Raw genomic sequence first — 57,671 nt, 5'->3', positions numbered from 1 at the left:
GCTCGCTGGCGATGAGTGCCGCGATCTGCGCGCCGCGGCTGAGGGAAGCGTACCGGCGCGGCTCCTGCAGCATGCCGACGATGAGTTCCCGCAGCAGCGGAGATACGCTGACCGCAGCGCAGCCGGGGGCCGGGGCGGTCACGGTGTGGTCGAAGAAGAGCGTTCGCATGCGAACCGGGCCACGCATCCGGATGGAATGCTGCGTGTTTGCCGGCACCCACAGGGCGCGCGTCGGCAGCAGGACCCATTTGCCTTCGCGAGTGGAGAGCACGATGGTGCCTTCGATCGCGTAGAGAAGCTGCGCCTTGACGTGTTCGTGTGGCGGAATGTGATCGTCCGCGGCGTAATCGAAGGCCAGTGCCGCCACCGGGCGGGGCACGCGCAAACATGCGGCGAGTGCTTCATCTGTCCTGATATCGATAGTTTCTGTCTGCATACCGGAGTTCAGCCGCCCTAGCCTTTCAGTATATGAGCGGCGAACGCCTTGTCACCCCCAACCACACCCTATGGCTGATCGCAGGAGCGGCCATCATCGCGCCGTTCATGGAGGTGCTCGACACGTCCATCGCCAATGTTGCGCTGCCGTATATCGCGGGCAATCTCTCGTCGTCGCTGGACGAAGCGGTGTGGGTGCTGACCTCGTACCTGGTCGCCAACGCCGTGGTGCTGCCGATGAGCGGCTGGCTCTCAGGCCGGTTGGGACGGAAGCGGTTCTACCTGCTCTCGATCCTGATGTTTACCGTCAGCTCGTTCTTTTGCGGCATCGCGCCCAGCCTGCCGATTCTGATTCTGTTTCGCGTGCTGCAAGGGCTGGGCGGTGGAGGCTTGCAGCCGACCACGCAGGCCATCCTGGCCGACCTGTTCCCGAAGGAACGCATCGCGGCCGCCTTCACCCTGTACTCCGTCGTCATCGTGCTGGCACCGACACTGGGGCCGGTGCTGGGCGGCTGGCTGAGCGATCACTGGGGATGGCGCTGGATCTTCTTCTTGAATATCCCGTGCGGCATTGCGGCCTACTTCCTGAACCGGGCCCTGCAACCGGAGACGCCGCAGGATCACACGAAGGATGCCCCGATCGACTACTCCGGGCTCTGCGGCATCGCGCTGGGTCTGGGCTGCCTGGAGTATGTGCTGGATCGCGGTGAGCGCGCGGACTGGTTCGCCTCGCCCGCCATCTGCATGGCGGCGGCCCTCTCGGGCGTGGCTCTTCTGTTGCTCGTCTACCATGAGCTGTTCCGTGCGAAGCATCCGGTGCTGCAACTGCGGCTGCTGGCGAATCGCAACTTCGCGCTGGCCAGCGGGATGATCTTCTTCACGTACTTCGCCCGCTATGCCAGCACAGCGCTGCTTCCGGAGTTCACGCATGGCATGCTGGGGTATACCGCCACGGAGAGCGGCATGGTGCTCTCTCCGGGATCGTTCGTCCTGTTGCTGTTTCTTCCGGTGACGACGTGGCTGATGAAGCGGATCGACCATCGTGTGCTGATCGTAAGTGGGCTGATGGTGACGACGTGCGCGTTCTATCGGCTCAGCGGCCTCTCGCTTCAGGTGGACTACGGAACGATCGTGAAGCTTCGCATCCTCGAAAGCTCAGGGGTGGCGCTCTTTCTTACGCCCATCAGCGTGCTTGCGTTCTCTCGCCTGAAATCGGGAAAGAACGATGCGGCGGCGTCACTGTATGGTCTGTTCCGCAATCTCGGCTCCGCCATCGGCATCTCCGTCGTGAACACCATGCTGGTGCGAGACGTTCAGGTCCATCGAACGTACCTCGTGCAGAACCTGCCGGGATCGTCGAGTGCCCTGTCGGCCGCGGTCAGAAACCGTGCCTCCTTCTTCAGCACCTTCTCCGGCGACTCGAAGAGCGAAGCCATGGTGCGCGCCCTCGGATGGATTCACGAGGAGATCAACCGGCAGGCGCTTCTGCTCTGCTACACGGACTGCTTTCGGTTGCTGATGTATGTATCGCTGGCGCTGTCGCCGGTGGCAGTCTTCTTCGCTGTCCGGGAGCGGCCTGCTCCAGCCGGCAAGCAGGCGATGGGGCGGTAACGGGAGGAGCGCGGGTTGCAGGCGTCTTTCCGTGGCGGGCGGTGCCCTGTGCGGTACTTTCGAGGGACGCGCGCGATAACCCCGTCTCCACCGGCTCGTCCCCCTGTACCCTATCGGTGTGCCGATTTCTTCCACAACCCGTAACCGGCTCATCCTCATCGCGCTCTGGGCCCTCGTCTACGCCTCCTTCACACTGTTTCTTCCGCCCCTGCTGGACGACGCGGACTCCGTCCACGCCGAGGTGGCGCGGGAGATGATCCAGCGGCACGACTGGGTGACGCTGTACGCGAACGGCATCCGCTACCTGGAGAAAGCACCGATCCTCTACTGGTCCATGGCTGCCAGCTTCAAGCTCTTCGGGGTTTCCACGGCCGCCGCCCGCGTGCCGCTCGCACTCACCGTCCTTGGCCTGTGTCTGGTGCTGGAAGGGTTCGCGCGGCGGGCCTTTGGAAGCAACCGGGCGGGCCTGTATGCAGGCCTCATCACGCTTTCGAGCTTCGGCATCTTCATCTTTACGCGCATCACGATTCCAGACGCGGATGTCTGCCTGTGGCTGACGCTGGCGCTGTTCGCGTTCTGGCGGACGGAACACCCGCCCGCTCCCATGAAGCCCGCGAACACGGAACGGCGGGCCAGCATCCGGCTGAAGACGAAGGTCAAGAGGTTTGCTTCCGGCGTAAGACCCGCCGCGGTGCCGGTTCCCGCCGAGCCGGTCGAAGACGAGGGCGGGAAGTTCGACTTTGAGACCTGGGACCGCACGGACTCGGACTCCTACCTGGATCACCGGACGGGGTCACGGCAGGATGCAGCCTTTCCCGACCGCAGAGGACATCGGCGAGCCGCGTTCAAGCCCGAAGCGCCAGCCGTGCGGCTGCTTCCCTGCCTCGTCTTCGCCGTGGCCTGCGCGCTGAATGTTCTGACCAAGGGGCTGATCGGCATCGTCTTCCCGGTCGCCGTGGTAGCGCTGTACCTGCTGCTGACACGCGGGGTGGTGGGTGGATTGAAGCGCCTTGGGGAGCTCCATCCGATGGCAAGCCTGCTCGTCTTCCTGGCGATCGCGGCGCCGTGGCACATCCTGATCGGGCTCGCGAACCCCACGCAGGGAGATCCCGGTGGCGTCCGCTACGTGGGCGGACACTGGCAGGTGCCTCTGCCGACCGACGGGAATGTGCATGGGTGGTTCTGGTTCTACTTTGTGAACGAGCATGTGCTGCGCTACCTGAACCTGCGGGTGCCGCGCGACTACGACACCGTCCCGCTCTGGCTCTTCTGGGGGCTTCTGCTGGTCTGGCTGATGCCGTGGAGCGCCTTCCTCTTCAAGGCTGTGGGGCGCGCGTTTCCCTTCTCCGCGCTGTGGAAGCGTGGGCTGACGCGCCGGGTCCGGCTGCACGCCTACTTCGTCCCTCCCAATACCCAGCTTCTGCTTCTGCTCTGGGCGGCGGTGCCTCTGCTGTTCTTCTCGCTCTCCACGCGGCAGGAGTACTACGTGCTGCCGGCGCTGCCCGCGCTGATCCTGCTGCTGGCCAACTGGCTGACGCTGGAGGGGCGGATCGCCTGGCCTCCCATTACGGCGGACGCCCGATGCATCCGCAGGGCGAATATCCGGATCGCCGGAGGCATGCTTCTGCTGGGCACGCTGGCGTGGGCGGCGATCCTCTTCTTTCTGGTCCATAGCGCGAAGCCCTCCCCCGATACCGATCTTGCGTCGCTGCTGCAACAGAATCCGGGGGACTACGCGCTGTCGTTCGGGCACTTTCTGGATCTCAACGCACAGGCGCTGGGTCTGTTCCGGCTGCCGCTTGCCCTGACCGCCTTCGCCCTGTTCGCAGGGACGCTGGCGCACTTTCTGCTGCGGCGCGCGCATCGTCCGCATGCCGCGACGCTCTCGCTGGCTGCCGCGTCGTTCCTGTTTCTGCTGGCGGCGCATCTGGGGCTGCAGACGTTCTCGCCGGTCCTGAGCTCGGAGCGGATGGCCGCGGCCATCGCGCCGCAGGTTCACCCGGACGATCTCATCATCCTGCACGGCGAGTACGAGGCGGGATCGACGCTCGGGTTCTACCTGCGGCGCAACGACCTGCATCTCTGCGAGGGGCGGTCGTCGAACCTCTGGTACGGCAGCTTCTTCTCCGACGCGCCGAAGATCTTCGAGACGCGCGAGTCGGTGGCGGAGAAGTGGCAGGGGCCGCAGCGAATCTTCTTGTGGCAGGACCCCTCGGACAAAGAGCGTCCCGTGCTCCGGATGCATCCCATGTACGTCGTGGCGAGCTCCGGGGGGAAACAGATCCTCTCGAATCAACCGAACCGCTAATTCACCATCCGTTGTCCACGTTTTCCATACACTGGCCCAGCGTCTGCACCACACATTTGTCGAGGAAACCCATGCCCTGCCAAGCTGAAGAGCTCCGCCACATCCCCCTGTTTGCCCTGCTCGACGACGAAGAACTGGCCGTATTGGCCCAGCAGGTCGAACTCCGTACCTTCGCCTCGCGCCAGCGTATTTACAAGCGCGGCGAGCCCGGAGAGCGCGCCTACATTGTGCTGAGCGGCACAGTCCACGTCACGGTCGTGGACGAGGACCAGCAGGAAGTGGTCGTCGCGGAGCCGGTGCATGGAGAGTTCTTCGGTTTTGCGTCCATGCTGGAAGGAACACCGCACCACACCAGCGCGACGAGCATGACCGAAACCTCGTTGATTGAGGTAGATAGAAGCGACATCGCTACGCTGGTGCAGAGAAAACCGATGGCCGGCATGGACATGATGACCGTGCTCGCGCGGCAATTCCACGCAGCACAACAGCTTATCCGCGACCGCGCCAATCGCAACCCGAACGATGTGATCGATGAAAGCTTCACCTTCGGGGAGCGAGTCGCCGATGCCGTAGCGCGTTTTGGCGGTTCGTGGACCTTCATCATTACGTTCGGGATCGTGCTCTCGGTGTACACGGCCATCAACGTGATTTTGAGAGGTAAGGCCTGGGACCCGTATCCGTTCATTCTGCTGAATCTTTTTCTCTCGATGCTGGCGAGTATCCAGGCCCCGGTGATCATGATGAGCCAGAACCGGCAGGACCAGAAGGATCGGGTGCGCGGCGAGCTGGACTACGAGGTGAACCGGCGTGCGGAGGCGGAGATCCAGAACCTTTCGCGCAAGCTGATTCTGCTGAACGACAAGCTGGACGACGTGGATGAGCTGCTCAGGAAGAAGCAGTAGCGTCAGACACGGGTGAGACGTCCGTTGTGCAGGCGGAAGGTCTCGCCACGCCAGACGACGGTGTCACCCGCGAAGCTCCAGGCCCAGAAGATGAGGCCGGTGAGGTCGCGCAGAGGCAGGAACCACAGGTCGCGGAGGACCTGGCCGTCGCGCAGGAGGCCTACGCCGACGGCAAGCGCGACGCAGACGCGGGCGAGCAGGACGATGCTCATGAGCGTGAAGCTCCAGAGGGCGAAGCCGCTGGCGACCATGGTCGCGAAGGCCCAGGGAACGGCGTAGGTGATGCCGAGGCCGACGTAGCCGAGCTTGCGTGAGTCGCGGGTGGACCGAGCCCAGCGCATCTGGTGGTCCCAGTAGCCGCGGAAGTCGTAGCCGGGGACGCTGGTTTCGACGACGATGGGGCAGAGCTCCACGCGATAGCCGGCGCCGACGATGCGCACGCCGATTTCGTAGTCGTCGGCGAGGAAGTCGACGAGGGGAAGAAAGCCGCCTGCCTTTTCGAGTGCGGCACGGCTCATAGCGAGGGTCGATCCGAGTCCGAAGCGGACGCCTTCGAGCTTGCGGGCGGTGAGCACGCCGGGCATGAAGTCTGTGGAGATGCCGAGGGCTTCGAGCCTGGCCCAGAGAGTGAGGGCCTGCCCCTGGTCCGCGGTGCGGCCGAGGTAGGGAGCGGTGACCATCCCGACGGTGGAGTCGGCGAAGCCGCTCATGATGCGTGTCAGATAGTCGGAGGAGACGGCGATGTCGCTGTCGTTGATGACGACGTAGTCGTAGGTGCCGGAGGCGATCATCTGGACGAGGTTCGAGACCTTGCCGGAGGTGCCGAGGCGTTCGGAGCATTCGACGAGGCGGATGGCGATGTCGGGAAACTCGGCCTTGAGGCGTTCGATCTCGGCGACGGCTGGGTCGGAGAGCGAGCTGACGCCGAAGAGGAGCTCGAAGCGGCCTGCATAGTCCTGGCGGCAGTGGCTGACGAAGCCGGCGTACATGCGGGGATCGATGCCCTTGACGGGCTTCAGAATGGTGACGTCGGGGGAGAATCCGGAGAGCGTGCGGCCCGAACGACCGAAGTCGCGGGCGCCCCAGAGCGCAAGCAGGAGGTATGCCAACCCGCTCAGGGTGAGCAATACCATGACCACCTGAATCGCCAATGCCATCCTTCCAGTCTACCGAACAGGACTGAGAAGGTGGGAGTTAGGCGGATAGAGACGTTGATCGGAAGCAAAAGTGTGGTGGTGGGTGGAGTGGTCTCCAGCGGAGAGTCTGGTGGCTGTCTTGGGGAAAAACACAGGCTACAGGGATGAAAGGCCGACGAGCACAGACAACGACAACGGCAAGAGATCTTGTTGGGAGGCCTTTGCTTTATTCGTACCGGAGCGCCTCAATGGGGTTCAGGTTCGCGGCCTTCCAGGCGGGATAGATGCCGAAGATGAGGCCGATGGCGCAGGAGCTGCCGAAGGCGACCATGATCCAGAGGGGCGAGACGAGGGCTCCGAGCGGCGTGAACTTGAGGCCGAAGGCGATGAGGCTGCCGAGCGTGATGCCGACCAGGCCTCCGACCGCGCAGAGGACCATCGCCTCCAGGGTGAACTGGGTGAGGATGGTTCGCTTGGTGGCTCCGATGGCCTTGCGGATGCCGATCTCGCGGGTGCGCTCCGTGACCGAGACGAGCATGATGTTCATGACGCCCACGCCGCCTACGAGCAGGGCCACGCTGGAGAGGGCGAAGAGCAGGAGGAAGAGTCCGCCGGTGACCTGGTTCCAGAGGCGCGTGAGGGTGTCGGTGCCGAAGATGGCGAAGTTGTCGGGCGCGTTGTTGAGTACCTTGCGGCGGCGGCGGAGAAGTTCGGTCAGCTCATCTTCGACGAGAGGGCGATTTTTGGGATCGTCGTATTTGAGCGTGATCCAGTAGTCGAGGATCTCGGGATGGAGCTTGTGGAAGGTGGTGATGGGGAAGTACGCGGTGTTGTCCTGGGGGTTCTTGCCGCCGCCGAAGGCCTGCTTCTGCTTGTCGTAGACGCCGATGACGTTGAAGAGCATGCCGCCGACTTCGACCTCGCGGTTGAGGGCGTTGTCGACCCCGAAGAGCTCGTCGGCCGTGTCGTAGCCGAGGACGACGACGTTGGCGGCGCGCTCCTGATCACCCTCGTTGAAGAAGCGTCCGGAGAGAAGGCTGAGGTCGTGAACATCCTTCTGCGAGGGCGTGTCGCCTTCGATGGTGGTGTTCTGCATCTTGCGGCCGTTGCCCTTGATGGCCGTGGAGCCGACGCCGCCGGCCACGTTGTGGTCGGTGTACTGGAGCACCGGGGAAACAGCCACGACGTGCGGAAGATCGCGCATGGCGACGGAGTCATCGTAAGTGAGCTGCTTGCGCGTGAGCATCTCCGTCGTGGGGCGGTTGGCGAAGACGGGAAAGCGAAAGACGAAGATGACATTCGAGCCAAGCGACTGCACCAGGTTCTCGACGTTGGCGTTGAGGCCGTTGATGACGGACGAGATGACGATGACCGTCAGGACGCCGATGACGATGCCAAGGATGGTGAGCGAGCTGCGCATCTTGTTAGTGCGCAGGGTGTCCATGGACATCCGCATGGTTTCGTTCAGATCGCCTAAACGCATGTGAAACCTCTTCTGTCCTGCCGGACGGGCCCGCTGCGTGCGGGGCGGGCAAGGCGTGACTGACGACTGCTTCGCTTGAGCCGTCCGTTGGTCGGCTTGGAGGTTGGTGGCATCATCAGTCGGCCCTCAGGGCTACGATGGGATCGAGCATGGCGGCTTTGCGCGCGGGGTAGACGCCGAAGAAGATGCCGGTGGCGGTGGCGACGATGAGGCCAGCCACAACGCTCCAGACGGCGACGGACGACGGGAAGCCGATGGCGAGGGTAACCGCCTCCGCCACGGCGACGCCGCCGAGAACACCGATGAACCCGCCCACGAGCGCCATCATCGCGGACTCCAGCAGGAACTGCATGAGGATGTCTTTGCCGCGTGCGCCGAGGGCCTTGCGGATGCCGATCTCGCGAGTGCGCTCGGTGACGGAGACGAGCATGATGTTCATGATGACGATGCCGCCCACGATGAGCGAGACGGCAGCGATGGCTCCGGCGACGGCACCGAAGGACTTGGTGAGGCCGCTGGCAAAGCCTACGAGGGTGTTGTTTGTGTCGAGCTCGAAGGAATTTTCAGCACCGGGGGCATCGTGGCGCTGCGACCGCATGAGGACGCGAACCTCGTCCGCGGCGCTTTCGAGGACCGATCCGGCCTGGCCGGCCTTGATGTAGATGGTGACGGACTTCGCCGTACCGTAGCTTTTCTGGTAGGCGGTGAGGGGGATGCCGACCCAGTTGTCCTGGCTGGCTCCGAAGGTGCTTCCCTGTTTCTCGCTGACCCCGATGACGGTGTAGGGGGAGCCGTCGACGCGGAGCTCCTGACCGATGGGGTCGACGCCGGCGAGGAGGTTGTCGCGAATGTCGGTGCCGATGATGCAGACGTGCGAGGCGTGCTCCTCGTCGTTCTGGGTGAAGTCGCGGCCTTCGGTGATGTTGAGGTTCTGGAGCGAGGGCATCTGCCAGGTGTAGCCGCGGACGGTGGAGTCGGTGACGGACTGGGTTCCACGGACGACCTTGGCGACGGTGGCCTGCTGGGCTCCGATCCCGACGCAGGACTTGCAGTTGGCTTCGATGTAGCGATAGTCGTCGAGGAGGATGTTCTTGCGGCGCTGGAATTTGACGTAGTCATCGGCGCTGGTGATGAACTGCGGCATGCGCGAGACGGTGAAGACATCGGCGCCGTAGCTGGAGAACTTGGTCTCGATGAAGGAGTTCGCACCGTTGACGAGCGTAACGACGGCGATGACCGAGGCGACGCCGATGACGACGCCGAGCAGGGTAAGGACCGTCCGTAGCTTGTTGGCCCAGAGGGATTGGAGTGCCAGCTTGAGGCCTTCTTTGAACTCCATGGGAGACTGACCGCTTTCGTTTGTACGTTTTGCCTGGTGATGAGAGTATATGCCGAGGATTTGCCGGGCGACACGCTCCCCTTCCCCACTGTACGCAAGGCGGGTGCGGGTTGTTCCGCACGTTTCGCGTCTGGACTCCGCTCTTTTCGACGCACGAGCAAGAGCAACGGCAACAGAAGAAGCAGATTGTCTTCGGGAATGACAACCAGAGAGGTAACGGCGAAGACAAAAGCAACCGCTGGTACACTTGAACATGCAGGCGGCCGGGCGATCGCTGCCCTCCGGACCGAAAGGTGTTGGAGGGGGGAGGAAAGTCCGAACTCCGCAGGGCAGTGTGCCGGATAACGTCCGGGACGGATGCTTCAAGGCATCTGGACGGCCAGTGCAACAGAAAACAGACCGCCGACTCGATCCGCAAGGCTCGAAGGTAAGGGTGAAACGGTGCGGTAAGAGCGCACCGGGTCTCGTGTAAACGAGATCGCATGGTAAACCCCACACGGAGCAAGACCAAATAGGCAGGGAACGCATCCGCCACTCTCCAGGCGGGCGTGCGCATCGGCCCGATGCGTCCAGGCGGAGAGACCCACGGCATGCCGTGGGAGCCGGAACCTGCGGGTAGGTTGCTGGAGCGCCGCAGTAATGCGTCGCCTAGAGGAATGATCGCCTAGAACAAAATTCGGCTTACGGGCCGTCTGCAGACATGAGAGCCCGAACGCACGCGCGTTCGGGCTCTTGCCTTTGTGCTAGCTGGTGATCATGTGCAGGGAGAGAGCCGCGAAGAGGAGGGCGATGCCGTCTTCGATGATGGCCACGGGCAGATCGCGCCCGCAGTGTTGCGCGAAGGAGCGGCGCAGCATGAAACCGACGAAGGTTCCAATGGCGGCTCCGAGTACGCCGAGGATGAGGCCTTCGATGGCCGGGCCACGGACGCCGGTGGCGGCGAGAGCACCCACCAGACCACCGAAGGTGAGGCGTGCGATAAGGGGAAAGGCGTCGGTGCGGTTGGGCGTCTGGGGGAGCTTGTCGCCGATCCACTCGCCGAAGGCGAAGACGGTGAAGATGCAGGCGGAGACCAGCATCGCGGCCCACGAGCCCCACGTGCCCTGAAGCGGGAGGTACTTGAAGTAAGCAAACCAGCAGAGGACCGCGATGGGCGTCATGGTGCGCATGCCGGTGGCGAACCCGAGCAGGGGGAAGGCAAAGAGCCAGGTCATCACGGTAACTGCCATACGGGTTTCCTCGCTTCATGCAGAGGCTGATGGTGTCTGGCCCTTACCCAAGGTACATGGTCGGCGGCTTAGGCGCGGAGAAATCCGTAGAGCGGGAAGGCTTCGGCGAGCTCGGTAACCCGGCCGTGGATGTCGGCGAGCTTTTGGGGATCGTTGCGGTGCTCGAGCGCTTCGGCGATCCAACCCGCGATGATGCGCATCTCCGCTTCCTTCATGCCGCGCGTGGTGAGGGCCGGCGTGCCGATGCGGATGCCGCTGGGCTTCATGGGAGGGTTGGTGTCGTAGGGGATGGCGTTCTTGTTGACGGTGATGCCGGCCGCGCCGAGAGCGACCTCGGCCTCGGAGCCGTACATGCCCTTGGAGAAGACGTCGATGAGCATGAGATGGGTGTCGGTTCCGCCGGAGATGATGCGGTAACCCTCTGCGGCGACCGCCTCGGCGAGGACCTTGGCGTTGGCGACGACCTGGTGGGCGTAGGCGGCGAACTCAGGCTGGAGTGCCTCTCGGAAGGCCACGGCCTTGGCCGCGATGATGTGCATGAGAGGGCCACCCTGCTGCCCGGGGAAGACGCTGCGGTCGATGCCGGCAGCGAACTCCGGCTGGCAGAGAATCATGCCGCTGCGAGGCCCGCGGAGGGTCTTGTGAGTGGTGGTGGTGACGACGTGCGCGTGCGGGATGGGCGAGGGGTGCGCTCCCCCGGCGACGAGGCCGGCGAAGTGGGCCATGTCCACCATGAGATAGGCACCGACCTTGTCGGCGATGGCACGCATGCGGGCGAAGTCGAACTGGCGCGGGTAGGCGGAGCCTCCGCCGATGATGACCTTGGGCTTTTCGAGGACGGCGATGGCTTCGAGCTCGTCGTAGTCGATGGTCTCGGTATCCTGACGGACCTTGTAGCCGACGACGCGGTAGAGCTTGCCGGAGAAGTTGAGCTTGTGGCCGTGGGTGAGGTGTCCGCCGTGGGCGAGGTCGAGGCCGAGGATGGTGTCGCCGGGGGTGAGGAGGGTCATCATGGCGGCGGCGTTGGCCTGCGAGCCGGCGTGGGGCTGCACGTTGACGTGCGCGGCGCCGAAGAGCTGCTTGGCGCGGTCGCGGGCGATGTTCTCGACGATGTCGGCGTACTCACAACCGCCGTAGTAGCGCTTGCCGGGGTAGCCTTCGGCGTACTTGTTGGTGAAGACGGTACCGGCGGCTTCGAGGACGGCACGGCTGACGAAGTTTTCCGACGCAATCATCTCCAGCCCCTCATGCTGACGGGCGATTTCGTTCTCGATCTGTGCTGCGATCTCGGGGTCGGAGGCGGAGAGGGTTGCGTTCAGGTCAATCGACATATGGATATTTTATCCGTGTGACCCAAAGGTGGCATAGGACACTCACCCTAACGTTCGGGAAATGAGACGTGTGAGGGATGGGATGAACGAATGGGGTGCGCGATTCTTATGTTGTCGAGAGGGAAAGTAAGCCCTCCAAACACTAAGGAGAAACACCATGCACGACGCTCTTCTCGCCTCCGCCTTCATCGCCATGCTGCTCGCACCCTGCATCTCCGCCATGTTCTCCGGCAAAGATTCCGAAGACGCAGCCTAAGCAGCACCACGTCAAGAGTGCGCCACTGGGCTGGGTGGCGCAAGCGTTTCACGCAGGACTGATGCAATAGAACGAAGGAGAAACACCATGCACGACGCTATCCTCGCCTCGATCTTCATCGCTATGCTGCTTGCACCCTGCATCTCCGCCATGTTCTCGGGAAAAGACGCCGAAGAAGCAGCTTAAGTCGCGACCTTTTGCGCCAGGCGCTTGAAGCTTTGGTAGATGAAAGAACCCAAGTACCAGCCGTCGATGTATTTGTAAGGCGTTTCTCCTGTGGTGTAGTGGCCACAGGGCAGGACCTTTGAAACATAGTCCACGTGGTGCAGGTCGAAGTTCTTGAGCACGTCGAGAGAGAACTCCCTGAGGAACGTGAGGTCGTAGGTAGCGTGAACGACCAGAACCCGCTTGGGTGAAGCGGCGAACTTCTCCATAAACGCCATGGGGCTGACTCCCAGGAACAACTCCCGTACAAGCGATTGCGTCAGGTTGGCCTGCTCGAAGGCAGCGCGGATGTGACGTGTGCTCTGGCCGGTCCAGACGACGTCTCCAAACCACGTCGAGGCATGGTTGAAGGCACAGACGTCGATGCGCGGGTCGTGGGCCGCGGCGATGAAGGCGTAGCAGGAACCAAGCGATGTGCCGAGGACGCCGAACTGCTCGTAGCCCTGCACCTGGAGCCAATCGATACAACTGCGGATATCGACGACGGCCTGGCGGCAGGCGGAGAGGGTGCGCCCGATATTGGCGGAGACGGCGTAGTCGGAGCGTTCGAGCTCAGCCGGACGGCGGATGTCGTGGTACGGCTTTGAGAGGCGTAAACAGCTAATTCCGAATCGGTTGAAGAGCGTGCAGAGAGCGTTGTGCGAGAAGGCGTCGGCGTTCCACTGGGGCATGACGATCATGGCCTGTTTGGGCTTGCCGGCCTGCTGTTCAGGCGTACAGGGGTACCAGCGGGCATTGACCTGATCGTTCTCCGGATAGGGCGTGCGCACGGGCGAGGTGAAGCGGAGAAAGGGCTCGGTGGGGAGCTCGCCAGTCGAGGCGCGGTGCTTCCAATCGGCGTCCTGCGCGAGTGTTTCGGGACGGACGTTGGTGGGAAAGAGCTGCGGATGGCGTTGTTCGAGGCGGAAGTCAGTGGGTGTGGCGTAGGCGAAGAACTCTTCGGAACGCGCGACGATGTCCTGGTTGGCGGCGATCATGCGTTGGAGATCGTTGGGGTTGGAGGCGTCTGGATCGAAGCCTTCGAGCCAGTCAAAGCCCCATTCGAGGGGACGGACGATGCGGTTTGTATCGCGTGTGGTGAGGGCAGTCTCCCAGGAGACCATCCACTTGGCGTAAAGCTGGGAGAGCATGGACTTCATTTTATCAAGAGGCGGAATCGGGAGATGCAGAAAGCGAACGAAAGGCGAATATTTATTTCGCGGAGTTTTGGGCCTGTCGAAAACACGTAAGCATAACTTAATAAGATACTTACGATCTGGTTTCGGTGTGGGAAAGATTCGTCTTGACACCCATTTTGGGCGGAGCTATAACCTCTAGACTTTCCAAAACGGGACGCAAACCGGGGCAGCCGAGACGGAGGATGGGATCGGGTCGCGCCGGGCGCGACCTCCGGGCGGACATGCTGGTGGGTGGATTGGGCTTATCCCTGGATACGTCTGAGCGAAACGACAAATAAGTGCGGAGCGGCATCGACGGGGTCAAGCGAGAACCCCGCGACGACTGGGACGACACTTCACAGCAACTTGAGCGAGCCCCTTCGACCGCAGAAAACTATCGAGGCTTGCCGGGGGAGAACTTTGCCTGGAGAAAGAAGATGAATTGCTTGCGTATGGACTTGAAAGTGTGTGAAGGGTGCGGGGTTTTATGGCTTCGCATGCGTGGTACGGACGGGGTGTATTGCCGTGGGTGTGTGAAGAAGCTGGCGGAGTTTCCGGCTCCGCGGGGACGGCACGCGGGAGGGCGGAAGAGGTGCTCGAACCCCAACAAAGACGCGGTAAACGGAGGTGTTCGATGAGGGCGGCTGTGGCGGTTTTGCCGGTGGTTTGGGCGTATGCGGAGACGGCGGCTGCGGAGGGCCGGAAGGGGCCGGCGCGGCTGGTTCTGGAGGCTCCTGAGGAGCGCAAGGTGCCGGAGGAGATGGCCTTCTACCGGAAGTACACGGAGGGGCTTCTCAGGCGGTACGTGAAGATGTCGATGGAGGCGGGGAGAGCCCCGTCTTTATTGGGCCGGGAGATGTTTCGGGGCAATGTGACGCACTACAAAGTGAGGGGTTTCGACGATGTGGTGATCTTCGTCCACGATGTGGGCCAATGTCTGGAAAAGCTGGACACGGGACAGATGCAACTGATTCGGCGGATTGCCATGCAGGAATATACACAGGGCGAGGTGTCGGTTCGGCTGCGGATGAGCCTGGCGACGGTGAAGCGTCAGTATGGAAAGGCGCTGGATGTGCTGACGGGTCACTTTCTGGAAAAGGGGCTTTTGCAGCCCAAAATGAGCTGTCAATAGGTCCAGATGCGCCGTTTCTTTGTAACTCGATGATTCGGGAGTAGATAAAACTTTCGATTCGGTGAGCTAGTAGTTTGGGTCAGGTTGGTATTCTGAAAAGGCAATCAAGAGATGCGGGAGAGTCGCTTTGGCGGCTGCTCCCGCATTTCTTTTTTGGCTGGGAGGGCCTGTGGTGAAGAAGGAACGGAAGCGAGATAACGGGAGGTATGCGCGGGAGGGTTCGGTCGAGGAGAAGACGAAGCCGGAGCAGGCTGGGCCGGCTGCGGTGGGGGCTCCTCGGGCGAAGAATTGCAGGGCGTTTGCGCGGAAGAGGATGGCGGAGGAGATGCCGGGGATCGTGTCGGCGCTGATCGAGGGGACGAAGGGCGGGAGTGTTCCGCATGCGAAGGTGCTGCTGGAGTTGACCGGGGTGACGAAGGATCCACCGAAGCCCAAGGTGGTGAAGAGGCGGGGAAAGACGCTGGCGGGACGGCTGCTGGAGGAGATTGCGGAGATGAAGAAACAGGGATTAGAAGACAGGGATTAGAAGACAACAGAAGCAGATCCCCTGCGGGGATGACAACCAAGAAGGGCAACAGCAAGAACACGCAACGGCAGAAGCCAATATGGGATTCTTTGCTGCGCTCAGAATGACATGCGGTTGATTGGTGGGTTGAGGAGGTGGCATGGAGTATGCAAGGGAGCTTCATCGGCGGGGCGCTGCGCTTCGGGCGGGGGTTGGTTCGGGGCTGGGACGGTGTGGGCGGTTTGTGCGGCAGCCGGACGGGATGAGCATGCGGGCGATGGCGGTGGAGTTTCCGGAGGTGCATGGGCATCCGAACCGGTTGCCGTTTGAAGGGTGCCTGACGCTGGTGGATGTGGCCAGCGACAAGGCTCCAAGTGGGGCGCGGGGGCACCGGGTAGTGCTGACGCGGGCCGCGGCGGAGGCTGCTCTGCCTAGCCTGATGGGGATGGCGGTCGACTACAAAGCCGGGTGGGATGGGCATGACGCGCGGCAGAAGTGCGGGATCATCACGTCGGCTGAAGTGGATGGCAGGAAGGTGATGGTTGCGGGATATCTGTTTGCGCGGGACTTTCCGGAGATGGAGGCCCGGGTGCAGACGGATGGGCTGATGGGGATGAGCTATGAGCTTGCGGATGCCCATGTCGAGGATATGCGGGCTTCCGTGTGGACGCTGACGCGGGCTACGTTTACCGGGGCGGCGATTTTGCTGCGGGATAAAGCGGCTTACCGGGGGACGAGCTTTCGGTTGCGGCGAGCGGCTTAAGGGCAGGGCTTAGGGCTCAGAAGACAGGAGCAACGGCACAGATGGAAGCGGATTCCTCTTGGGGGACGACAACAAAGGGCAACGATGTGTGCATCGGCTGCGTGCCGGTGCTGCGGAATGGGAGGGTTGGATGGAGATGGAGATGAGCGTGGAGATGCATGAAGGGCTGGAGCGTTTGACGGCTGCGGCGGCGATGCTGGAGACGGCGGTGGCTCGGCTGGCGGGGATTTCGATGTCGGCGGAGAGCTCGGCTTTGACGGAGCTGGAGGAGAAGCTGGCGGCGGCCGAGGCCAGGATTGCGGAGCTGGCGGCCCGTGGGGCCGGCTTTGGGCGGAAGACGCTGCAGGCCAAGGGCGGCTCGCGTGGCGAGGGGCTGGAAGGGGCGATCGATGGCGCGCTTACGAGTCTCAGCCTGGAGCAGAGGATTGCGGTGAAGTCGGAGCTGATGCGGAGTGGTTTGCTGGGTTAGTTCTGTTGTCGCGCGAAAATGTGTGGCGGGGACGAACCCACATCTCAGAAGCGAGATGTGGGGCACCCGGGTTGGTGGCAGGGTCTGGGCTGAGGCTCAGGCCCTTTTTGTTTTTTGAAAGGGAGATTGGATGAACGCTAAGTTTACAGAGATCAGTGCGGCGGCCGATTACATTGGGCCTGGCGCGATCGAGATTCCGCTGTACCAGACGGAGATTACCGACCTGGTGCGACGCCGGGGCGTGTTTGGGCAGAGGATCAAGCAGGTGCCGGCTACGGGGCATCCTTCGCGGTTCTTTGAAGAGACGGCGATTCCCTCGCCTGCCGCTTCTGCGGGATTCGTCGACCCGCGGAACATTGTGGCTCCGCTGGTGAGCCCGACGCGTGTGGAGAGGTCGGTTCCGCTGAAGGCGCTGGTGGCGCAGATCAACTACAACCTGTTCGATGTGGAGCTGGGCAAGCAGCAGAGCCAGTTTGCGTATCTGCAGGCGAAGGACCTGACCGACACTGTGGATGGTGTGCTGCGTACGCATGACCTGGCGCTCTGGAATGGCACCGATACGAGCCTGAGCTCGCCGACGACGGCGCAGTACTTTGGCGCGGCGGCGCAGATTGCAGGTGGCGGAAATACGGTGACGATCGGGACCGGACAGAGCATTGTCGATGGGCTGAAGTCGACGATTGCGCAGATGCTGGCGAACACGTCGTTTGGTGTGAGGCCTACGGCGATCTATGCGAATCCGGTGCTGCTGGATCTGATCGATCGCGAGATGAAGACGGAGTTCAACGTGGTGTTGAACACGCGGGAGATCGAGGCGGGGCTGACGGTGAAGACGCTGTCGACGCAGGCGGGCGATATTCCGCTGATTCCGGAGTGGACGCTCTCATATACGGGCACGCCGGGTTCGGGGAGCGCGGTGCTGCCGGCCTACATTGTGACGGAGGACATGATCGAGTACCACTGGCTGACGGATCCGAATCCGCGGATCTTCCGGCTGGGTGCGGTGGGGTCGCTGGCGTCGCAGCATGTGGTGGTGAAGTTCGGCGGCGTGGTGGTGAAGGGTGCGAACTATGCACACTACCAGGTGCTGGTAGATCGCTAGAAGCAGGCAGTAGGCAATAGGGAGTAGGGAGTAGAAAACTTCCTGCTCCCGTTTTGTAACTTTATTGATTACGTATGGAGGGGTGATGAGTTTTGTTGGGTTTCTTGAGGCTGCGGGTAAGGACTTTGCCAAGGGGCTGGGCTACGTGGTGAAGATTGCGGTTCCGGTGGAGGCGCTGGCGAAGCTGCTGTTTCCGCAGTTCGCTCCGGCGGTTACGGCGGGGGTGGATGCGGCGACGCTGATCCAGAATGCGGTGCTGCTGGTGGAGCAGAAGTGGGCGGCAGCCGGGAAGCAGAATGGGACCGGCGCGCAGAAGCTGGCGGAGGTGATGACGCTGGCGGAGAGCGCGGTGACGGCGATTCTGACGCAGTTTGGGGTTCATGCGGATACGGCGTATGTGACGAGCCTGGTGAATGCGGTGGTGGCGGTGCTGAATGTGGCGGCTGCTCCGGCCTCTGCCTCGGTGGCGGGTTAGAGGAAGAACGAGCAACGGCAACCGCAGGTCCTTCGGCTGCGCTGCTCGCAACGTGCGCGAGCAGCTTCGCTCAGGGTGACAGTTTCTCGGGTCGGGTTGAAGCAAGAACAAGCAACGGCAAAAGCCAATACGGGGGTCTCTCCACTGCGCGATGGACGGTGAAACTGTCCATCGCTCCGGTCGAGATGACGCTTCTTTGGGGTGAGGGTGAATGACCTGAGCTATCGGAGCGGGATATTGGGTTTGCTGAAGAGGAGATGGAGGGTGGATGGGGTATCTGGAGCCGGGTGAGTATGTGGCGTATGGGTTGACGGCGGAGACGCCGGATGACTGGGTGGCGATGGCTTCGGCGTTGATCGAGGCGCACTGCCGGAGGCCGAGTCTGCTGGTGACGGCGTATGTGGAGCGGGTGAGGCTGGTGGCGGGCAATCGCACGATGCGGCTGAGCTATGGGCCGGTGAGTGCGGTGACGGGCGTGCGGGTGCGGTATGGGCAGGCTCGTCGAGGCGAGATACAGGCTTCTTGGTTGAGCCAGGTGACGATGGCGTTTGGGCTGCCGGGAAGCTGGAGTGTGCTCGATCTTTCGCTGGTGGATCTGGATGTGTCTACGGGCGAAGTGACGCTGGGCTGGCATGTGCTGGGGCTGGACTACAACGAGGTTGAGGTGAGCTACAACGCGGGGGTGAGCGTGGTGCCGGTAGGGGTGAAGGTGGCGTGTGCGCAGGTGGTGAAGAATGCGCAGGCGATGCCGGCGCTGAATGTGAGCAGGACCAGGATGGACACGATGCAGATGCAGTACTTCAGCGGGAGTCTGCTGGATGAGTCGGTGAAGTCGCTGCTGCGGCCCTATGTCGCGACGAAGGTGGCGTGATGCAGGGGGCTGGGTTGGTGAGGGCGGCGGATGCGCTGTTGCGGATGGCCGGGGGTCGGGTGGTGAAGGTGAGGATGCCTTTGGCAGGTGTGCCTTCAGACGATGCGGAGCAGCTGGGGCTGGCGTCGGCGGGGTTTCAGGATGTGGAGATGGGGCCGGTGGCGTTTCGCAAGGCGCGGGCTTTGTTGAAGGCGGGTGAAGGACCTCGGTATGAGTTGATGGTTTCGGTTTCGGCGGTGATGGGGCTGGTGGGGTCGCTGGGGTTTGAGTCGGTGGCGGTGTTGTTTCGGGAGTGTGCGGGGATTGTGGTGGGGGAGAGGCTGCTGTTTGTGGAGAGCTGCACGGCGAGCGAGGCGGGTGGGGAGATTTATTGCTATCGCCTGGGGTTGCGGGGGCCGGTGGGGTTGGTGGTTTAGGCGGCGGAGAGATTGGTGTGGCTTCACCCAGCGTGGTGGCTTCGCAGTTATGCAACGGAAAGGGTTACTTATTTATGCAGGATGTGAAGGATACGTTTTTTGTTGCGCTGCGGGATCGGGTGGCGAGTAGGAATCCGGCGCGGACGGTAGTGGTGAGGGGCGTGGTGCGGCCTGGGGTGATGGTTGAGGAGAACGAGTTGGCTACGGAGTGGATTCCTACGGGCGTGTTCTCGGTGCGGTGGAGGGATGTGGCGGTGGATCGGAGTGGAGACGTGCCGCTGGCGGCTCTGGGATGCTCGATTCGGTACGGCACGGATGGGGATGCGGCGCATGGCGGGATGGACCGGGGGAGGCTGCTGGCGCAGATGGATGCGGAGCTTGGGTTGGCGCTGGGGGCGGGGGTTCGGAACGTTCCGAAGATGAGTTTCGCCAGCGGGGCGGCGGTGGCGCTGGGGACGCAGGTGTTTTGGGGAGACGTGGCGTTTGGTGCTGCGGTGGTTGCCGGGGAACGGTTGGAGCGAGTGGCGACGGTGACGGTGTTTGGGTATCTGGAGGCGGGGAGCTGATGGCGGATACGGGGTTGGAAGGGCGGCGGGTGCGGGGGTACTTTGCTGCGGTGAACCGGGCGGCGGGGGTGCCGGTGATGTTCGATCCGGCGGTGCTGGGGAGAGCGGTGGAGATGCCGGCGCCGTGGGTGGATCTGGGTTGGTGCTCGGGGTTCAAGAGGACGAGCGCGACGACGGTGGGTGCGGTGGTGACGGGGGCTCCCGGGGTGGCGGGAGCGCAGGTACGGACGGCGGTGGGCGCGGAGGTTTCGTTTTGCTTTGAGACTTGGGGGCGGCTGCAGGTGGCGCTGGCTGCGGGGGCGCAGAGTTTGAATGTGTTGAAGGCCGGGAGCGGGGCGGCGGCGAATGGGAGTGGTGGGCTGGCGGAGGCTCCGGTGGGGCTGGTGAGCGGGTCTACGGCTTCGGTGTTGATGGTGGGTTCGACTGCCGGGTTCGCGGTGGGGGATCTGGTGGCGGTGGATGTGGACTATGCGGGTCAGGTGGGGTTTGTGGGGACGGGCGTGAGTGGGGCGTATGTGCGGTCTTCGGCTGCGGTGGGCGGGGATGTGAACTACATCCGGCGGGTGACGCTGAATGTGGGTCGGGTGGCTGCGGTTGGGGTGGGGACGCTGACGCTGGAGGCACCGCTGATGGCGGGAGCTCCGAGTGCGGGGATGCAGGTGAGCGCGATGGTGGGGTTCTGCGATCGGGAGGGTGGGAGCTTCTTCCAGGAGTGGTCGGGGTTGTTTGTGCTGGATGGAGAGCAGGGGGATCGGGCGATCTTTCACTATCCGCGGCTGCAGGCGATGGAGGGCTCGCGGGAGATGCCGGTGGCGATGGGCGGAGGGCTGGAGCGGGTGCGGCTGATGGGAGCCTTCAGGGCGTTGCCGGTCGTGGATGGGAACGATGGGGAGACGTGCGTTTGCTTCAGGAGCTATTTGCCAGCAGCGCAGTGACAACAAGGATTGGGGGATGGATGAGTAAGTCGATGCGGTGGGAGACGCTGGTGAAGATTCTGCTGGCGCTGGCGTTCGGGATGGTGGGGATGGCCGGTCCGCGATGGGTGGGGACGGCGTATGCGATGCAGATTGTAACCACTACTGTTGCCGATACCGTGTATCACGCGGATGGGACGGCGGCGGCGGGGACGTTGGTTATCAACTGGCCTACGTTTACGACGATGGCGGGTGAGGTGATCCAGGGCGGGAGTCAGTCGACGGCAATTGGGGCGGGAGGCGCGCTGAGTGTTGCGCTGGTTCCGAATGTGGGGGCTACTCCGATTGGGACGTACTACACGGTGGTGTATCACCTGGACGATGGGAGCGTGCAGAAGGAGTATTGGGTTGTTCCGTTGAGTGCGAGCCCGGTGACTCTCGCACGGGTGAAGAATACGGTGCTGCCGACTTCGGTTGCGATGCAGACGGTAAGCAAGAGCTATGTGGATACGGCGATTGTGGCGGCGGTGACGGGGCATCCGCTGGACTCTTCGCCGTACGTGGCGAAGACGGGCGACACGATGACGGGTCCGCTGGTGCTGCCGGGCGATCCGGTGAGCGGGAACCAGGCCGCGGACAAGCACTATGTGGATGCGAGTGTTGCGGGTATCGGGGGTGGAACGGCGGGCAAGGTAGCGCTGGTGCCGAGCGGGACGCAGGTGGTGGCGCAGCCGACGGGAACGGACCTCGAGGTGAACCGGTTGAACGGGACCGAGTATGCGAGCCAGTATGCGACGGTGCCGAATGTGAATGGGATTGCGAACGCCACGAACTCCGGCGATTGCACGGGCGCGAGTGCGGCTGGGCTGGGATGCACGGTGACGGTGGAGCCCACGGTGACGGGGCAGGAGAACTACCTGTTCAAGACGGGATGGGGGAGCCAGACGCATGTGCAGGATATGCGGCTGGGCGGTCAGCACGATACGTACTTCAATCCGAAGAATCCGGCGGACGGGAGCAATGAGTCCGGCCAGGGCATCGATGTGACGACGACGGACAGCACGGGGACGGTGGCGCAGGCTATGGCTACGGGTGCGCTGCAGTCGACGGCGCTGAACGTGAAGCATACGGCGCTGGCGGGTGGATCGAACCTGTTTTCGGCGGAGCTGGGCAGTGTTCCGTACTTCAAGACGACGTATGAAGGCTCCGAGGTGGTGGGCGTTTACAACACGCAGGGGCAGCATGTTCTGGCGGGGCTGAACACAAACTGCTATGCGGTGGGCGACTGTTTGATTGGGGCGCAGTTCCTGCATTCGATGGGCGGTTTTCGGGACAATGCCGATGAAGGCACGCATCCGTACGACATCGAGGTGCGCGAGGATCCGAGGGTGTTTACGGGACAGTGCTCGGCGGGGTGCACGGTGGGATCGCAGAGCGTGACGGTGGGGTCGCAGACAAATGGCGGGACACAGGGGGATGGACGCTACCTGATCGATAAGAATCCGGCGGGGGTGATCTCTGCTGGGTCGCTGACGGGCGGGAGTGCGGGCACGATCCATCCGGTGGCTACGTTTACGGGCAGTTCGTTTCCGGTGAGCACGTTCTTTCTGTCGGCTTCGTTGATTCCTTCGCAGGCGCACAACGTCGCTCCGGGTACGGTGACGGTGCCGATTGCGACGACGGGCGTTCCTGCGGGGTTTTCGACGAATACGGCGGCGGCGCCGGGCAGCTCGGGAATTGCGTGTATCGCGGGTGAGTCGACGATCCTGTCGAACTGGGAGATGGCTCCCTACACGGTGGTCGATGGGACGCATCTGCAGATGACGCTGCTGAAGCCGCATGGCGCGAGCTCGACGATTGCGATGGGCGGATTGTGCGGGTATGGGCTGGAGCAGAAGGTCGATACGATCAACGGGATACGCCAGGTGTTCCCGGTGGTGGGATCGTATGCCGCGAACGGGTTGTACTATGCGGGGTCGGCGACGGCGGTCGTGGGACAGATGGGGCAGACCTCCGCGTATGCGAATCTGACCTTTCCGGTGGTGTCGGCGGTGCGGAGCGGGGGTGTGGTGACGGTGACGGTGCCTTCGACCCTGGGCTATGACGTGTCGGGGTTGACGATGACGGTGGCGGGGGTGACGGACTCCAGCTACAACGGCAACTTCGCGGTGATGTCGACGAGCGCGAATACGCTGACGTACACGGAGGCCGGCGCGAACAGCACAAGCGCGGGCGGCACGATCTCATTTGTGACGGGTGGGTATGCGCTGTATCCGATGGCGGAGGTGCTGAGCGTCTACAACCCGGCGACGAAGAGCGTGGATGGGTTGTTTACGCTGGCTCCGAATACGGTGGCGTGGGCGGCGAACGATCCGGTGGAGCAGCCGCACTACTTCCAGGTGAAGATCGGTGGGGATATGGCGATCATCTCGCAGTATTCGCCGAGGCCGCAGATTCAGCAGAACACGGGGTACAGCTACCAGGACAACGTGGGTCCGACGATGCGGGGGTTCACGATTCAGAACCTGTCCGCGGCGACGAACTACTTCGGCAATGGAGGGACGCGCGGGTATCCGGACATTGCGTATGTGTCGCAGGGTATCTGGAACAGGGACTTCGATGCGCAGGCGGGCGAGCAGTCGGTGTTCTCGCTGCACTGCAACTCGAAGGGATGCAACCGGTGGGATTCGGCGTACAACCTGTTTGAGCTGGACAGCTCGGCTGGGCTGGACACGATGAACTACTCGCCGCAGACGAGTACGCTGGGGCTTTCGCTGCGGGGCACGGGGTACAGTTTTTCGCCGCTGGCTTTTACGGCAGGCACCGCGAATCTTACGACGCTGAATGTGACGAACCTGAACGCGGCGGCGATGAGCACGGCGGCGGTGAATACGGGCGTGGTGACGGCGACGACGCTGAACGGTGCGCTGGATGCGGGGAATGTGACGACTGGAACACTGAGCGCGGCGCGGTTGCCGGTGATGGTCGGTTCGGGTGGATCGCATGCGGCGGGTGCGGTTCCGGATCCGGGTGCTACTGCGGGGACGACGCGGTATCTGCGTGAGGATGGGACCTGGGTTTCGCCGGCGGGCGGCGTGACCTCGTTCAATGCGCGGACGGGTGCAGTGGCACCGGCGAGCGGCGACTATGGCGTGGCGCAGGTGACGGGCGCGGCACCGCTGGCTTCGCCGGCGTTGACGGGGACACCTACGGCTCCCACGGCGGCGAATGGGGATAACAGCACGAAGGTGGCGACGACGGCTTTTGTGGGCGCGGCTCTTACCACCGCGCTGACGAGTGTGAACACGTATACGTGGAACGGCGACTGCCTGGGGTACTTCACGTTCCAGGAGACGACGGGCGCGGCGATGGTGGACCAGTGCAACACGGCGAATGTGGGAGCGGTCTCGAGCACGGCTCCGCCGGTGCGAACCGGGAATGGTTATCAGTTCGCGTACGGGAATCAGGCGGACTTTCCAGCGTCGGTGAACAACTTCGGCACGATGACGATGGTGGTGGAGCTTCCGATCTATGCGTATGGGTCGAATCCGGCGAACCAGTACACGCAGAATACGATTCTGCTGGGGACGCACTCCACGACGAACAACGTGGGCGCGGATGTGCTGGGCAAGGCCAACGTGGTGAATGTGGGGATGTATGGGGCGACGGTCGCGGGGTACGGCTCGGGCAGCGCAAGTGCCGTGAGTGCGAGTGACGTGTTTACCGGGACGCAGGTGATTACGGTGGTTTGTCCGACGGGACGAGGCCCGCAGGTTTACCTGGGGACGACGCTGATTCTGAACGATACGACTTCGGGTTTGTCGCATGCGTGCGGTGGGGCGAATCCGCTGCCGAATGGCAATTACCAACTGGGGAGCTCGAGCAATACGGTGACGGTCGCGCTTGGCAACCTTGCGTTGATCGGGAAGGTCGACCTGGTGCGCTTTTCGGCGACGAACAGCATGACGGCGGCGCAGATTGCGGCGAACGTAAGCCTGGCGACGCAGATTGCGACGCAACGGGGGATTGCGATGACGGGGTCGCCGTATGTGTTTCCCACGGCGCAGTATATTGCGGCGGGCGACTCGATCACGTGCGGCTATAACCTGGCGGGGACGCCGGCGTGCGGGTATCTGACGACGGGAGCGTACTCCTATGCGGGTACGACGTCACTGCCTGCTTCGATGTTGAACAAGGCCTATGGAAGGCAGATCTACGGGGCGACGGGAGCACTGGTTCAGGCGCAGACCGCTCAGATTCCGTGGCTGTATGGGCCACAGTCGAAGAGCGCCGCGGGTTCGTCGATCGTGTCGCTGTTCGAAGGGACGAACAACTTCGGGGCCGGGCTGGGGCAGACGGCGGGGCAGGTGTGGGATCTGGCGGTGGGGTGGAACCGGATCGAGAAGGCGTATGGGCCGAGGACGTTCTACATCAGCATGATTTCGCGGGGAGGCAGCGGGGGCGGCGGCATCCTGAACGAGACCTCGAAGAATGCGCTGGCTTCGCTGGCAAGGGCTGGATGGAAGACGGCGGGGTATGACGCGTTTGACGATATGACGGCGGACCCTCTGATGGGGTGCGACGGGTGCAATGCGAACTCCTACTTTACGAGCGATCTGACGCATCCGAGCATTGCGGGGCAGGCGCGGATCGCGCTGAGCGTGGCGTGCACGATCAACTGGCTGGATGGGTCTTCGCCGGCGAACTTCAATCCGACGGCGATTACGGCATCGACGTACGCGGCTACGTGCGCGGATGGCGGGCTGAACTTCAATACGGCGAGCAACAGCATCAACGCGACGATGAACTCGGCGCTGTGGCAGACGGGGCGGCAGATCTCGATGTGCAACGCGACGACGATAGGGAGCAATACGCTGACGCTGACGGCTCCGAGCGACTTTCCGTTCAACAACGTGGCGGGCAATACGACGCTGACGGTGCCGGCGGGAGGATGCGTGGAGTTGACGTCGACGTTCAATGGAAACTCGGCGGCGCCGGGGGACTACTGGGCTACGGTGCGGTAACGGGAGCGGGCTGGGAGGGTGGTCCTGGCCCGCTTCGTGGTGGAGGTTGGGTGAAGCGGCTGACGAACGATGAGACGGACCTGTTGCAGATTGGGCGGGAGATGGATTGGCCGGGCGCGGGGATTCGTGCGGCGAAGACGTTGTTGAAGGTGCGGGACCGGAAGGGGAGGTTGCGGCCCCTGGTGGCGAACCGGGCGCAGAGGGCTTTTGAGGCAACTCGAGGGAGAGCGAACATCGTGCTGAAGGCGCGGCAGATGGGCGTGACGACGTGGGTGGCGGGACGGTTCTTCCTGAAGACGATCAGCGCTTGCGGGGTGTTGACGGTCCAGGTGGCGCAGACGCGGGAGGCGGCGGAGGCGATCTTCGAGATTGTGCGGCGGTTCTGGATGCATTTGCCGGAGGAGATGAAAGAGGGACCGCTGCGGTTGAGCCGGTCGAATGCGGGGCAGATGGTGTTTGGGGAGTTGGAGAGCGAGTATCGGGTGGTGAGCGCTTCGGATGAGAATGCGGGGCGTGGGTTGACGATGCAGAATCTGCATTGCAGCGAGGTGGCGCGGTGGCCGGGAGATGCGAGGGCTACGCTGGCGGGGTTGCGGGCGGCTCTGGCTCCGGGGGGAGAGATGGTGATGGAGTCGACGCCGATGGGGGCGTATGGAGCGTTCTATGAGGAGTGGTGTTCCGGGGCCGGGCTGGTAAGGCACTTTCTGCCGTGGTGGTGGGAGGAGGCCTATGTGGCGGAGCCGGTGTTCGACTGGACCCCGGAAGAGAGGGCGCTGGGGCTGACGGCGGAGCAGATCGGGTTTCGGCGAGGGCTGGAGGCGAGCTACCGGGGTCTGCGGTCGCAGGAGTTCGCGGAGGATGCGGAGACCTGCTTCCGGGCTACGGGGGAGTGTTGTTTCGAGGTTTCGGCCATTGAACAGCGAATGGCAGCGGTGGGAGATCCGCTGGAGGTTCGGCGGGGCGGAGCTCTTCTGGTTTGGCTGCCTCCGGTGTTGGGTGAGGAGTACCTAGTGGGGGTGGATACGGCCGGGGGTGGGGCGAGTGGGGACTTTGCCGCGGTGCAGGTAATCGAGCGGGAGAGCGGGTTGCAGTGCGCGGAGCTGAAGGAGAGGCTGGGGGCGCTGGAGCTGGCTCGGGTGGTGGCGGCTCTGGCCCGCGAGTATGGGGGAGCGGTTGTCGCGGTGGAGAGGAACAACCATGGGGCCGGGGTGCTGGCGTATCTGGATGCGACGGAGCGGTATGAGAGGGTTTGGGCGGGGCGGGATGGCGTGGCTGGGTGGCTGACGACGGCGGGGTCCAAGCCGGGGATGGTGAGCCGGATGGGGGCTCTGCTGGTGGAAGCGCCTTGGATGTTTTCTTCGAGGCGACTGCTGGGGGAGTGCCGGACGTATGTGGCATTTGAAGGAGGCAGGACGGGCGCGGCGAATGGCGGACATGACGATTGCTTTATGGCTATGGCGGTGGCCCAGGCGGTGAGGGCGGAGATGTCCTGCCGGACGGGCACCCTGCGCGGGCGGCGGGCGTTCACACGCCCTTTTACTCCTTCGGGTGGCTCTCCCGTTGGTCGAGAATAGGATCCGTGCCGAGCATCGTGTTGCTCGGGAATCGACGCCCACGCCGCTCAGGGTGTGCTTCGGGTATTCTGCTTGGACGCGTGGGGTGATGGCTTGGCGGTGTTGGCGGTACAGGCGATTCGTCGGATGCGGGGTGGGGCGCAGAGCCAGTTGATGCTGGGGGCGGATGGGAAGCTCTGGGTCGTCAAGTTTCAGAACAATCCGCAGCATCTGCGGGTGCTGGCGAATGAACTGATCGCTTCGCGGCTGGCGGCGGCAGCGGGGTTGACCGTGCCGGTGTGCGATGTGGTCGAGGTGACGCCCTGGCTGGTGGAACATAGCGCGGGAATGGTGATCGACCTGGGCAAGGGGCAGAGGCTGCGGTGCGCGGCGGGGTTGCAGTTTGGCAGTGCGTTTGTCGGCGGGATGATGCCGGGGCAGGTGGTGGACTATCTGCCGGAGCAGCAGATGGACGAGGTGCGGAACCTGGCGGAGTTCGCGGGGATTCTGGCGCTGGACAAGTGGGCGGGCAACTGCAACGGGCGGCAGGCGGTGTATGAGAAGAAGCCCCGGGAGAGGAAGTATCGGGCGCATTTTGTCGATCAGGGATACTGCTTCAATGCGGGGGACTGGACCTTTCCGGACTCGCCGCTGCGGGGGGTGTTTGCGCGGAACATGGTGTATCGCGGGGTGACTGGATGGGGGAGCTTTGAGCCCTGGCTGACGAAGATCGAAGAGATGGGGGCGGAGGTGCTTTGGGAGATTGCCGAGGGAGTTCCGCCGGAGTGGTACGGTGGGGATCTTGCGACGATCGAGCGGCTGATGGAGACGATGCTGGTGCGGCGGGGGCGCGTGCGGGAGTTGATTGGGTCGTTTCGGGATTCAAATCGGGAGCCATTCCCGAATTGGGTTGCGAATACGCGGGTGGTGGTGCCCCGGCAGTTTGAAGACCTGGGGAATATGGGCAAGTTTTTGATGTAGGGTTTGGTGGTTGGATTGCTTAGGTTTGGAGTGGAGGGTTTTGTTTGGGCGAGCGGGTTCCGTGTGAGTTCTTCCTGATCCGGTATGTGCCGGATGTGGTGAAGGGCGAGTTCACCAACATCGGCGTGGTGCTGCGTGAGGCCACGGGCGGTGGGGAGAGCCTTGTGCGGTTTACGCGGGACTGGTCGCGGGTGCGGTGCATGGATGCGGATGCGGATATCGGGTTGCTGGAGGGGCTGGAGGGGGAGATTGCTTCGCGTTTGGCTGTGGGGGTGAGTGCAAAGGACCCGAAGGCCGTGATGGAAGTGCTGGAGGACTCGCTTTCGAACTCGCTGCAGATGTCGCCGGCAGGGGCGTGTCTCGCGGAGAATATGGCGAGCGAGATGGAGCTGCTGATGCGGATGTATGTGGAGCCTTTGCGGGTGGCTCGTCCGCGCACGAAGACGGGGCGGGCGGCGATTGCGGGGGCGATGCGGACTGAGTTCGAGCGGGCCGGGGTTTGGGGGTTGATGCGCAAGAGGATTGGCGCTTCGATGTATACGCGTGCGGGGGATCCGATGCGGATCGATTGCGGGTATCGGGCTACGGAGCTGGTGCGGATGTTTCAGGCGGTTTCTCTGGAGGGCGATGTGGAGGGGGCCAAGGGGTTGGCTTATTCGGCGGCTTCGCTGCGTGAGGGTGTGGGGCGGGTGGAGGGGGTTTCGCTGGAGTTGACTGCGGTGGTTGAGCCTTTGCGGGAGGTTTCGGAGCTGGAGGATGAGGCGATGGAGCGGTACCGGTTTGGGGTGGAGGCGATGGAGCGGGAGGCGATTCGGGTGGTGACGGTGAACGACCTGGCGAGAGCGGCGGCGACGGCGAGGATGGAGCTGCAGGTTTAGGTTCGTCCTACGGGGGGGGGCGGGCGTTCACACGCCTTTTTACTGCTTCGTGTGGCCCTTCCGTTGGTCGAGAACAAAGTTCCATGGAGACCAACGGAAGGCCCGCACGAGATGGTAGCGGCACGATCGGTATACACGTCACGAAGTGACCGCCCCGCGCGTCGCGGGCCCGTCCGGCAGGACATGAGTTTCTAGCAGGGGTGAAGCCTTTAGGCTTCACCCCTTTTCTTTTCAGGGGGTAGGGATGGGTTGGATCGAGCGGGTTCGGGGGATATTTCAAACGAAGGTGGAGCCAGTGCGCAAGACGGCGATGCTGCCCTCCATCCTGACGCCGTACGGCGGTGCGCGGCAGGGGCAGAGCGTGATGAAGATGACGCCGGCAAACCTGCGGCGGTTCGCGGAGACGCCGGTGGCGCGGCGGGCGATCAATGTCGTAAAGGACAGGATCGCGAGCATGGATTGGCAGGTGAGGGTGCGGCGTGGATATGTCACTGGCGAGGTAACCGACGCGGATGCGCGTCTGAAGGCGCTGCGGATTGCGCTGGAGGAGCCGAACGCAGGAGACAGCTTTCGGACGCTGTTCGAGCAGGTGCTGGAGGATGTGCTGGTCGGCGGATTTGGCGCGGTGGAGATGGAGTTGACCGGGGATGCGGCGCAGCCGTTCCGGTTGTGGCCGGTGGATGGGGCGACGATCCAGGTGGATGAGAGCTGGGATGGGGATGCCGCGAAGCCTCGGTACGCGCAGGCTACCGGGCGTGTGGGCAAGGATGCGTTGGTGCCTCTGCTGGATGACGAGCTGATGTATGTGCGGCTGAATCCGCGGACGCATACGCCGTTCGGGCTGGGGCGGCTGGAGGTTGCATTTGAGACGGTGAACCAGTTGCTGGGGGCTACGCGGTATGCGGGACGGCTGGCGTCGAACTCGGTGGTGCAGTATGCGCTGTGGTTGAACGAGGCTACGCCGGAGCAGCATGAGCGGCTGATTCACTGGTGGCAGGATGAGATCGAGGGCACGGGGAAGGTGCCGATTCTGAGCTCGGAGCAGAAGCCGGAGGTGCTGCGGTTTGCAGGAGGGACGGATGCGGATCTTCACCTGCAGTGGCAGGAGTTTCTGCTGCGGATGATTGCGAATGCGTTCGACCTGCCGCCGATGCTGCTGGGGGTGACGCAGGACGTGAACAAGGCCTCTGCAGCGGAGCTGGCGGAGGAGGCGTTTCAGTCGGCGATCGTTCCGGTGGCCAAGCTGATCGCAGAGCACATTACGCGGGATGTGTTTGGGAAGAGGCTGGGTTGGCGGGAGTTTGAGTTCGTCTTCAACGACCTGGAGGCGCGGGATCCGATGACGGAGCTTTCGGTGCAGACGCAGTTGCTGGAGGCCGGGGTGTTGACGGTGGCGGAGGTGAGGTCGATGCGTGGGCTGCCTGCGTTGAAGGCGAAGCGGGGTGCGGCTTGACGATCACGATCGACAACATGGATGGGCTGGGAGCGGTGGACTATAGCGGGGCGCTTTGGTCCGGGGAGCCGCTGAAGGTGTTGAGGACGTTGAACGCGCCTTCGCGGTGTTTAGCGTCCGTGGTGAACTCGGGCGGGCTGGCGGTGCCGGTGCGGCGGGGGCGGGTAGTGGTCTCGGATGCGCAGGGAGACGTACTGTTTACGGGATACCTGGCGGTGGAGCCGGAGGCGGTTTACCTGGGTGCGGGAACGATGGGGCCGGTGTATCGCTATGCGTTGAGCGCGGTGAGCGATGAGTGGGTGCTGGATAAGCTGACCGTGCCATCGAGTGGAGCGGGGCTGGCGGTGGGTGGTGGGGTGCTGTTGCAGACGCTGACCCAGCGCGTGGGTGGATCGTCGGTTTCGACGGGCGGCGTTGCGGCGGGGCGGGCGGTGGGGGTGTTTCAGCCGGTGCCCGCGGAGGCGTGGTCGGTGAACGCGGGTAAGCTGGCTGGCGCGGCTTACGGGACGTACCGGGTGGTCAATGGGGCTCTGTCCTTTGGGTCTGTGGGGACCGTCACGCATACCTTGAGCGATGGGGATGGGACGCTGCGCCCGGGTGCGCTGGTGGCTGGGGCGGTGAAGGAGCTGGCGAACGATGTGACGGTCTCCGGGGCGGTGGAGCCCGGGACGTATGTGACGGAGATGTTCGCAGGGGATGGAGCGACGGCGGAGTTTGTGCTGAGCGAGGCTCCGTTTCGACCGGCGGCTTTGCAGGGGCGGCTGGTCGACGATGCTTTCGATGCGGGAGTGTTCAACCCGCAGACCTGGGTGGTGACGGATCCGGGGTCGCATCTTGGTTTTGGTGGTGGCGGGCTGGCGATGGCGGGCGGCAATGGGTTTGATGGGCAGACGACGCTGACGGCGATCGACCCGGTGGAGATGGGCGGGACGTTGCTGATCGAGGCGGGCGCGGTGGTGCTGGCTACGGCGAGCGACGGGGTGTTGTGCGGGTTGTTTTCGGGGGCGGTGTCGCGGACGAACTGCTTTGCCGGTTGGAACGTGCGGCAGAGCGGGGGGAACACGATCGTGACGCCGATGGTGTATGGGGTCGAGGTCGGGACGAGCTATCCGGCTTTGAGCGGGCATCGGTATACGTTCCGGATGCGGCTGCACTGCGCGGAGATGGAACGCGTGATGCAGACGTACTATGCGCGGGTGGATGGAGGTGTGGAGAGCTTTGGCGGCGGGCTGGTGAGCGCGGCGATGTCGATGTGCTTCGAGGTGATCGACCTGGGGGTTTCGTCGAATACGCCGGCTACGGTTTTGTATGACACGGCTTCGGCGGGGTTGGTGATGGATACGCCCGCCAGCTGCACGTTTTGTGCGGTGGATGCGGTGCAGATCTTCGGGTCGATGGGGTACTGCCGGTTGACGCAGACGGGTTCGGCGTGGGTGGTGAGTACGCCGGCCTCGGGAGTTTCGTTTACGCGGCTGATGGGCGTGGCCGGTCAGGGTGTAGATGGTGCGTTGACGGAGTCGGCAGGGACGGGCAAGGTGACGTTCTTTGCGGGGCGGATTCCGGCGGCGGGGGAGATCGTTTCGGTGATGTACCGGAGGTCGCGGCGGTCGGTAGCGCGGATGGCCGATGCGGCGAGCGTGGCGGCGGAGGGGATGGCGCGTTGGCTGGGTAAGGTCGTGAGGCCGGTGGCGCGGTGCTCGGCGGATTGCGAGAGCGCGGCGATGGCGGTGCTGCGCTTTGCCACGGCTCGGGCGGCGGCTTTGCGGGGGACTTATACGGCTTGCGTGATCGGGACGTTTCCGGGTGGGGATGTCTGGCCGGGGGATGTGCTGGCCTTGACGGCGGACGGCGCGACGCTGAACGTCGTGGTGCGGGAGGTGGTGGTCGAGGATGGGCGTGCCGCGCCGGAGGTGTTGGGCTACAGGATTTCGTTTGCGAACGACTGGGCGGATGGGTTGGGGTTGACGCTCTCGGAGTCGGTGGCGGCGGATGCGCTGCTGCCTCAGACGGCGTCGGCTGGCGCGGCGGAGGTGCTTGCGAACCTGCAGCAACTGACCGTGACCAGCGCGACGGGGACTGCGTTGCAGGTAGATGCCGGAACGGCTGCACCTGTGGGCGGCGGGTTTGAGGTGCGGGTGCGGGATGGGGGCTTCGGACTGGGGAATGCGGCGGATCTGGTGCTGCGGAGCCCGGTGCGGAGCTTCTCGATTCCGAGGGTTTCGGCGGGTGAGCGGTATTACGTGCGGATGTATGACGGCAGCGGGGTGTATTCGCGGTGGTCGAGTGCGGTGTTTTGCAGTTTGCCTACACGCTAGAAGCCCGCTACGCGCGGAGCGGTCACTTCGTGACATGTATTGGGCTTCGCGGTGGGCCTCCCGGTGGTCGGCGTGGAACTTTGTTCTCGGCCATCGCGAGAGCCACGCGAAGCAGTGACGCGTCACGAAGTGACCGCCCCGCACGTAGCGGGCCCGTCCGGCAGGACACAAGGGGGGAAAATGACGGAGTTTGAAGGACAGGTTCTAGCGGATCTTTCGGTATTGAAGAGCCAGATGAACGAGCTCATCGGCATCGGGCAGCCGGGACGTCTGCATGAGTTGGAGCAGAGGGTCTCCGGGCATGAGAGGGCGATGCAGAGGCTGAAGGGGATGGCGGGAGCCTTCGGTGGGCTGCTGACGGCGGTGCATGGGTTGATTGCTTACTTTGGAGGGAAACATTGATGGAATGCGTGTGTGTGCAACCGGAGGCGGGGTGGCCGGGATGGGTCGGGGAACCTCGTATAATCGAGGCCATGAGCGCGGAGCCGTTGGTGGGTGTGGTGATGGGCAGCAAGAGCGATTACTCCGTGATGGAGCGCGCGGTGGAGATGCTGCGGGAGTTCGGCGTGGCGCATGAGGTCCGGGTGGTGAGCGCGCACAGGACTCCGGATCTGCTGTTTGAGTATGCCGAGGCGGCTGCCGGGCGCGGGTTGCGCGTGGTGATTGCGGGTGCTGGCGGCGCGGCGCATCTGCCTGGGATGATGGCGGCGAAGACCGTGGTGCCGGTGCTTGGTGTTCCGATTGCGGCGACCGCGCTGCAGGGGATGGATGCGCTGTTGTCGATTGCGCAGATGCCCAAGGGCGTGCCGGTGGGGACGATGGCGATTGGTGCGGCGGGCGCGGCGAATGCGGCTCTGCTGGCGGTGGCGATTCTGGGAACGACGGATGCGGCTTTGCAGGCGAAGCTGGTGAGCTGGCGCGAGGCACGGCGGGATGAAGTGCTGGCGCAGGAGATTGTATGAGCAGGAATGAGCCGAGGCCTTTGCTGCCCGGGGCGACGATTGGGATTCTGGGTGGTGGACAGTTGGGGCGGATGATCGCCATGGCGGCACGGGCGATGGGGTACCGGATTCTGGTGCTCGATCCGGATCCGGGGGCTCCGGCACGGTTTGTGGTGGATGGGCATATCGAGGCGGGTTGGGATGACAGCCGCGGGGCTGCGAACCTGGCGCGTGGGTGCGATGTGGTGACGCTGGAGATCGAGCAGATCGCTCCGCGGAGCATGGAGGCGGCGGCTAGTTTTTGCCCGGTGCGGCCGGGTGGGGCGATGCTGGCGGTGATCCAGGACAGGATTGAGCAGAAGGACTGGCTGCGGAAACATGGGTTTCCGGTGGGTGAGTATCGTGCAGTGCGGTCGTTGGAGCAGGTGAGAGAGGCCATCGGGGAGTTGGGTGGGGCTTGTTTTTGTAAGAGCGCGCAGGGTGGGTATGACGGGCGCGGGCAGGGGAAGACTTCGACGGGGTCGGAGGAAGAGGTTCTGGGGGCGTGGGAGGCTCTGGGTGAGGGGCCGGGCGTCGTCGAAAAGGCTGTGGAGCTGGAGCGGGAGATCAGCGTGATGGTAGCGCGGAGCCCGAGCGGTGAGGTGAAGGTGTATCCGGCGGCATGGAACCACCATGAACGGCAGATTCTGAGCTGGAGCGTGATTCCGGCACCGATTCCCCCCTCGATGGAAGAGGAGGCTCGGAAGATCGCGTATGAGATCGCCGATACGTTCCAACTGGAAGGGCTGCTGGCGGTGGAGATGTTTGTGACGGCGGGGGGGAAGCTGCTGGTGAATGAGCTCGCGCCGCGTCCCCACAATAGCTATCACCAGAGCGAGCGGGCCTGTGTGACGAGCCAGTTCGAGCAGTGTGTGCGGGCGGTGTGCGACCTGCCGCTGGGCGACGTGGATGTGGTGCAGCCGGCGGCGATTGCGAATCTGCTGGGGGATGTTTGGCTGGATGAGAAGGGTGCGCATCGCGAGCCGCATTTCGATCGGGCGCTGGCGGTGCCTGGGGTGAGGGTTGTCCTATATGAGAAGCTGAAGCCACGTAAAGGGCGGAAGATGGGGCATCTGAGCGCGGTGGGGGCTACTCCGGATGAGGCGGTGGAGAGGGTGCTTCGGGCCAAGGCTGCGCTTTAGCGTTCCCTTGGAGTTCAGTGGCTGCATACCCACATCTCAGAATCGAGATGTGGGGCACCCGGTTTGGTGGCGCTTTCAACCGCAGATTCCCTTTGGGAATGACAACCAACAAGGCGTGCTTCACTGGCGTAGTTCAACCTCGGTGGCACCCTGGCCGCCCATGTTCTGCGCGGGTTCGGAGAAGGTGGCTACGTGGGGGTGGCTCTTGAGGTAGTCGCGCAGCGTGCGGCGGAGGATGCCCATGCCGGTGCCGTGGACGATGCGGATTCTTGGCAGGCCGGCGAGGAAGGCGCGGTCGAGGTAGCGCTCGACCTCCTGCTGGGCCTCGTCGGCGGTGCGGCCGATGACGTTGATCTCGGACGGGGTGTAGTCGAGATCCTCGTTCTTGGTGGAGACGGTGATGCCGCCGCGACGCTTGGCGGCTTCGAGGGGCGTGACGGCCTTGACGGTTTCGACCTCGGCGATGTCTTCGATGGTGGCGCGCATCTTCATAGGGCCAATCGAGACCTCGTACGTACGGGCGTCGATGAGACGGTCTACGCGGGCCTGGCGGCCGAGGCTCTTCAGCTTCACCAAATCTCCGACCTTGATGCCCTTGGGCTGGTGCGGGACGGCGTGCGGGTCGTTCTTGTCGGCTCCGGTGGTGTGGGCGACGACGGTTGAGTTGAATTGCTCGGAGAACTCGCGGCGCAGGCGGGACATGCGCAAATCGGAGTCGCGTGAGAGCTTTTGCGCGGCCTTCTTATCGTCGATACTCTTGACGGTCTCCTTGAGCTGGTAGGCGAAGTCTTCGAGCAGGGTGTGGAGCTTCTTTTCGAGCTCGCGGGTGCGCTGCTTCTGCTCGGCGCGGCCCTCGGTTTCGACGCGGAGGCGTTCGCGCGTGAGTTCCTGTTCGCGCTGGCGGAGGGCGAGGCGCTCGGTCTGGGCGGCGGCGAGCTGCTCGTGGAGCTGGTCGAGGAAGGCGCCAATGTCCGCGGTCTGCGTGGTCATCTGGGCGCGGGCTTCGGCGAGGATGTCGGGCGCGAGGCCGAGGCGGGAGGCGATGTTGAGGCCTGCGGAGGCTCCAGGGACGCCGAGGCGGAGTTCGTAGGTGGGGGTGAGGGTCTGCTGGTTGAAGCCGACGGCTGCGTTGAGGACGCCCTTGTTATTCGCCGCATAGACCTTGAGCGAGGTGAGGTGAGTCGTGATGCAGCACCAGGTACGCAGGCGCAGGAAGTGTCCGGCGATGGCGACCGCGAGGGCTGCGCCCTCTTCGGGGTCGGTGGCTGAGCCTAGCTCGTCGAGCAGGACGAGGGAGTCTTCGGTGGCCTCGGCGGCGATGCGGTTGACGTTGACGATGTGCGCGGAGAAGCTGGACAGGTTCGATTCGATGGACTGCGCGTCGCCGATGTCGGCGTAGATGCCGGTGAAGAGAGGCAGGATCGCCTCGTTGGCGGGCACGGGAATGCCGGCCTGGGCCATGAGAGCGAGGAGGCCGGTGGTCTTGAGGGCTACCGTTTTGCCGCCTGTGTTGGGGCCGGAGATGATGAGCTGGCGGGCCTCGGGCTCGAGCGCGAGGGTGAGGGGCGTGGGACCGGGTGAGGAAGTTGGGTCACTTCCCTCTTCGAGCTGGCGGGCGCGATGGTCGCGGCGCATACGGAGTTCGAGCAGAGGGTGGCGGGCGGACTTGAGCGAGAGGCCGACGGCGGCGGGCTCGTCCATGACGCCCTTGATGCCGGATGGAATGGGCTTGGCGCCGGGCACGCTGAAGCGCGGGCGGACGCAGTCGAGATCCTGTGCGAAGCGAGCACGGGCGGAGTGTGCCTCGACCTCAGCGAGGATGGCTGTGCCGAGCAGGATGGGCGTGGCATCGGCGGCGAGGGCGCGGGTCATGGCGACGAGGATGCGGTGAATCTCGCCCTGCTCTTCGTCGAGCAGGCGGACGAGCTCGTTGTTCTGCTCGATGGTCTCGAAGGGCTCCACGAAGACGGTTTGACCTGTGGACGATGAGCCGTGGATGACGCCGGGGACCTTCCGCTTGAACTCCGCCTTGACGGGGATGACGAAGCGCTCGCCACGGACCGTAATGAGCTCGTCCTGTGTGGAACCTCCGTCGGAGAAGCTGCGGAGCGCCTTGCGGAGGCTCTCTTCGATGGCGCGGTGCTGGCGCTCCATGGCGCGGCGGATGCGGCGTAGCTCGGGGCTGGCGTCGTCGGAGAGGGAGCCATCGGGCTCGATCTTGCCGCGCAGCATGCGGAGGAGGTTGGCAAGATCGTAGCCGAGCAGGCGCTCCGAGAGGGCGACGATGCCGGGCCAGTTGCGCTGTCCTTCGGCGGGGGCGTTGGTGAGGAGGTTGCGCCAGGCGGCTACGCGCTCCACGACTTCGAGGAGATCGCGGATTTCGAGGCCTTCGAGCGCGGATCCTTCGATACGACCCTTTTCGAGCAGCGCCGTGGGGTCGAAGAGGCCGTGGAAGTCGAAGCTGCCGCCGCGCGTGAGGAAGCGCCGCCACTCGTCGGTGCGCTGCTGCTGGGTTTCGATCCAGAGGAGGTCCGCGCTGGGCTCGAGCGCGAGCATCCAGGCGCGGCCGAGCGGCGAAAAGGTGTGGCCGGCGATATGTTCGCGCAGCATAGGCCACTGCAGGGCGGCGGAGCTGGATTGGGCAAGCGGGGACGGGATCAGGGGAAGCAGGTTCGACGGGTTCACACTCTTTATCGTATGCGCGTGGGATATTTGTGTTGAACCGAATCGGTGGGTTTCGCGTAGGTTATACAGACGGGATCTGTGATATCCCACCTGGTTCCCGCGGAGGTGTTGCGATGACTTGCCCAACCTGTGGTGCTCCTTTCGATGGCGTCGGCAGCTTTTGCCGTCAGTGCGGTGCGCGCCTCGTTGGGCCTCTGGGACCTCCGCCGCCGGGATACGGTTACGCGGCGCCGCCACCGGGATATGCACCCTATGTGCAGGCTTCGCCGCGGGTGCAGCGCAATCTTCAGATCCTGAGCCTCCTGTGGGTGGGGCTTGCGGTCCTGCGCTTCGCCAAGGGCATGGTTGGCATGTTCTTTCTGCGGTCGTGGATACGCGGGGGAGGCGGATTCGGCCATCACTTTCCGTTCGGCAACGGAGGCCCGTTTCTTTCGGCCATGATGCCCTTTACGCTGACCACGACGGTGGTGATGACGGCGCTCTCGCTGATGGTCGCGTACGGGCTGTACAAGCGCAGGCCGTGGGGACGCACGATGGCGATCGTGATGAGTATTCTCTCCATGATCAGCGTCTTCCCGTTCGGAGCAGGCTTGAGCATCTTTACGCTTTGGGTGCTGGCACCCGCTGCTTCGGCGGTGGAGTACGACACGATCGCGGATACCTCGCGGCCGGGTTTCTGAGCTCGGGACTAAACTAGAGGGTATGAACTTTCCTCAAACGCGGATGCGCCGTCTGCGCAAGACCGAAGCGATGCGGTCGCTCGTCCGCGAGACACACCTACGCCCCGAAGCCCTGATCTATCCGTTGTTCATCTGCCCCGGAGAGGGCGTGCGCAAGCCCATCCGTTCGATGCCGGGCGTCTTCAATCTTTCGGTCGACGAGGCCTTGAAAGAGGCGGAGCTGGCTGCGTCGCTGGGTGTGGGCGGGCTGCTGCTGTTTGGGCTGCCGGCGGAGAAGGATGAGCTTGGCACGGGTGCGTGGGCGGAAGACGGCATTCCGCAGACGGCTCTGCGCGCCATCAAGCGGCAGAGCAGCCTGAAATCGCTGGTCACCATCGCCGATGTGTGTCTCTGCGAGTACACCTCGCATGGGCATTGCGGCGTGGTGCAGAGGGATGGCGATCACTACCACATCGACAATGACCCTTCTGTGGCGCTGCTGGCGAAGACAGCGGTCTCACTCGCCGAGGCTGGGGCGGACATCGTTGCGCCCTCAGACATGATGGACGGCCGCATCGCCGCCATGCGAGAGGCCATGGATGAGGCTCGCCTGCAGGATACGCCGATCATGAGCTACGCCGCGAAGTTCGCCTCAGCGTTCTACGGGCCGTTCCGCGAGGCGGCCGATTCCGCTCCGCAGTTCGGCGACCGGCGCAGCTACCAGATGGACGGCGCCAATATGCGCGAAGCCATGCGGGAGATCGACCAGGACATCGCCGAGGGCGCGGACATGCTGCTGATGAAGCCAGCAATGCCGTACCTCGACGTGATTCGCGCGGCTCGTGAGCGCTACGACCTGCCCATGGGCGCATACCAGGTTTCGGGCGAATACTCCATGATGCACGCGGCGTTCGAGCGTGGCTGGCTGGAGCCGGAACGCACGATGATGGAGTCGCTGCTGGGCATCCGCAGGGCAGGCGCGGACTTTATCGTGACGTACTTTGCGCTGGAGGCGGCGAAGGTGCTGGCGTAGGACGGAAGCGCTGCTTCCCCTTCCTGGCGGAGTCCTGGCCAGCCTGCAAAAATACTGTGTTTTCCTGCAACAAATTCTGAGGAAAACCAGTCTCATCAGTACGGAGTAGAATTGCCTGCGATGCAGTACGGCCATATCATCGCCATGATCGATGCCTGCCTGGAGCGTCTCCACGCGGCTCGAAAGCTTCTCAGCACCCCGTATCACAACGCGGTCGTCGAAGTTCTGCATCAGACCTCGAAAGATCAAGTCGTCAAGACGAAGAAAGTAAGGCCCGCAATCCGAATCAAGAAGAAAAGAGTTGAGCTCACACCGAGCCTCTTCACCTCCACCCCCGAGATCGAAGCCGCGGCGGCTCTCCCCGAGGCGCCTGAGGCATCCCCCATGCCGGTCGTTGTCGAGGCTCCGGTCGTGGCCGTGACCAAGGTTTCCGCCAGCCGCGCGGTCGTCGCCACCGCGCAGCGTGCGGTCGCCGAGATCCAGACCGCGATTCCGGCTCTGCGGCGAAAGCATGTTCCGCTGCCCAGCGCGCTGGTAAGCCCCGTGCCCACCGGTCCGGTGTTTATTCCCGCCGCGCAGGTGCGTGAAAATACGCAGAAACGCGCCGAAGCGAAGGTCGAGCAGGCTCCTGCCACCAAGGCTGCGTCGGCTCCCCTGACGGCCGAGATGCTGGCCAAGCGCTGGCTTCAGAGCCCAGCGCACTAAGGCCGCACTAAGGCTTAGAACACTCCTCTCGATACGCTTCCCTGCCCTTCCCTTGACGCGGAGCGTAAAATTATTCCGTAGGCACGCCGGTGCGCAAAGCCCATGTGCCCGAGAACGGAGTACTCCTTGGCAGACACAATTTTTGACCTGGTCGTCGTGGGCGGCGGGCCCGCGGGCTACACCTGCGCGATTCGCGCCGCACAGTACGGATTGAAGGTCGCTCTCATCGAGAAGACGGACCTGCTCGGCGGAACATGCCTTCACTGGGGATGCATCCCCACCAAGGCGATGCTCTTCTCGGCCGAGATCTGGGACCACATCAAGCACGCCACCAAGTACGGCATCGACAACGTGGACCAGCCCAAGCTGAACTGGGCAAACCTGCTGCAGCGCAAGAACGACATCATCGTGAAGCACACCAAGGGTCTCGACTTCCTGATGAAGAAGAACAAGATCACGGTCGTGCGCGGACATGGCCGCCTGACCGGTCCGGCGAAGGCCGGTGTCTTCACCGTCGACGTGACGGCCGAGGACAAGGCCACGGCGGGTGCCGGTTCGGCTCTGCAGACCAAGACCACCGTGCTGGGCAAGAAGGTCGTGATCGCGACCGGCTCCGACGCGCGTATGCTGCCCGGCTACAAAGCCGACCAGACGATCCTGACCAACATTGAGATCCTGTCGCTGCCCGCGATGCCGAAGTCGCTGGTCGTCATCGGCGCAGGTGCCGTTGGCGTCGAGTTCGCCTCGGTCTTCAAGAGCTTTGGCGCGGACGTCACCATCATCGAGGCGCTGCCCCGCATCGTGAACGTCGAAGACGAGGACATCTCGAAGGAACTCACACGCCTCTACAAGAAGCGCGGCATTGAGATCTTCACCTCGTCGAAGGTGGACAAGATCGACAAGACCGCCGACGGCGCGGTCGTCACCTTTACCGATTCGAACGGCAAGCAGCAGACCAAGACTGCCGAGAAGGTTCTCGTCGCGGTAGGCCGTGCGCCACGCACCTACGACGCGGGTCTGGATAAGGTCGGCATCACGCTCGATCGCGGCTTCATCTCCACCAACGAGTGGATGGAGACGTCGGAGCCCGGCCTTTACGCGATCGGCGATATCGTCGCCGGTCTGCCGCAACTTGCGCACGTCGGTGCCATGTCGGGCCTGGTGGTCGCGGCCAAGCTGTCGGGCAAGTATGCCCGCCCCGTGCATCGCAATCGCATTCCGGGCTGCACGTACTGCGATCCGCAGATCGGGTCGGTGGGCCTCACCGAGGCGCAGGCCAAGGAGAAGGGCTACCAGGTGAAGGTGGGCAAGTTCCCATTCGTCGGCAACTCCAAGGCCACCATCGTCGATTCGCACGACGGCTTCGTGAAGGTGGTTTCGGATGCCAAGTACGGCGAGATCCTGGGAGTTCACATCATCGGACCGCAGGCGACGGAGATCATCTCCGAGTGCGTCACGGCGATCGAGCTCGAAGCGACCGTCGAGGCGATGATGTTCACCATCCACGCTCACCCAACGCTCGCCGAAAGCCTGCTTGACGGCTTCTCCAGCGTCGAGGGCATGGCCGTCAACGTGTAGTTTTGCCGCCCAGGCGTCACAAAGCCCCGTCCATGCGGCGGGGCTTTGTGATTGTGAAGGTCTTTATACTGGAGATGAAGGTCGGCGTGACCTACAAAGTTGAACTCATCCATTCCGTTCAGGGTTATTCCGCTCGTAAGCCATCATGCACATCAATCTGCTCTCCTTAGGCCGCATCCCCTTCGACGAAGCCCTTGCCATCCAGCAAAGGGTGATCGCCGCACGCAAGGCCGGGGCCATCGCCGACACGCTCCTCCTGCTCGAACACCCGCCCGTGCTCACCCTGGGCCGCAACGCGCATCGCTCCAACATCCTTGCCTCGGACGAACTGCTCACCAGCAAAGGGGTCGTCATCCACGAGATCAACCGCGGCGGCGACGTGACGTACCACGGCCCCGGACAGCTCATCGGATACCCCATCATCGACCTGCGCGGCGACCTGCCCGGCAAACGCGGGCCGCATCTCGGACCCGTGGACTTCGTCCGCCTGCTTGAAGAGGCGCTTATCCGCACCTGCGGCGACTTCGGCGTCATGACGCAGCGCATCTGCAAGCTCACCGGGGTATGGACGATCGCCGGCGGCAGCATCCGCGAGAAGAAGATCGCCGCCATCGGCGTTCACGTCTCGCAGGGCGTCACCTCGCACGGCTTCGCGCTCAACGTCACCACCGACCTGCGCGACTTCGAGTGGATTGTCCCCTGCGGCATCTCCGACCGCACCGTCACCAGCCTTGAGATGGAGGCGGACGCAGCCCGTCTTGCACCCACCATGGAGAACGCGCTCAACGTCACCGCCCGCAACCTCGGTCGCGTCTTTGAACGGCAGATGCTATGGGTCAACTCGCTCGACGAGTTGCTGGGCACGCCAGAAATCGCCCAAACCGTCCGGTAATAGAACAACCGGGCAGCTGCCGGACGACACGGTCTATTCCACAGCACTATAATTTCCATGTCGCGCCGCGTGCGGAGCACGAATCCGCGCGGACGCCGTTGTAATGAAGAGGAGCCTCATGCCGACCGACGTAGTCATGCCCCAGATGGGCGAATCCATCACCGAAGGCACCATCACCAAGTGGCTGAAGAAGGTCGGCGAAGCCGTCCAGCGCGATGAGCCGCTCTTTGAGATCTCGACCGACAAGGTCGACGCCGAGATCCCCTCGCCCGCAGCCGGCATTCTGAAAGAGATCAAGATCGCGGAAGGCGCCACCGTCGAGATCAACACGGTCGTCTGCTCTATCGAAGAGGGCGGAACTGCTTCGGCGAGCACTGCGCCCACCGCTGAGACTGCCGCGACGCCCGTGGTCGACTCCACGACGCCCGCAGCCGTCGATCTGCCCTCCGCCAACGAGACACCGGACAACCCCTCCGCCGTGGAGCCCGTTGCCGCCGGCACCGAGGTTCTGATGCCGCAGATGGGCGAGTCCATCACCGAGGGCACCATCACCAAGTGGCTGAAGAAGGTTGGCGACACCGTCCAGCGCGACGAGCCCATCTTCGAGATCTCCACCGACAAGGTCGACGCGGAGATCCCCTCGCCCGTCGCTGGCAAGCTGACCGAGATCAAGGTTCCCGAAGGCTCGACGGTGACGATCAACACCGTGGTCGCCGTCATCGGCGGTGGCGCTGCTGCCCCGGCCGCGAAGCCTGCCGCCGCCGCTCCGGCGCCTGCTGCTGCCGCTCCCGCTACCCCGGCAAATGCCCAGGCCTCCGAGGGCGGGCGCATCGTCTCCTCGCCGCTGGTGCGCAAGATCGCCTCCGACAACAACGTCAATCTGGCTGAGCTTTCGGGCACAGGCGCATCGGGCCGCATCACCAAAGCCGACATCGTCGGTCATCTCGAGGGCGGGGCGAAGCCCGCTCCCGTGGCTCCTGCGGCTGCTCCCGCACCGGCGGCACCGGCTCCTGCTGCTGCCAAGCCCGCTGCGGCGGCTGCGACGCCTCAGCCCGGCGAGCTCGTCCCCATGACCAAGATGCGCGCCATCATCGCCAAGCGCATGGTCGAGTCCAAGCACACCAGCCCGCACGTCCACACCATCTTCAAGGTGGACATGACCCGCATCGTCAAGCTCCGCGAGAAGGAGAAGAACAAGTACGAGCAGCGCAACGGCACCAAGCTCACGTACATGCCCTTCATCACGCGCGCCGCGGTCAATGCGCTGCGGAAGCATCCGGTGGTCAACGCCGCCATTCAGGGCGATGCGATCCTCTATAACCGCAACATCAACATCGGCATCGCCGTCGCGCTCGACTGGGGCCTCATCGTTCCCGTCATCAAGGGCTGCGAGGAGAAGAACTTCCTCGGCGTCGCGCGCTCCATCGTCGATCTCGCCGATCGCGCCCGCAACAAGAAGCTCGCTCCGGACGAAGTCTCCGGCGGCACCTTCACCATCACCAACGCAGGCATCTTCGGCGAGCAGTTCGGCACGCCGATCATCAACCAGCCCCAGGCCGCGATCCTCGGCGTGGGCGGCCTGAACAAGGAAGCCCTCGTCCTTACCGATAAGGATGGCCAGGACACCATCGCCATCCGCAACGTGCAGCGCTTCACGCTCGGCTTCGATCACCGCATCGTCGACGGCGCGGACGCCGGCAAATTCATGTCGGACTTCAAGGCGTATCTCGAGAACTGGTCGGAAGATATCGGATAAAGAAAAGGCTTCTCAACAAGAAGCTTTCTCCAGAACCGGCAACACGCTGCAGGCAAAAGAAATCCCCGCCAACCCGGCGGGGATTTTTCTTTTCGTGCGACAAGCGGTTACGCCTTCGCACTTTTCTTCAGCGCAGGAGCGGCCGCAGCCTGATCCTGCTCGCTCTTCTTCTTCGATTCCCTTTCCTTCGCGGTCTTCGGGGTGTCGCTTTTCTCCGCCTTGGTCGCGTCCTTTGCGGAGGCGGCGCCAGCCAGAGCAGGCTTGCTCTCGCCCAGCAGCAGCTTGCCGGCGGCAACCTCTTCCTGCAGGTTGGCGTTCAGCAGCGCTGCGATCTCCTTCTGACCAAGCGACTTCGCAATGGCGATCGCCGCAGTATATCCGGCGATCTCGTAGTGCTCCACGCGCAGCGCGGCACCGATCAACTCGACGTCCTTGGTCGCGCCTTCCTCATCGGACTCGATCGCGTCCTTGCCCTCTTCCACAACGCCTTCCATGCCGTTGCAGTGCTGGCCCGTCGGCTTCTTGCCCAGGATCTGGAACGCCTGCTTCAGGCGCTCGACCTGACCCTTGGTCTCTTCAAGATGATTGGTAAACGCGGTCTTCAGCGATTCGGTTTTGGTGGCCTTCGCCATCTTCGGCAAAGCCTTCACCAACTGGTTCTCCGCGCTGTAGAGATCGCGAAGCTCTTCGAGAAATACATCCTGCAGACTCATAAAAAACTCCTGTGGCCCAACTGATCGTGCGCGAATATCGCCTCTGTTTAGAGGCTGATCCACGTTTTTCAGTTGGCCACAGGAGCCTTATGTCTCTCGATAAACCTACCGCCGTGTCAGCACAGCCTCGATCCGGTCGCCAGCCCACTCCAGATCCTCACGATCGATCGTCAGCGGCGGCGCAAAGCGAATCACGTTGAAGTGCGTCTCCTTGCAGAGGATTCCTTCCTCCATCAACGCCTCGCACACCGGTCGCGCCGCGCCCTTCAGCTCCATGGCAATCCAGAGTCCACGACCGCGCACCTGCTCGATCAGAGGGCTCTCAATGCGCTTCAGACGCGCCAGAAACTCCACGCCCAGCTCCGCCGACCGCTCCGACAGCTTCTCCTCGACGATCACCTTCAGCGCCGCCCGCGCAATCGCGCACGCCAGCGGATTGCCGCCAAAGGTGCTGCCGTGATCGCCCGGATGCAACACACCCAGGATCTCCCGCGAAGCCAGCACCGCCGACACCGGGTAAAACCCACCCGAAAGCGCCTTGCCGACGATCAGCACATCCGGCACGATGCCCTCGTGCATATAGGCGAACAGCTTGCCCGTACGCCCCAGCCCCGACTGAATCTCGTCCGCCATGAAGAGCACGTTGTGCTCTTTGCAGATCGCCGAAGCCTCCGCCAGGAAGCCGTCCGGCGGAATCAGCACGCCAGCCTCGCCTTGGATCGGCTCCACCAGGAACGCGCACGTATTCGGCGTAATCGCATCCCGCAGCGCGGTAGCATCGCCAAACGGAATCACCCTGAATCCCGGCAGATACGGTCCGAACCCCTCGCGGTACTGCTCATCGGACGAGAAGCTGACGATCGAGATCGTCCGCCCATGAAAGTTGTTTGTGCAGCAGATGATCTCGGCCTTCCCCTCCGGGATGCCCTTCACCTGGTAGCCCCACTTCCGCGCCACCTTGATCGCCGACTCCACCGCCTCGGTACCCGAGTTCATCGGCAGCGTCATCTCAAAGCCCGTCAGCGCATGCATCTCCTCGTAGAACAGCGGCAACTGATCGTTACGAAACGCGCGCGAAGTCAGCGTCACACGCTGCGCCTGCTCCACCATCGCCTCGAGGATCCGCGGGTGACAATGGCCCTGGTTGACGGCCGAGTAGGCCGCGAGACAGTCGAGATACCGCTTTCCGTTGACGTCGGTCACCCACGATCCGCTGGCGCGCTCGACCACGACGTCCAGGGGATGGTAGTTATGGGCTCCGTACCGCTCTTCGAGCTCGATGAAGTCTTTCGTAAGGGCTTGCATACCCTATTCTGCCTCACTTTTCGACAGCCTGGCTCAGACCTGTGTCTTACTGGACGAACTTTTCCCCCGCACACGCGTCCTGTCCAGAAGGTCGGACAGCGTCCACCCCTCCAGGCTCCGGTCCACCGCCGCTTCGGCATCCGCGTAGACATCCTCGAGCGCGCCCTTCACGCCCTGCCCCACCATGCACTCCGGATTCGGCTCCTGATGCATCCGGAAGCTCGCCTCCTCGCCCAGCGCGCGCCTCACCTCAGCCAGCGTGATCGCCTCCGGGGCTCGCAGCAGAAGCCACCCGCCACCCGTCGACCCCTTCGAGCCCACCAGCCCAGCCCGCCGCAGCAGCGCCAACTGCCGCCGGATGACCACCGCATGCGTCCCCACACTGCCCGCAATCCACTCCGAGGTCATCCGCTCTCCCGGCGTCGAGGCCAGCAGCGTCAGGATATGAGCGGCGATCGAGAAGCGCGAATTCATCAGATTTTAGAGTCGCAGGAGAGCGCGATTGGTTCATCCTAAATCATCGTAACTTTTTTTGTTACGAGAACGATTCGAGCTGCATCTACTCTCCAGCAGCGCAATCTGAAGGGAGTCACCACCATGAAAGTCGTTCTCTATGGCGCAACCGGCAAGTCCGGCAGCCGCATCCTCACCGAACTCACCTCACGCGGACACCAGGTCGTAGCCGTTGCCCGCAACACCGCGTCCCTGCCTGCGGGCGTGGAAGCCGTACAGGACGACCTCAGCGACGTCGCCAGGATCGCCGCCACCGTCAAAGGTGCCGACGCCGTCGTCAGCGCCTACGCTCCGCCGCAGGACGACACCGACCAGGTCATCGGCGTCACGGAGCGCCAGGTCGCCGCGCTCTCCTACCCCGGAAGCCCGCGCCTCATCGTGGTCGGCGGAGCCGCCTCGCTCGAAGTCGCCCCGGGCGTGACGCTGCTCGCCTCCGGCCACCTGCCGCAGGAGTGGGTCGCCATCGCCAGCTCGCATGCCAAGGCGCTCGATCTGCTGAAGGCCTCGTCGATCGACTGGACCTACTTCAGCCCCGCTGCCTTCTTCGTCCCCGGCGAACGCACCGGCAAGTTCCGCCTCGGCACCGACACTCTCATCGCCGATGAGAAGCACGACTCCCGCATTTCATTGGAGGACTACGCCATCGCCCTGGTCGACGAGCTCGAAACGCCCAAACACCGCCGCGCCCGTTTCACCATCGGCTACTAAAGCAAAAGGCGCATGTCCCGCTCAAGGGGCATGCGCCTCAAACAGTCCCGTCAATCTAGAGGCCGGTCTTCGTCGTCTTGATCCCGGCCGCTACCCGCGTCGCCTCAAAGTACGTCCCGCACGCGCTCACCACGATCGTGTTCCGGCCCACCAGAAGCACGGAATCCCCGGGAACCTCGGTCGTGGCGCCGGTCACATCGGCGTCTTCATGCTGCAGGTCGACTTCCATCACCTTTGGGCTCATGATCCTCAGATCCGCCAGCGTAAGCGGCGCGCCGAACGCGCTCTCGCTCTCCTGCTGAAAGGTCTCATTCGTCAGCGAGCGGGTTACCACGCCCGTCAACGGCACCGATCCGCCACGCCACCGCATGGCCCGGGGGCTATAAGTCAACGTCGATCCAACCAGATCCTTCGCACCATCCCAGCATCCGGGAGTCTTCGTCGGCAGCGTACGCACAATCTTCCAACTGCCCATCATCTGCGACGGCATCGATTCCTGCGCGGACAATACGGCCCCGGCCGCAAGACAAAGCCCAAGCATCAAAACAGCGTTCGTTTTCGTCACGCGAAGCTCCAAAAAATTTTGTCAATGTGGCCGCGAAGCCGCAGGCCAACTAGGAAGTGAGACTCAAAGGCGGCAAATAACGATGCCCAGCCACCTTAAAAACTAAACGGTCGAGCCCGAAAGCCCAACCGTGTAGCTGCTGTCTTTTAGTCTTTTGCGGCGGAAGCCGCGATCCACGGTACGAAGTACCTCAGATCCTCATGGGCATCAGGATGTACCGATACTTCACATCCTCATTGCCATCCTCGGGCCGCATCTGCCCGGCCGACTGCGCGTCCTTGAACTCCAGCCGCACCTCACCCTGCGTGCCGATCGCCTTCAGGAAGTCGATCAGGTATTGCGAGTTGAAGCCAACCACAAGCGGATCGTAGTTATATGGCGTCTCGATCGTGTCCTCGGATTCACCGGCATCTGTGGAAGATGAGGATAACTTGAGCTCATTCTGCTCGAGCCGGATCTTGATCGCGCCTGAGCGCTCATCGGCAAACTGCGCCACGCGCTGGATGCAGCCCATCAGGTCTTCCGACCGCACGATCACGAACTTATTGTTATCGCGCGGCAGCACAGCCTCGTAGTTTGGAAACTGCCCGGTCAGCTTGCGGCTGGTCAGGACGCGTCCGCCTACCTTGAAGAACAGCGTCTGTTCGTCATCGCCGAACTCCAGCGTATCGGCCTCCGTCGAGCCAAGCAGGCTCGAAAGCTCCGCCAGCGCCTTGCGCGGGATCAGCGTCTTCTTCTCGCCCGACACGCCCTCGATCGTCTCGCCCAGCTTCTCCACATGCGCCAGGCGGTGACCGTCGGTCGCCACCATCGCCATCGACTCGGCCTTGATCACCAGCAGCGCGCCGTTCAGCGTGTACCGCGACTCCTCGTTCGAGATCGCAAAGATCGTCTTCGCGATCATGCCCTTCAGCGACGGCACCGAGATCTTGAACGCGCCAGACGCCGGAAACTCCGGAACCTGTGGGAAGTTCGCTCGCGCCATGCCCACCATCTTGGTGTTCGAGCGGCCTGCGCGAATCTGCACCCAGTGGTTGTCCATCAGCTTGATCGAGATGTCACCTTCGGGCAGCAACTTGATGTAGTCGTACAGCTTGCGTGCCGGAATCGTGCAGGCACCCGGCTTCTTCACCTTGGCCGTGCAGCTCGTGCGCAGCGACTGGTCGAGATCCGTAGCCGTGATGGTGAGCTTGCCATCCTCGGTCGCCTCGAAGAGAAAGTTCGACAGGATCGGGATCGTCGTCTTGCGCTCCACCACCGACTGCGCCGCCGTCAGCTCGCGCAGTAACTCGGCGCGCGAGACGGTCAGTTCAAGGTTGCCGGTAGGGGCCTGGGCGACGGGGCTTTCAAGGTTCGGGACTGATGTGCTCACGATTGCATCTCCAAGAGGTAAACGGGGTACTAAAAAAACTCTACAGCACGGGCCACCCTTCACGCCGCCAGGCCCGCCAACAGCTTCGATTCTATGGAGGAATGCCCTGCGGAAGCGACAGCTTTCTTTGTGGGAAACCGCGAACGTATGTGGGTTGCGGGGCCGCCCGATGCTCAGGCCGGAGCAAGCCGGGAACGCCCGAGGGAGCGAAGGTCTTTCCCTCATGCTGCTTCCCAAACTTCAGGTCGAGCGACTGCTTCTACGAATACAGAGGAAAAAGGATAGAGAGTGCTAGAAGCAGTAACCGTTTGCGCTTCAAATGTGGATAACCAACTTAAACCAAACAAACCAAAACTCTTAGCCTGTGCCCCCAGTTTAGAAAACCCGGTGTGCAAAAAAGGAGAGCAGGTAAGACTGGGAGGAAATCAAAAGATCGGTACCGCAGATTCCACATTTCGCACACGGCTTTCTTCACAATGCTGAGAAGACTAGGCGGAAATCGTGGGAAGGGCATCCAACAAATCTGGAATCAGTTGTTTACCCGGCCCACATTGTTCACAGGCCGGCGCACGGGCTGAGGAAAAACCGGGTACAACCATCTGAGGCCCGTTTCTGAACGAGGAGAAGACAACCATGCGAATCGCGCTCTTTGGAGCCTCCGGAGCAACCGGCAAACTACTCACCGAGCGCTGTCTTGCCGCCGGTTACACCGTCACCGCCCTGCTGCGGACACCCGCCTCCTTTTCCTATCGCGACCGGGTACAGACGGTGGAGGGTAACGCCTTCGACCCCAAGGCGATCGAGGCGACCCTCTCCGGAGCCGACGCCGTCCTCTCCGCTCTCGGGGCTCGCTCGTTGAAAAAGGAGGATGTCCTCGAGCGAGCCATCCCCCTCATCGTCGCCGCCATGGAGCGCAACGGACCCAAACGCATCGTAGCCCTGGGCTCCGCTGGTGCCGAGCCCACCTCGCTCGACAAACAGGCGGCATGGCGGCGCTGGTTCGTCCAGAAGATCGTCTACAACACCTTCCTCAAGTACCCCGTAGCCAGCCAGATCGCCCAGTACAAGGCCCTCTCCGCAAGCACCCTCGACTGGACCATGCCTATGCCGCCCATGCTCATGAACGTCGACGGCCGAGGCCTCGACAAGCTCCGCATCGACCGCGATGCCCTGCCGCGCGGCGCAAGCCGCATCAGCCGCGTCGACGTGGCGGACTTCATGATGCAGCAGCTCACCCGTTCCGACTACAGCCGCAGCGGCGTCTACATTTCCTGGTAGGTAGGCAAGCGCGTAGGATGACTCCCATGACGCGTCTCCGCCTCGTCCCAGCCCTGCTCGCCCTCTCGCTTGCCCTGCCAGCCTTCGCGCAGACTCCCAAGTCTGCTGGAGCCATCGCCACGCACCCCGACTGGCCCAAGGCCGCGCCGGCAGATGTGAGGTCCATCGAATCGACCATCAACGCCGTCTACAACGTGATCTCCGGCCCCAAGGGCCAGCCACGCAACTGGACCCGCATGCGCACCCTCTTCGTCCCCGGCGCACGCCTGGCACCGATCCACGAGAGCGGCGCCCACGCCGACGTCACCCTGCTCGACATCGACGGCTACATCGAGCGCGCCAGCAAGCGCATGGAGGCCGAGGGCTTCTTTGAAAAATCCATCGCCAACCGTGTCGAGGTCTACGGCAATCTCGTTGAGGTGTGGAGCACCTACGAGTCCCGCCACGCACCAGCGGACCCCAAACCCTTCGCCCGAGGCATCAACAGCTTCCAGCTCTTGAAAGACGGCGACCGCTACTGGGTCGTGCAGATCATGTGGGGTGCTGAAACGCCATCCACGCCGATCCCCGAGAAGTACCTGAAGGTTCGCTAGCTCGAATAACTAGACCTTCCGTATCGGCCCAGGATATCGAGCCACGATGGAATCGACAGTCAGCAACGTAATACCCTCCACCAGCGCTTGCGCGATGAGCAGTCGATCGAACGGATCCTTGTGAATCGGCGGAAGCGTTGCAACGGCAAGGGCGTGCGAGCTGCTTACCGGTAATTCGACATACCCGTTCGTGCGTAGTCCTCGCTGCATCACATGCAGGTCGCGTTGAAAGTCAGGCCTGCCCAGGCTCTTCTTGATCGCGATCTCCCATATGCTCGCCGCGCTGTAGACTAGCTCATTGGCTGGATCGGCAAGAAGAGGCCGAATCTTTCTGGGTAGCAGGTGGGTTTCGCCAGTCGCCCAAAGAAGCATGTGGGTGTCCAGCAGGAAGTTCACCCGTTCCCCTCAAACAGAGCGATGATCTCCTCCTGGCCCATGGTGTCGAAGTCGGCGGGAGTCGAGCACTGGCCATCCATGAACCCGAGGCGGCTTGCCTTCTTCGGGGAGTCGAGTGCTGTGACCTTTACCATTGGTTTTCCGGCTTTGGCAATAATGAACGATTCACCTTCGAAGGCTTCTTCAACCAGTTTGGAGAGGTGAGTCTTTGCTTCGTGGATGTTGATTGTCCGCATCGGTCCTCCACCTTAGTTCACTCCACTTAGTTTACTCCCAAACAAGAAAAAGGCCCGCCGAAAGCGGACCTGATCCCTACTCCCTGTTCCCTGCCTTTAGTTCAGCGTCTCCATCAGCTTATTGATCGTCCGGTTCAAGTCCTTATCGTTCCGTCTCTGCTCATCGATCTTCGAGATCGAGTGCATCACGGTCGTATGGTGCTTGCCCCCAAACTGACGCCCGATCTCCGGCAACGAGGCCTCGGTCATCTGCTTGGCCAGATACATCGCAATCTGCCGCGGCACCACGATCTGCCGCGAGTTGTTCTTCTGCTTCAACTCAGCAACCCGCATACCAAAGTGTTCAGCTACGGCCCTCTGAATCGCCTCGATTGTGATCTTTCTTACCTGCGTATCGATGAACTGCTTCAGGCACTGCTGCGTTACCGGCAGCGTAATCTCCACGCCATGCATCGAGCACCACGCGATCAGCCGCACCAGCGCGCCCTCAAGTTCACGCACGTTCGTCCGCACATTGCTCGCAATAAACAAAGCGACGTCCGTGGGCAACTGCGTCTGCTCGCTCTCTGCCTTCTTCTGCAGAATCGCAACCTTCGTCTCGAGATCCGGTGGCTGAATATCCGCGATCAAACCCCACTCAAAACGCGACCGCAGACGATCTTCAAAGTCCGCCAATTCTTTCGGAGGCCGATCCGACGCGATCACAATCTGCTTCATGCTCTCGTGCAGCGTATTGAACGTATGGAAGAACTCTTCCTGCGTCCTCTCCTTGCCGGCGAGAAACTGAATATCATCGATCAGCAACACATCGACGTTCCTGAACTTGTCCCGGAACGACGTCATCTTGTCGTACCGGACCGAGTTGATCATCTCGTTCGTAAACTTCTCACCGCTCACATAGCAGATCGAAGCATGCGGTTGCCTGCGCTTCACGTCATGGCCAATCGCATGCATCAGGTGCGTCTTGCCCATGCCCACGCCGCCATACAGGAATAGCGGGTTGTAAGCCTTCGAAGGCCTCTCCGCAACCGCCTGCGACGCAGCCATGGCGAACTGGTTCCCACTTCCAATCACGAACGCATCGAACTGATACCGCGGATTCAACTGCGAGGCCGTGTTCCAGTCGAACCGCGCCTGCTCCGGAGCCGCGCTGCCATTACCCGCCGCCGCCCGTCCCGACCGGGGCGCATTCAACGAGTGGCTCGGCAGAGGAGCAAACCCACCATCTTCCCGCAGACGAACCGCCGCCGGATCCTGCTGCGGCGTCTGGAAGATCACTTCTTCAATGTCCAACTGGAGGTTGTCGATCGCCTCCTGGATCAGGTCGGCATACTTCTCGCCCACCTTCTCAAACTCCGCCGACGGAATGCGCACGTACAGCGTCCGGCCCGTCATGTGCGAGAACCGCGTGGGTTTCAGCCACGTCTCGAACGACTGACGGTTGATCTTCTTTTCGAGCGCGCCCAGGATACGGACCCATGAATTCAATACAGCCGCTGCTGTCGGTACAAAGGACATACTTTTTTAGAACCTTCTTTCAACGATGTCGTACACCACAACCACACGCACCCAAGGGGATCGTCTGCCTCGGGGCATGGGCCTCATACGTTCGTGCGATTCAATCAAGCCGCCTGTGCCCTGGGGAAACGCACACAGCCGGTAAAGGCAACAAGAAGTTCATCCTGCCCTTCAATAGGGCAAGTGGGGGAACATCTTCTTGGCCGGAAATTCCTCGCGCTCAAACGTACGGGTCGCAGGGGAGTAAGTCAGGTAAAACGAACCAGAATCATGCAAAAAGAACGAAGAAGCCTTCTTGCGGAACGGGTTTGATACTAGCAGGAAAACTAGTCCCTTTTCTCGGCCTTTTCACGAGAAAATCTTTGGTTACCGCGAGTTGCACCATTCCTGGTGAAGTTTGAAATGGTTGTCCAAGAGGTTGAAAAGTTTTCCAGTCCGGTCACGAAAACATCTCCCATTTTACCCCGGAAAATGGCCTTTTTCAGTCTTGACGGAAGACTCGGAAAGGGGTAGCAAGGTCGTCTGCACCGCCTCCCTGCGGGATCTCTCACGGAAGAGGGTCGCCCTGGTCACCCGGCATGACGGACCATCGTGGTGTGGCGAGGTTCATTGCCACTTTTCCACCACTCGCGTATACTCAGTAATTGCTGTCGTACGCCACACGAAGCGGCTTGGATGTTCCTGCCGTTCAGATCGCAATCCCGGATCGTGGTGCGCTTTGAAACAGGCGCTTTGAGACCCACCGGGTTCTACGGCGAACAAGCACATCTTTAGAACGCAACCTTTTGAAATAAGGTTCAGGAGTCAGTTCCATGCCCAAGCGTACCTTTCAGCCCAACCGCCGCCACCGCGCCAAGACCCACGGCTTCCTTACCCGCATGAAGACCAAGGCCGGAGCCGCCGTGCTCAGCCGCCGTCGCGCCAAGGGCCGTCACAAGATCGCCGTCTCCGCTGGCTTCCGCGACTAGTTCTCTCTCGCCTCTCTGGCGATGGAACATAGCTTTTTCTTCGGCCCGGATGTTGTCGATCGGCACACGCCATCGAACACTCCGGGCCGAACCTCATCTGCAACCAGGGGGATGCATGATCCAGACCAAGCCCATCTCGCTCGAAGCTGCCGCCTCCGCTCTGCCTGAGCTCTGGTCGCCACGCATCCTCGGCCAGGTCAACGATCAGTACATCAAGGTCGCGCGCGTCGAAGGCGTCTTCCCCTGGCACACCCACGACCACGAAGACGAGATGTTCCTCGTCCTCCGCGGAGCCCTCACCATAGGCCGCTCCGAGGCCGATGGCGGCCCCGTCACGCTGCAGCCTGGCGAATTCTTCGTCGTCCCCGCCGGCCTGCACCACAACACCAGCGCCGACGTCGAAACCTGGATAGCCCTCATCGAGACCACCACCACGCTGCACACCGGCACCACCGTGCTCTCCCAGACCCGCTCCATCGAAGAGCAGTTGGGATAGCCATGTACATCCCTCCTTTCAACGAAGAGAAGCGCCTCCCGGTCATCCACGACCTCATGCGCCACCACCCACTCGCCACCCTCGTCACCATGACGGACAAGGGCCTCTTCGCCACCCATCTTCCGATGGTCCTTCACGCGGAAGAGGGCGAATACGGCACCCTGCGCGGTCACATCTCCAAGGCCAACCTGCAGGGCCGTGCCACGCATGCGGACATCGACGCCCTCGCCATCTTCGCCGGCCCGCGCCACTACATCAGCCCCACGTGGTACCCCAGTAAGCACGAAGATCCCAGGACAGTTCCCACCTGGAACTACGCGGTCGTCCACGCCTACGCCCCCATCGCGTTCATCGAAGATTCGTCCTGGCTTCTCACCCACCTCGAAACCCTCACGAGCATCCACGAGGCGACCTCCCCGAAGCCCTGGAAGATCACCGACGCACCCGCCGACTACATCGTCGGCCAGTCCCGCGGGATCATCGGTATCGAGCTTCCCATCCGCACCCTTCAGGGCAAGTGGAAGGTGAGCCAGAACCGCACTCAGGCCGACCGCGCCGGCGTAGCCGAAGGCCTCGCCGACCTCAATACCCCCGAAGCCCTCGCCATGAAGGCTCTGGTCGAGCCCTAACCTCAGACGGCACCCCTCCCCCTGAAAAGTTCCAAAGTCTCCGGAAAAATAGACTTAACGCTGGACTCGGTGTGTCGGGAATGATTAAGACCCACCGGACGAAACAAACCCAGCAAAGAGAAACCCATGCAATCCATCCGAGCGGAACGTTGAGCTGACGCGTCTATCCCGTGAGGAAGACGATGCGCAAAGTTCGAACGATGGCCACAGGATGCCTCTCCGTCATCCTCCTTCTTGCCCCGGCACTGTACGCCCAAGGCATCCTTGGCACCTGGCAGGCCACGCTGCCCGTCGACAACTCCCCGCACGTCCAGCTCCGAATCACCCAGGCAAGCGATGGCGCTCTCCGCGGCGTCTTTGATCGCTTCGACTGGACGACCTCCGTCCCGCTTTCTACCATCACCTTTTTGGCCCCTGACTTGAACGCAGCCGCCCCGGTCATCGACATCGCCTTCCACGCCAGGTTGGGCCCGGACGGCAAGTCCCTGCAGGGTACCTGGCAACAGGCCAAACACTCCTACCCCCTCACCTTCACCCTCGCCACCCCTGAGACCCTCTGGAAGCGCGACAACGGCGCTCCCATGGCTCTCTCGGCCGATCCCGCCTTTGAGGTCGCTGTCATCCGGCCAAGCGAGCCCGGTAAGACACAGAGAAGCTTCGCACTCCGGACCCGTCACTTCAACGCAAGAAATTCGACCGTCTTCCAGATGGTGAAGTTCGCCTACGCGCTGCAATCCCGTCAGATCGAAGGCGCGCCGGAATGGTTCGAGAGCGTACGTTTCGATATCGACGCCGAACCCGATACGGAAGGCGTACCCAACGAGCAGCAGTACCGCCTCATGCTGCGAAAACTCCTGGCAGAGCGTTTCCAGCTTAGAACTCACATCCTCCAGAGGGTCGTTCCGGTTTACGCGCTCACGCTCCAGAACAAGACCCCTCGGCTCGACCCAGCCGACGACCCCAACGGCCACTCCCACATCTTCGTCAAACAGATCGATGACGGACAAACCCTCGGGCAGTTCATGGACTTCACCATGCCCGACGTCGCCGATTTCCTGATGGGCTTTCTCCCCGAGCGGCAGATCCTCGATGAGACCGGCCTGAAAGGCCGCGTCAACTTCACCATGACGATCGCGACCGCCTCCACCCAGGGCCCCGCAAACGACACCGCCGCCGAGTACTTCCACGCGATCGAGCCCCTCGGCTTCAAGCTCATCCCCAGGAAGGCCCCGATCGACATCCTCGTGATCGACCACCTCGAAAAGCCTTCCGCGAACTAGTCCTCAAGGCTCAATTCCATTGGCATAACAGACTGTGCCTCCGAATTAACTTCCCGATACGCTTGACTAGGTCCTCCAGGCTGGCACAATGATGGCGTGGTCAAGACAGGCGACGGAGGTTCCGCGGACGTGAGCACAACGCAAGAGAGCACGACGAAGCTTCGCATCGGGGCGCTGCATACCTTCTGGGATCGAACGCTCCACGGCGATTCGTCCAGCGAGGCAGTGTCCTGGGACGTGCAGAAGACGCTGCTGGCCGGCCTCGGGCTGAATCATCTTGAAGCTCTGCGCTACCTCAGGATGCAACGCCCCACGTTTGAAGCATTCGAGGCGTGGATCGTCGCGCAGCGCGACGACGCTTTCGCCGAGAGCGAGCGGGATCGTCTGCGGCGTGCCCTCGACGGCCATGCGGTGGGTTCGCCGATCGGCGCACTCGACGCGGTCGAAGGTCTGAGCGAGGCCGAGCTTGCCCAATGGGACGAGCACGGCTATGTCATCGTGCGAAACGCGGTGAGCACCGAGGCTGCCGAGACTGCGGAGATGGCGATCTACGAACATCTCGGGATGAGCCGCGATGATCCGGAGAGCTGGTACTCCGAGACCCTGGGTCACACGATCTGGGTGCCCCTGCTGCGCCATCCGGCGCTCGTCGCCAACCGCTTTGCTCCGCGCGTGGTGAAGGCGTTCGCGCAGTTGTGGGGGCGCGAGGACCTCTGGGCAACCGTGGACCAGGCCGGGTTGAATCCGCCGGAGCGGCCGGGCTGGCTCTTTCCCGGCCCCAAGCTGCATTGGGATTGCACCCTGGCGCAGCCGCATCATCTCGAGATTCAGGGCATCCTTTA

52 protein-coding genes and 1 other RNA gene (2 of these 53 cut by a window edge) are annotated in these 57,671 nt (G+C 62.9%); 37 read left to right on the top strand and 16 right to left on the bottom strand.

Going from position 1 to position 57,671, the window contains the following annotated elements:
• On the bottom strand, positions 1-436 hold the 5' portion of the coding sequence (locus tag BM400_RS03660; protein ID WP_089836721.1) for an AraC family transcriptional regulator. Its footprint begins 359 nt before the window's first position; only the first 436 of its 795 coding nucleotides appear in the window; its start codon is at positions 434-436; its stop codon lies beyond the left edge, outside the window.
• 32 nt (positions 437-468) lie between these two features.
• On the opposite strand from BM400_RS03660, the gene BM400_RS03655 reads away from it, so the two are divergent.
• From BM400_RS03655 to BM400_RS03645, 3 genes are all read left to right on the top strand, one after another.
• Positions 469-2,046, top strand: a complete 1,578-nt coding sequence (locus BM400_RS03655; protein ID WP_089836720.1) for a DHA2 family efflux MFS transporter permease subunit — start codon at positions 469-471, stop codon at positions 2,044-2,046.
• A gap of 118 nt (positions 2,047-2,164) precedes the next feature.
• Entirely contained in the window at positions 2,165-4,354 is a 2,190-nt protein-coding gene (locus tag BM400_RS22395) for an ArnT family glycosyltransferase (RefSeq protein WP_245781663.1), read from the top strand.
• 71 nt (positions 4,355-4,425) lie between these two features.
• Positions 4,426-5,256: a DUF1003 domain-containing protein gene (locus tag BM400_RS03645; RefSeq protein ID WP_089836718.1), complete on the top strand. Its 831-nt coding sequence runs from the start codon at positions 4,426-4,428 to the stop codon at positions 5,254-5,256.
• A 2-nt stretch (positions 5,257-5,258) separates the two neighbouring features.
• On the opposite strand, the gene hpnI is transcribed toward BM400_RS03645, so the two are convergent.
• From hpnI to BM400_RS03630, 3 genes are all read right to left on the bottom strand, one after another.
• Positions 5,259-6,413, bottom strand: a complete 1,155-nt coding sequence (gene hpnI / locus BM400_RS03640; RefSeq protein WP_089836716.1) for a bacteriohopanetetrol glucosamine biosynthesis glycosyltransferase HpnI — start codon at positions 6,411-6,413, stop codon at positions 5,259-5,261.
• Positions 6,414-6,618: 205 nt separating this feature from the next.
• Positions 6,619-7,875 carry an ABC transporter permease gene (locus tag BM400_RS03635; protein ID WP_089836714.1) on the bottom strand — a complete coding sequence of 419 codons (1,257 nt, stop codon included), beginning with the start codon at positions 7,873-7,875 and terminating at the stop codon, positions 6,619-6,621.
• Positions 7,876-7,990: 115 nt separating this feature from the next.
• On the bottom strand, positions 7,991-9,214 hold the full coding sequence (locus BM400_RS03630; protein WP_175528850.1) for an ABC transporter permease: 1,224 nt from the start codon (positions 9,212-9,214) through the stop codon (positions 7,991-7,993).
• A gap of 255 nt (positions 9,215-9,469) precedes the next feature.
• Between BM400_RS03630 and rnpB the strand changes: the two genes are divergently transcribed.
• An RNA gene (gene rnpB, locus BM400_RS03625) (RNase P RNA component class A) lies at positions 9,470-9,914 on the top strand.
• Positions 9,915-9,957: 43 nt separating this feature from the next.
• Here the strand turns inward: rnpB and BM400_RS03620 are convergent.
• From BM400_RS03620 to BM400_RS03610, 3 genes are all read right to left on the bottom strand, one after another.
• The gene (locus BM400_RS03620; protein ID WP_089836710.1) at positions 9,958-10,443 is read right to left on the bottom strand and encodes a DUF4126 family protein; all 486 of its coding nucleotides are present in this window, start codon (positions 10,441-10,443) and stop codon (positions 9,958-9,960) included.
• A 68-nt stretch (positions 10,444-10,511) separates the two neighbouring features.
• Positions 10,512-11,774 carry a serine hydroxymethyltransferase gene (locus tag BM400_RS03615; RefSeq protein WP_089836708.1) on the bottom strand — a complete coding sequence of 421 codons (1,263 nt, stop codon included), beginning with the start codon at positions 11,772-11,774 and terminating at the stop codon, positions 10,512-10,514.
• 438 nt (positions 11,775-12,212) lie between these two features.
• A complete protein-coding gene (locus BM400_RS03610; RefSeq protein WP_089841443.1) occupies positions 12,213-13,385 on the bottom strand; it encodes an alpha/beta hydrolase family protein in 1,173 nt (390 codons plus the stop codon).
• 661 nt (positions 13,386-14,046) lie between these two features.
• Between BM400_RS03610 and BM400_RS22735 the strand changes: the two genes are divergently transcribed.
• The 19 genes from BM400_RS22735 (at position 14,047) to purK (ending at position 34,951) form a co-directional block, all read left to right on the top strand.
• Positions 14,047-14,544, top strand: a complete 498-nt coding sequence (locus tag BM400_RS22735; protein ID WP_089836706.1) for a sigma-70 RNA polymerase sigma factor region 4 domain-containing protein — start codon at positions 14,047-14,049, stop codon at positions 14,542-14,544.
• Between the two features lie 172 nt (positions 14,545-14,716).
• Positions 14,717-15,070: a hypothetical protein gene (locus tag BM400_RS03600; RefSeq protein ID WP_141223797.1), complete on the top strand. Its 354-nt coding sequence runs from the start codon at positions 14,717-14,719 to the stop codon at positions 15,068-15,070.
• A gap of 139 nt (positions 15,071-15,209) precedes the next feature.
• Complete coding sequence (locus BM400_RS03595; RefSeq protein ID WP_245781662.1) at positions 15,210-15,812, top strand: hypothetical protein; 603 nt, start codon at positions 15,210-15,212, stop codon at positions 15,810-15,812.
• A gap of 130 nt (positions 15,813-15,942) precedes the next feature.
• The gene (locus BM400_RS03590) at positions 15,943-16,281 is read left to right on the top strand and encodes a hypothetical protein (protein WP_089836702.1); all 339 of its coding nucleotides are present in this window, start codon (positions 15,943-15,945) and stop codon (positions 16,279-16,281) included.
• Between the two features lie 130 nt (positions 16,282-16,411).
• Entirely contained in the window at positions 16,412-17,383 is a 972-nt protein-coding gene (locus BM400_RS03585; RefSeq protein WP_089836700.1) for a hypothetical protein, read from the top strand.
• An 85-nt stretch (positions 17,384-17,468) separates the two neighbouring features.
• Complete coding sequence (locus BM400_RS03580) at positions 17,469-17,858, top strand: hypothetical protein (protein WP_089836698.1); 390 nt, start codon at positions 17,469-17,471, stop codon at positions 17,856-17,858.
• 268 nt (positions 17,859-18,126) lie between these two features.
• Positions 18,127-18,729: a hypothetical protein gene (locus BM400_RS03575; protein WP_089836696.1), complete on the top strand. Its 603-nt coding sequence runs from the start codon at positions 18,127-18,129 to the stop codon at positions 18,727-18,729.
• Complete coding sequence (locus tag BM400_RS21905) at positions 18,726-19,145, top strand: hypothetical protein (protein WP_175528849.1); 420 nt, start codon at positions 18,726-18,728, stop codon at positions 19,143-19,145. The genes BM400_RS03575 and BM400_RS21905 overlap by 4 nt, the downstream gene beginning before the upstream one ends.
• Before the next feature lie 17 nt (positions 19,146-19,162).
• The gene (locus BM400_RS03565) at positions 19,163-19,711 is read left to right on the top strand and encodes a hypothetical protein (protein ID WP_245781661.1); all 549 of its coding nucleotides are present in this window, start codon (positions 19,163-19,165) and stop codon (positions 19,709-19,711) included.
• The gene (locus BM400_RS03560) at positions 19,711-20,646 is read left to right on the top strand and encodes a hypothetical protein (protein ID WP_281245480.1); all 936 of its coding nucleotides are present in this window, start codon (positions 19,711-19,713) and stop codon (positions 20,644-20,646) included. Before BM400_RS03565 ends, BM400_RS03560 begins: the two co-directional genes overlap by 1 nt.
• Before the next feature lie 20 nt (positions 20,647-20,666).
• Complete coding sequence (locus BM400_RS03555; protein ID WP_141223796.1) at positions 20,667-25,649, top strand: SGNH/GDSL hydrolase family protein; 4,983 nt, start codon at positions 20,667-20,669, stop codon at positions 25,647-25,649.
• 50 nt (positions 25,650-25,699) lie between these two features.
• Positions 25,700-27,223: a phage terminase large subunit family protein gene (locus BM400_RS03550; RefSeq protein WP_245781659.1), complete on the top strand. Its 1,524-nt coding sequence runs from the start codon at positions 25,700-25,702 to the stop codon at positions 27,221-27,223.
• A 99-nt stretch (positions 27,224-27,322) separates the two neighbouring features.
• A complete protein-coding gene (locus tag BM400_RS03545; protein WP_342714601.1) occupies positions 27,323-28,183 on the top strand; it encodes a HipA family kinase in 861 nt (286 codons plus the stop codon).
• Positions 28,184-28,227: 44 nt separating this feature from the next.
• Positions 28,228-29,061 (top strand): DUF3037 domain-containing protein, encoded by an 834-nt coding sequence (locus BM400_RS03540; protein ID WP_089836686.1) that lies wholly within the window; start codon positions 28,228-28,230, stop codon positions 29,059-29,061.
• A gap of 244 nt (positions 29,062-29,305) precedes the next feature.
• The gene (locus BM400_RS03535; protein WP_089836685.1) at positions 29,306-30,514 is read left to right on the top strand and encodes a phage portal protein; all 1,209 of its coding nucleotides are present in this window, start codon (positions 29,306-29,308) and stop codon (positions 30,512-30,514) included.
• Positions 30,511-32,829, top strand: a complete 2,319-nt coding sequence (locus BM400_RS21900; RefSeq protein ID WP_089836683.1) for a hypothetical protein — start codon at positions 30,511-30,513, stop codon at positions 32,827-32,829. Before BM400_RS03535 ends, BM400_RS21900 begins: the two co-directional genes overlap by 4 nt.
• A 180-nt stretch (positions 32,830-33,009) precedes the next feature.
• Positions 33,010-33,231 carry a hypothetical protein gene (locus tag BM400_RS03525; RefSeq protein WP_089836681.1) on the top strand — a complete coding sequence of 74 codons (222 nt, stop codon included), beginning with the start codon at positions 33,010-33,012 and terminating at the stop codon, positions 33,229-33,231.
• Positions 33,232-33,302: 71 nt separating this feature from the next.
• Positions 33,303-33,791 (top strand): 5-(carboxyamino)imidazole ribonucleotide mutase, encoded by a 489-nt coding sequence (gene purE / locus BM400_RS03520; protein ID WP_089836679.1) that lies wholly within the window; start codon positions 33,303-33,305, stop codon positions 33,789-33,791.
• Entirely contained in the window at positions 33,788-34,951 is a 1,164-nt protein-coding gene (purK, locus tag BM400_RS03515) for a 5-(carboxyamino)imidazole ribonucleotide synthase (protein WP_089836677.1), read from the top strand. The genes purE and purK overlap by 4 nt, the downstream gene beginning before the upstream one ends.
• Positions 34,952-35,071: 120 nt before the next feature.
• On the opposite strand, the gene BM400_RS03510 is transcribed toward purK, so the two are convergent.
• Complete coding sequence (locus tag BM400_RS03510) at positions 35,072-37,636, bottom strand: endonuclease MutS2 (protein ID WP_425432383.1); 2,565 nt, start codon at positions 37,634-37,636, stop codon at positions 35,072-35,074.
• A gap of 113 nt (positions 37,637-37,749) precedes the next feature.
• Here BM400_RS03510 and BM400_RS03505 point away from each other — a divergent pair, with 113 nt between their 5' ends.
• From BM400_RS03505 to BM400_RS03480, 6 genes are all read left to right on the top strand, one after another.
• Positions 37,750-38,316 (top strand): hypothetical protein, encoded by a 567-nt coding sequence (locus BM400_RS03505; protein WP_141223795.1) that lies wholly within the window; start codon positions 37,750-37,752, stop codon positions 38,314-38,316.
• Between the two features lie 22 nt (positions 38,317-38,338).
• Positions 38,339-39,328, top strand: a complete 990-nt coding sequence (gene hemB / locus BM400_RS03500; protein WP_089836674.1) for a porphobilinogen synthase — start codon at positions 38,339-38,341, stop codon at positions 39,326-39,328.
• Positions 39,329-39,448: 120 nt separating this feature from the next.
• Entirely contained in the window at positions 39,449-40,033 is a 585-nt protein-coding gene (locus tag BM400_RS03495) for a hypothetical protein (RefSeq protein WP_089836672.1), read from the top strand.
• A 126-nt stretch (positions 40,034-40,159) separates the two neighbouring features.
• The gene (gene lpdA, locus BM400_RS03490; protein ID WP_089836670.1) at positions 40,160-41,611 is read left to right on the top strand and encodes a dihydrolipoyl dehydrogenase; all 1,452 of its coding nucleotides are present in this window, start codon (positions 40,160-40,162) and stop codon (positions 41,609-41,611) included.
• Between the two features lie 145 nt (positions 41,612-41,756).
• The gene (gene lipB, locus BM400_RS03485; RefSeq protein WP_089836669.1) at positions 41,757-42,503 is read left to right on the top strand and encodes a lipoyl(octanoyl) transferase LipB; all 747 of its coding nucleotides are present in this window, start codon (positions 41,757-41,759) and stop codon (positions 42,501-42,503) included.
• Positions 42,504-42,621: 118 nt separating this feature from the next.
• Positions 42,622-44,259 carry a 2-oxo acid dehydrogenase subunit E2 gene (locus BM400_RS03480; RefSeq protein ID WP_089841436.1) on the top strand — a complete coding sequence of 546 codons (1,638 nt, stop codon included), beginning with the start codon at positions 42,622-42,624 and terminating at the stop codon, positions 44,257-44,259.
• 107 nt (positions 44,260-44,366) lie between these two features.
• Here the strand turns inward: BM400_RS03480 and BM400_RS03475 are convergent, their stop codons facing one another.
• The 3 genes from BM400_RS03475 to BM400_RS03465 all read right to left on the bottom strand — a co-directional run bounded on the left by BM400_RS03475 (position 44,367) and on the right by BM400_RS03465 (position 46,751).
• Positions 44,367-44,972, bottom strand: coding sequence for a ferritin-like domain-containing protein (locus BM400_RS03475; RefSeq protein WP_089836666.1), 606 nt, complete (start codon positions 44,970-44,972; stop codon positions 44,367-44,369).
• A gap of 105 nt (positions 44,973-45,077) precedes the next feature.
• Positions 45,078-46,277, bottom strand: a complete 1,200-nt coding sequence (gene rocD, locus BM400_RS03470) for an ornithine--oxo-acid transaminase (protein WP_089836664.1) — start codon at positions 46,275-46,277, stop codon at positions 45,078-45,080.
• Positions 46,278-46,310: 33 nt separating this feature from the next.
• On the bottom strand, positions 46,311-46,751 hold the full coding sequence (locus BM400_RS03465) for an Rrf2 family transcriptional regulator (protein WP_089836662.1): 441 nt from the start codon (positions 46,749-46,751) through the stop codon (positions 46,311-46,313).
• A 123-nt stretch (positions 46,752-46,874) separates the two neighbouring features.
• Here BM400_RS03465 and BM400_RS03460 point away from each other — a divergent pair, with 123 nt between their 5' ends.
• Positions 46,875-47,498, top strand: a complete 624-nt coding sequence (locus BM400_RS03460) for an NAD(P)-dependent oxidoreductase (protein WP_089836660.1) — start codon at positions 46,875-46,877, stop codon at positions 47,496-47,498.
• A gap of 55 nt (positions 47,499-47,553) precedes the next feature.
• Here the strand turns inward: BM400_RS03460 and BM400_RS03455 are convergent, their stop codons facing one another.
• Positions 47,554-48,063: a hypothetical protein gene (locus BM400_RS03455; RefSeq protein WP_245781657.1), complete on the bottom strand. Its 510-nt coding sequence runs from the start codon at positions 48,061-48,063 to the stop codon at positions 47,554-47,556.
• A gap of 190 nt (positions 48,064-48,253) precedes the next feature.
• A complete protein-coding gene (gene dnaN / locus BM400_RS03450; RefSeq protein WP_425432382.1) occupies positions 48,254-49,435 on the bottom strand; it encodes a DNA polymerase III subunit beta in 1,182 nt (393 codons plus the stop codon).
• Positions 49,436-50,068: 633 nt separating this feature from the next.
• On the opposite strand from dnaN, the gene BM400_RS03445 reads away from it, so the two are divergent.
• On the top strand, positions 50,069-50,713 hold the full coding sequence (locus tag BM400_RS03445) for an NAD(P)-dependent oxidoreductase (RefSeq protein ID WP_089836657.1): 645 nt from the start codon (positions 50,069-50,071) through the stop codon (positions 50,711-50,713).
• Positions 50,714-50,739: 26 nt separating this feature from the next.
• Entirely contained in the window at positions 50,740-51,306 is a 567-nt protein-coding gene (locus tag BM400_RS03440; RefSeq protein ID WP_089836654.1) for a hypothetical protein, read from the top strand.
• Between the two features lie 9 nt (positions 51,307-51,315).
• Here the strand turns inward: BM400_RS03440 and BM400_RS03435 are convergent, their stop codons facing one another.
• The 3 genes from BM400_RS03435 to dnaA form a co-directional block, all read right to left on the bottom strand.
• Complete coding sequence (locus BM400_RS03435; protein ID WP_089836652.1) at positions 51,316-51,702, bottom strand: type II toxin-antitoxin system VapC family toxin; 387 nt, start codon at positions 51,700-51,702, stop codon at positions 51,316-51,318.
• Positions 51,699-51,938, bottom strand: a complete 240-nt coding sequence (locus BM400_RS03430) for a type II toxin-antitoxin system Phd/YefM family antitoxin (protein WP_089836651.1) — start codon at positions 51,936-51,938, stop codon at positions 51,699-51,701. The genes BM400_RS03435 and BM400_RS03430 overlap by 4 nt, the downstream gene beginning before the upstream one ends.
• 96 nt (positions 51,939-52,034) lie before the next feature.
• Positions 52,035-53,456 (bottom strand): chromosomal replication initiator protein DnaA, encoded by a 1,422-nt coding sequence (gene dnaA, locus BM400_RS03425; protein ID WP_089836649.1) that lies wholly within the window; start codon positions 53,454-53,456, stop codon positions 52,035-52,037.
• Between the two features lie 812 nt (positions 53,457-54,268).
• On the opposite strand from dnaA, the gene rpmH reads away from it, so the two are divergent.
• The 5 genes from rpmH to BM400_RS03400 form a co-directional block, all read left to right on the top strand.
• On the top strand, positions 54,269-54,424 hold the full coding sequence (gene rpmH / locus BM400_RS03420; RefSeq protein ID WP_089836647.1) for a 50S ribosomal protein L34: 156 nt from the start codon (positions 54,269-54,271) through the stop codon (positions 54,422-54,424).
• 115 nt (positions 54,425-54,539) lie between these two features.
• A complete protein-coding gene (locus BM400_RS03415; protein WP_089836645.1) occupies positions 54,540-54,920 on the top strand; it encodes a cupin domain-containing protein in 381 nt (126 codons plus the stop codon).
• A gap of 2 nt (positions 54,921-54,922) precedes the next feature.
• Complete coding sequence (locus BM400_RS03410; RefSeq protein WP_089836643.1) at positions 54,923-55,549, top strand: FMN-binding negative transcriptional regulator; 627 nt, start codon at positions 54,923-54,925, stop codon at positions 55,547-55,549.
• Between the two features lie 182 nt (positions 55,550-55,731).
• Positions 55,732-56,829 (top strand): TIGR03435 family protein, encoded by a 1,098-nt coding sequence (locus BM400_RS03405; RefSeq protein WP_089836641.1) that lies wholly within the window; start codon positions 55,732-55,734, stop codon positions 56,827-56,829.
• A 129-nt stretch (positions 56,830-56,958) separates the two neighbouring features.
• On the top strand, positions 56,959-57,671 hold the 5' portion of the coding sequence (locus BM400_RS03400; protein WP_141223794.1) for a phytanoyl-CoA dioxygenase family protein. 283 nt of this gene lie beyond the right edge of the window; only the first 713 of its 996 coding nucleotides appear in the window; the start codon lies at positions 56,959-56,961; the stop codon falls past the right edge of the window.

The organism is Granulicella pectinivorans, assembly GCF_900114625.1.
Classification (GTDB): domain Bacteria; phylum Acidobacteriota; class Terriglobia; order Terriglobales; family Acidobacteriaceae; genus Edaphobacter; species Edaphobacter pectinivorans.
The sequence above is the reverse complement of the archived record's forward strand: the minus strand, read 5'-3'. Positions and strand labels throughout refer to the sequence as shown.

Excerpts from the sequence above, each read along its gene's own strand:
- BM400_RS03655 (WP_089836720.1), top strand. The coding sequence starts at position 469 with ATGAGCGGCGAACGCCTTGTCACCCCCAACCACACCCTATGGCTGATC.
- BM400_RS03645 (WP_089836718.1), top strand. The coding sequence starts at position 4,426 with ATGCCCTGCCAAGCTGAAGAGCTCCGCCACATCCCCCTGTTTGCCCTG.
- hpnI (WP_089836716.1), bottom strand. The coding sequence starts at position 6,413 with ATGGCATTGGCGATTCAGGTGGTCATGGTATTGCTCACCCTGAGCGGG.
- BM400_RS03635 (WP_089836714.1), bottom strand. The coding sequence starts at position 7,875 with ATGCGTTTAGGCGATCTGAACGAAACCATGCGGATGTCCATGGACACC.
- BM400_RS03630 (WP_175528850.1), bottom strand. The coding sequence starts at position 9,214 with ATGGAGTTCAAAGAAGGCCTCAAGCTGGCACTCCAATCCCTCTGGGCC.
- BM400_RS03620 (WP_089836710.1), bottom strand. The coding sequence starts at position 10,443 with ATGGCAGTTACCGTGATGACCTGGCTCTTTGCCTTCCCCCTGCTCGGG.
- BM400_RS03615 (WP_089836708.1), bottom strand. The coding sequence starts at position 11,774 with ATGTCGATTGACCTGAACGCAACCCTCTCCGCCTCCGACCCCGAGATC.
- BM400_RS03610 (WP_089841443.1), bottom strand. The coding sequence starts at position 13,385 with ATGCTCTCCCAGCTTTACGCCAAGTGGATGGTCTCCTGGGAGACTGCC.
- BM400_RS22735 (WP_089836706.1), top strand. The coding sequence starts at position 14,047 with ATGAGGGCGGCTGTGGCGGTTTTGCCGGTGGTTTGGGCGTATGCGGAG.
- BM400_RS03595 (WP_245781662.1), top strand. The coding sequence starts at position 15,210 with ATGGAGTATGCAAGGGAGCTTCATCGGCGGGGCGCTGCGCTTCGGGCG.
- BM400_RS03590 (WP_089836702.1), top strand. The coding sequence starts at position 15,943 with ATGGAGATGGAGATGAGCGTGGAGATGCATGAAGGGCTGGAGCGTTTG.
- BM400_RS03585 (WP_089836700.1), top strand. The coding sequence starts at position 16,412 with ATGAACGCTAAGTTTACAGAGATCAGTGCGGCGGCCGATTACATTGGG.
- BM400_RS03580 (WP_089836698.1), top strand. The coding sequence starts at position 17,469 with ATGAGTTTTGTTGGGTTTCTTGAGGCTGCGGGTAAGGACTTTGCCAAG.
- BM400_RS03575 (WP_089836696.1), top strand. The coding sequence starts at position 18,127 with ATGGGGTATCTGGAGCCGGGTGAGTATGTGGCGTATGGGTTGACGGCG.
- BM400_RS03560 (WP_281245480.1), top strand. The coding sequence starts at position 19,711 with ATGGCGGATACGGGGTTGGAAGGGCGGCGGGTGCGGGGGTACTTTGCT.
- BM400_RS03555 (WP_141223796.1), top strand. The coding sequence starts at position 20,667 with ATGAGTAAGTCGATGCGGTGGGAGACGCTGGTGAAGATTCTGCTGGCG.
- BM400_RS03535 (WP_089836685.1), top strand. The coding sequence starts at position 29,306 with ATGGGTTGGATCGAGCGGGTTCGGGGGATATTTCAAACGAAGGTGGAG.
- BM400_RS03525 (WP_089836681.1), top strand. The coding sequence starts at position 33,010 with ATGACGGAGTTTGAAGGACAGGTTCTAGCGGATCTTTCGGTATTGAAG.
- purE (WP_089836679.1), top strand. The coding sequence starts at position 33,303 with ATGAGCGCGGAGCCGTTGGTGGGTGTGGTGATGGGCAGCAAGAGCGAT.
- purK (WP_089836677.1), top strand. The coding sequence starts at position 33,788 with ATGAGCAGGAATGAGCCGAGGCCTTTGCTGCCCGGGGCGACGATTGGG.
- BM400_RS03505 (WP_141223795.1), top strand. The coding sequence starts at position 37,750 with ATGACTTGCCCAACCTGTGGTGCTCCTTTCGATGGCGTCGGCAGCTTT.
- hemB (WP_089836674.1), top strand. The coding sequence starts at position 38,339 with ATGAACTTTCCTCAAACGCGGATGCGCCGTCTGCGCAAGACCGAAGCG.
- BM400_RS03495 (WP_089836672.1), top strand. The coding sequence starts at position 39,449 with ATGCAGTACGGCCATATCATCGCCATGATCGATGCCTGCCTGGAGCGT.
- lipB (WP_089836669.1), top strand. The coding sequence starts at position 41,757 with ATGCACATCAATCTGCTCTCCTTAGGCCGCATCCCCTTCGACGAAGCC.
- BM400_RS03480 (WP_089841436.1), top strand. The coding sequence starts at position 42,622 with ATGCCGACCGACGTAGTCATGCCCCAGATGGGCGAATCCATCACCGAA.
- BM400_RS03475 (WP_089836666.1), bottom strand. The coding sequence starts at position 44,972 with ATGAGTCTGCAGGATGTATTTCTCGAAGAGCTTCGCGATCTCTACAGC.
- rocD (WP_089836664.1), bottom strand. The coding sequence starts at position 46,277 with ATGCAAGCCCTTACGAAAGACTTCATCGAGCTCGAAGAGCGGTACGGA.
- BM400_RS03465 (WP_089836662.1), bottom strand. The coding sequence starts at position 46,751 with ATGAATTCGCGCTTCTCGATCGCCGCTCATATCCTGACGCTGCTGGCC.
- BM400_RS03460 (WP_089836660.1), top strand. The coding sequence starts at position 46,875 with ATGAAAGTCGTTCTCTATGGCGCAACCGGCAAGTCCGGCAGCCGCATC.
- BM400_RS03445 (WP_089836657.1), top strand. The coding sequence starts at position 50,069 with ATGCGAATCGCGCTCTTTGGAGCCTCCGGAGCAACCGGCAAACTACTC.
- BM400_RS03440 (WP_089836654.1), top strand. The coding sequence starts at position 50,740 with ATGACGCGTCTCCGCCTCGTCCCAGCCCTGCTCGCCCTCTCGCTTGCC.
- BM400_RS03430 (WP_089836651.1), bottom strand. The coding sequence starts at position 51,938 with ATGCGGACAATCAACATCCACGAAGCAAAGACTCACCTCTCCAAACTG.
- dnaA (WP_089836649.1), bottom strand. The coding sequence starts at position 53,456 with ATGTCCTTTGTACCGACAGCAGCGGCTGTATTGAATTCATGGGTCCGT.
- rpmH (WP_089836647.1), top strand. The coding sequence starts at position 54,269 with ATGCCCAAGCGTACCTTTCAGCCCAACCGCCGCCACCGCGCCAAGACC.
- BM400_RS03415 (WP_089836645.1), top strand. The coding sequence starts at position 54,540 with ATGATCCAGACCAAGCCCATCTCGCTCGAAGCTGCCGCCTCCGCTCTG.
- BM400_RS03410 (WP_089836643.1), top strand. The coding sequence starts at position 54,923 with ATGTACATCCCTCCTTTCAACGAAGAGAAGCGCCTCCCGGTCATCCAC.
- BM400_RS03405 (WP_089836641.1), top strand. The coding sequence starts at position 55,732 with ATGCGCAAAGTTCGAACGATGGCCACAGGATGCCTCTCCGTCATCCTC.